Below are 40,713 nucleotides of genomic sequence, written 5' to 3'. Positions count from 1 at the left end.
CCATAAGTTTAGTCCCCAGGGTGTCAGCGGCGTTGTTGTTATTTCGGAATCTCATTTAGCCATCCATACCTGGCCGGAGTTGGGCTACGCCGCTGTTGACGTATTTACTTGTGGCGACCGCGTCAATCCGTGGGATGCCTGTCAGCATCTGGTTGCTAAACTTGAGGCCGCCGAGGTAGATGCCCGTGAAGTAAAACGAGGTCAACTAAAAGAAGTAACAGCGCAAAAAGTATCTTAAATCATTAGGGAGGGATTTTATTTTCCCTTTAATATGCTGGAAGTGCGTATTTGTTTAGCTTCTGTGTTACGAGGTATACACGGGGAGTTTTTTTATTTGGGCCGTTTTTGACAAGGACTTCGTCTAACCATATAATGGTACTTGCGGGAATAGGAATGAGATTTATACCGTAAACTAACTCCGAATTTGACAGGAGGTAGATAACATGGACAAGACCTTGGCTTGGTTAAAGGAGATTAGCGAGGCGCCGGGGGTATCCGGGTTTGAGCAGCCCATTAGGACCCTACTAACACAAAAACTCAGTAGTATTGCCGAAGTCAGTTCTGATAACCTGGGCAGTGTGATTTTTAAGAAGCGTGGTGGCAGTGATACACCTAAGATTATGATTGCCGCCCATATGGATGAAATTGGTTTTATGGTCAAATACATAACGAAAGAGGGTTTTCTGAAATTTACTACGCTGGGGGGCTGGTGGGAACAAGTCATGCTCGGACAACGGGTAACTGTTCATACGACTAAGGGTGCTATTCCCGGCGTGATTGGCAGTAAACCGCCGCACATCCTTTCGCCCGAGGAACGCAAAAAAGTTGTTCAGAAAAAAGATATGTACATCGATATTGGCGCCGAGGATGAAAAAGAGGCGAAAGAGCGGTTTGGCGTGCGGCCAGGCAACCCGGTTACCCCATTTAGTCCCTTTACTACTCTGGCCAATGAGCGATTATTGATGGGTAAGGCCTGGGATAATCGTATCGGTTGCGCTATTATGGCTGAGGTCATGGAAAAGCTGCAGCACGAGATGCACGCCAACACCGTTTATGGTGTAGGTACTGTGCAGGAAGAAGTGGGACTAAGAGGGGCTAAAACCAGTGCTGGAGTAATTCACCCTGACATTGCCTTTGCCGTGGATACTTGTGTGGCGGGAGATACGCCGGGTGTAACAAGCGACCAAGCGTCCAGTAAACTGGGCAAAGGCGTGGCTATTTCCATCTATGATTCCAGTCTCATTCCTCATACTGGCTTGCGTGATTTTGTTGTGGAAGTGGCCGAACAAAATCATATTCCCTACCAACTAGAGTTTACTGAAGGTGGCGGAACCGACGCCGGCCGCATTCATCTTCATGCCCAAGGAGTGCCCAGTCTGGTACTTAGTATTCCCACCCGCTATATTCACAGCCATAACAGCATCGTTCACCGCGACGATTATGACGCGGCCGTGCGGCTTCTTGTTGCTGTAATTAAGCAGCTCGATCAGAACAAATATCAGGAATTGGTGAAATAATGCCTGAAGGAATATTCCGTGTCTTCTGCGGTTTCTCTATTTCCCATTTTGATATTACCGGTTTTCGGAGTAGACCCCCATGTCGTTAGCACGACACCAACAAAGAATGAAAACAGGTGTAGAGTTTTCGGAGTAGAAATGCAGGTTATTGGCGTTACATAAATCATCTTTACATTACGAATGTTAAAAAGCAAGGTGAAAATATGGAAAAGACGCTTGTATTAATTAAGCCTGACGGTGTTGCCAGAGGACTGTGCGGCGAGATCATCAGCCGTTTTGAGCGGCGGGGACTCCGCATTTTGGCTTTAAAGATGATGACGTTGTCGCGTGAACAGGCCTATAATCACTACGCTGAACATCAAGGCAAGCCTTTTTTTGACGGACTGATTGACTTCATTACCTCCGGACCGCTAGTAGCAATGGTTGTGGGCGGGGAAAACGCTATTAAGGTAGTGAGGACGATGATGGGGCCGACCGATCCGGCTGGAGCTGCTCCTGGGACGATACGGGGCGATTTTGCCTTGTCTGTAGACAACAATGTTATTCACGGCTCTGACAGCGCAAGCAGCGCTATGCGAGAAATTGATCTTTTTTTCGCTGCCCATGAAATTATGAAATAGCGGCAGCCAATTGGGAGAGAGGGAGAAAGATGAAAATCTATACCAAAACGGGAGACCAAGGCAATACCAGTCTATACACGGGTGAACGGGTTGCTAAAGATAGCCTGCGGGTAGAAGCCTACGGCAGCATTGATGAAACAGACGCTGCGCTAGGACTGGCACGGGCGCTTTGTCTTAAACAGGAAGTGAAGCAAGCCATTTATGACATGCAGCGGATGCTGTGGCAGCTAATGGCTGATGTAGCCAGTTTGGGCGAGAAAGGCAGCCGTATTACCGCTGAACATGTACGGGAATTGGAACAGATGATTGACCGTTTTGATGTAATGCTACCGCCCTTGACGAAGTTTGTGATACCTGGTGATACGCCCGGGTCGGCGGCGCTCCATGTAGCCCGCACTGTGGCCAGGCGGGCGGAGCGGCAGATGTGGCGCTTGGCAAGAGAAGAAAGTGTAAACGAGCATGTTTTGGTAGCCTTAAACCGGCTGTCTGATCTGTGTTTTGTTCTTTCCCGCGTAGAAAGTGAAGAGGCGAAAGAGGCTTAACGGGAGGTTGATAGGATGCCTATTTATGAATTTCAGTGCAACGCCTGCGGTGTCCGTTTTGACCAATTATGCCGGGTAAACTGGGAAGGCGCGGTGCGATGCCCGTCCTGCCAGAGCAGTGATGTTCGGAAACTTCTATCACAATTTGTAAGTGGAGGACGAAGCGGTGGAGGGTGCACTGGCTGCTCGGGAAAATCTTGCAGCACCTGTAAATAGCAGACACAAATGGCTCCACTCCGACATACACTATAGCAAGTGCTCAGCATACATAGTGGGGCAGGAGGGGCGAGGACGGTGAAACTCAAGGTTTATTTTATGTCCATACCCAAGCCGTTTAGGAAATTACTGCGCATGTTTTGTAAAAATTGCTAAAATTCGAGAAATACTAATAACCGCCGGAAATAGGCGGTTATTAATTTTTTGTAAATAAACTGAAAAGCAGGAAAATTTGTAGTTGGCAGAGAACTGAAATTACAGTCATTGCACACAGATGCATTACTTGTGTGACAGGAAATAGAGTATAGGAGGGACACGGGTTGAAAGAGTACAAAAGTGACAGGCTAAGAAATGTGGGAATTGTTGCACACGGAGGAGCAGGCAAAACAACGTTAACCGAGGCGTTTTTGTTCAGCTCTGGCGCTATTTCCCGAATGGGCCGGGTAGATGATGGTACCGCGACTACCGACTTCGAGCCGGAAGAAATTAAACGGAAAGTCACAATCAGCGCAAGTTTAGCTCCTTGTGAATGGCGGGAACATAAAATAAACTTTATTGATACACCTGGTTATGCCGATTTTGTTTCGGAAGTAAAAGGCTCATTGCGGGCGGTTGATAGTGTTCTTGTTGTTTTGTGTGCTGCAGCCGGTGTGGAAGTAGAAACGGAAAAAGTTTGGCAATATGCCGCCGACCTTGGTTTGCCCCGGATCGCCTTTATCAACAAAATGGATAGAGAAAATGCCGACTTCGATAACGTCCTAAATGTCATGCGAGATAAATTCGGCCACGGGGTAGTGCCACTACAACTGCCAATTGGTTCGCAAGACACATTTAAAGGTCTCATTGACCTTATCTCTATGAAAGCCTTATTGCCCGCCAATCCGCAGGGTACCAAGTATGAAGAGATGTCTATTCCTGCCGAGTTTGAAGAGCGGGCTCAGGAAGCACGCCTTGCTTTGATTGAGGCAGCTGCTGAAGGCGATGATGACCTACTGACTAAATACTTAGAAGGGGAAGAACTATCGGAAGAAGAAATTAAACAAGGCTTGATGAAAGGCATTGCTCAGGCCAAGATTTTCCCTGTCTTCTGCGGTTCAGCGGCCAAAAATATTGGTACCCATCAACTTCTGGATGCTGTCATTTCATACCTGCCCGCTCCTAATGTCAGATCGGTAAAAGGATTTCATCCTATAAGCAAAGAGGCGTTAGAAAGAACATATTCTGACCCGTTTGCGGCGTTAGTCTTTAAGACAACCGCAGACCCCTTCGTCGGCCGGCTTAGTTTCATCCGCGTTTTTTCAGGAATGCTGAGGCCTGACAGTACCATTTATAATGTGACGCGCGACAAGACGGAGCGTATTGGTAATATCTTTACGATGCGCGGAAAACAGCAGGATAGCGTAACGGTAGCCCATGCCGGCGACATTGTCGTGGTCGCCAAGATGCAAGAAACAAAAACAGGAGACTCGCTGTGCGACAAGGATAAACCAATTGTTTTCGAGCCGATTAATTATCCTAAGCCGATGTTTATGTTGGCCGTAGAACCTAAGAACAAGGGTGATGAAGATAAACTGGCCAACGCGCTTAGCCGTATGGCGGATGAAGATGCAACATTTATGCTCGAGAAAAATAACGAGACGCATCAACTGCTAGTAAGGGGTTTGAGCGATTTGCATCTTGACGTGATTGTCGAGCGGATGAAGCGTAAATTTGGCGTCGATGTCAAACTTAGCGATCCCAAGATCCCTTACCGTGAAACCATTCGTTCCAGTGTTAAAGTTGAATACAAACACAAAAAACAGAGTGGCGGTCATGGGCAATATGGTCATGTATGGCTCCAAATTGAACCGTTGCCGCAAGGTAGCGGCTTCGAGTTTACTGAAAGCATTTTTGGCGGTGCTGTCCCTAGACAGTATTTCCCTGCGGTAGAGAAGGGCATCCGGGAAGCTATGGCTGGCGGTGTAATTGCTGGTTATCCCATGACTGATATAAAAGTTAACCTCTTCGACGGGTCTTATCATGATGTAGATTCGTCGGAAATGGCCTTTAAAATTGCCGCATCGGCGGCCTTGCGCAAAGGCGCGCTTCAAGCTAAGCCCATCCTGCTTGAGCCAATCTACAATGTGGAAGTAACGGTTCCCGAAGCCTATATGGGCGACATAATCGGCGATTTTAACAGCCGCCGCGGCCGCATTCTGGGTATGGAGCCGATTGGCAAAGGTTTAGGGATTGTGAGGGCGCAAGTACCGCTAGCCGAAATATTCCGCTATTCCATTGATTTGCGTTCGATGACGCAAGGGCGCGGCAGTTTTGATATGAGTTTCTCCCATTACGAGGAAGTGCCGCAGCGTATTGCTGAGGGTATTATTGCCAGCGCCAAAAAAGATAAAGCGGAAGAAGAGTAGTAAAAAAAAAAAAGAAAAGCAGAAATCCTTATCAGGGATTTCTGCTTTTCTCATATTGTGGCAGGGGCGGCTGGACTCGAACCAACGCATGCGGGAGTCAAAGTCCCGTGCCTTACCGACTTGGCTACGCCCCTATGGATAAAAATGGTCGGGACGACAGGATTTGAACCTGCGACCTTTCGGTCCCGAACCGAACGCTCTACCAAGCTGAGCCACGTCCCGATGCACTTACATTTTTAAAGTATACATGACAAAAGCCGTATTGTCAACATAAATTCGCCGTTTTGTTATTTTCTATAGAATTTTTGTAATAAATAACCAGGAATTAGCAGTTATTACACGAAATCTACAACAGAATTAGGTGAGGTGAGATGCCGGATGGGCATTTTCGGTTCGCTTTTTGCCATCATGACACTCCTTTTATTGTTAACAGGCCCGGTAGCCGGCTCGCCGGTTGAGCCGCTGCCACCTATCTTAAAACCGGGAATGGCGGGTGAGGAGGTCGCGTACCTCCAGGCTAAACTACTGGAATTAGGATACTATACCGAAGCCGTCGACGGTAAGTTTGGGATACAGACCCGTTTGGCGGTCATGCGTTTTCAGCAGGCAACAGGATTGGAACCTGATGGCGTGGTTGGGGCACTGACTTGGCAGGCCATCCGTGAATACCACGAGCAGCCAGAGCTTAGCCGTAGCGGAGGAAATGAAAGAAAAGGACAACAGATTGCTGCTTTTGCCACGCGCTATTTAGGAACGCCCTATGCATGGTCAGGACAAACACCTAGCGGCTTTGACTGCTCGGGCTTCATTGTTTACGTTTTGGAGCATTTCGGAATAACCGTCCCCCGTACCGCGGATGAGCAGTTTGCTGTAGGGCAATGGGTCAGCCGCACGGAGCTTAAGCCAGGTGACCTGGTGTTTTTCAGTACTTATGCACCTGGACCTTCCCATGTGGGTATTTATCTTGGCGGCGATTTATTTATTCATGCCAGTTCGGCTGCGGGGGAGGTCACAGTTACCTCGATGAAAAAAGATTATTATGTTGCGCGTTATCTGGGGGCGCGCCGTCTGCTGAAATAATTAGCGAACCAGTCCGATGGATAGGCTAGGGTCGAGATGGATTTCGAACGTGCGCTCCCAAGGAAGACTAACTTCTATTGCTAAGCTGGTTACAACTAAGCGAACGTTATTTTCACCTTCAACCGGGATTTCCCGATTACCTAAGGCCTTTTGAAAAAAGTGGCGGCCGCGGTCCTGCATTAGGCTAGCAATGAGCTTATTGGTTTTTGAATAGGACGAACCCAAGTTGTAAGGGTTGACGCCGACAGCGCGGAGACGTTCATTGATATAAGGTTGAACATCTTTCAAGTAATACCAGTCGTCTAACATCCGGGCAACGAGAAATGTTAGATTGTGCCGATAGAGTTCGAGTTTCTCCGGCGTGTTTTCTGTTTTTGTCAATCGGCTGGAAAACAGGGCAGCTTGTGTTACGGCGGTGCCAATCGAATTACTGGTAGTGTTCCAGCCCGCGTAGGCAGCTAAGCGGGTGACAGCAATATTTTCTGTTAACAGTACAGGCAATAGTGTTTCTGACGCGAAAAAATTTTCTGTCAAGTCGACTAAAGCGACTTGGCGTCCTTCTTTGAGCAGGGCGTCAATTTCCCGTGCCGCCGCGCGGAGTTGACCGGGTCTTGTGTGACGGGTACCGGCGTGGACGTATAGAACAAAATCGGCCGCTGCCGGTGAAGAAACCTCGATGCCGTTGACGAGGGAAATCTTTTCACTCACCGTCGTCTGGATAGAGTGGGGCATAAACGGCATAACCAGTTGGGGTACGGTTGGATGCGAATAGGCAACGCAGATGCGCGGCTGATATTGAAACAAATCCATGGCGAAGCGGCCTAGCAGGGTCAAGGCCACTTCGTCGGTGCCGCGGGTTATCATCACTTTATTCGTTGCATGCATGGCTGTTTCCCAGTGGTGTTGTACGCGCTGTTTTACCATGTTAGGCACGCCAAAGGGATTGCCGTCATCCTGACCGATGACCAGGTAGTCGATTATTCCCTGTTCAACAAGGTTCATCAAGGCAAGGTTGACGCGATAATTTTCCTGGTAGAGACGCAAATAATTCTCTACCAGTTCTGGGGGGAGTTCTTCGGTAAGTGTGGCCAGTTTTTTTATGTCGTGAGGGTTCTCGAAGATATCGGTCTGGTCTTTTAAAATAGAGAACTGAAGCAGTTTTTTCTGATATAAAACGTTAGCATGATTGTCAGCCAGTAGTAGCCGGGGAATTATGCTAAACACATAAAGTTTTATTTCCGGGTTTTCCCTCCGGAGAGATTGGAGAAGATTGATTACTGTTTCCACGTCTGCTGTCGAACCATTTGCCAGCCGGGAAGACAATAGGCTGCCGTGAATGAGCATATCTGCGGAAATAATGGCCGCATTACTGTCCTTGGCCGCCTGGCGGAGCCATTGATGGAGACCTTGCCGGTGGGCAGGCCTATGGTAGTGGTCAAGCAGTTCTTGCGGGGGCATCACGACGGAAACAGCGCCAATTAGGCCAAGTTGTTGGACAAATTGGGTGCAGGCTGGCCGGCTGTCTAACGGGAGCAAGGCTACTTTTGCCGTCGGGGCGCTAAGTGTTGACGACGGAAGGGGCTGGACTTGGCGAATGGTCCCTAGCCGAACGTGTACTGCTGTCATTATAAAAATGAGAGCAACAATAAACAATATGTATACAACAAAGCGTTTAAGCATAAATCACCTCGTTTACCAATAACCACAAATAATTTCGACTTGGCAGGAAAAAATCCTGTAGATGTATAATGTGTTATACTTTGAACGATAAGCTTATTTTACATAAAGACGGAGTTACCATGCGAATTATTACCGGCAGCGCCAAAGGCACAAAACTGAAAACGCCGCGTAGTTTTGACGTGCGGCCTACGGCTGACCGCGTCAAAGAGTCCATATTTAATATTCTGGGCTCTGTTGTTTTAGATGCCGATGTCCTCGATTTATTTGCTGGAACGGGCAATCTGGGATTGGAGGCCGTCAGCCGAGGGGCGAAAAGCGCCATCTTTGTAGACAATAGTCCGGCAAGCATTGCTCTGATTAAAGAGAACATCATTCGCACCAAATCGGCAGACCGGACTCATGTCTATAAAAGTGACGCTTTGCGGTACATTGACCGGGCCGCTCAACTTGGTCAAAACTTTGACCTAATTTTTTGCGATCCACCTTACAACAAAGGATTAGCGACTGCGGTAGTGGAAAAGCTTGACAGTCGTCTCCTTCTGCGGGAAAGTGGGCTTTTGGTAATCGAGCATTCGCGACGCGAAGCAATCAATGACAATTTTTTAACTTAAACATCATACGGACACAGCAATATGGCGAAACAATGATTAGTTTTATTCAACGCAAAAAAATAATGTATATTCTAGGAGGTTAAATCGTGCGCATCGCAGTTTGCCCCGGTAGTTTCGACCCTGTTACCAATGGCCATCTTGACATTTTTGCGCGAGCAAGCCAGCTGTTCGACCAAATCATAGTGGCTGTTTTCCATAACCCGAACAAAAAACCGCTGTTTACCATGGAAGAACGTGTTGAGATGCTCCGGGAAGCCACCGGGCATATTCCCAACGTCCGTGTCGATTGTTTCTCCGGGTTACTTAACGAATATGTGCGGCGGCAAAACAGTAATATCATAGTAAGAGGCTTGCGCGCGCTTAGCGATTTTGAATATGAGTTTCAGCGGGCCTTATTGATCAAAAAAATAGATCCGGTAATCGAAACAGTGTTTATGATGACGAGTAGTGAGTATTCCTTTGTCAGTTCCAGCGGAATTAAGGAGTTGGCAAAGTTCGGCGGCTCTATTCGCGGGTTGGTTCCACAATGTGTGGAAGAGCGGATTTTACGGCGCTTGCATGAAGTTCAACATGTGTAAAGACGTTTAGATAGGTGGGAGAGGCAAGGATGAAAACGATTGAGATCTTGGATGAGATGGAGAACTTGCTTGTGGAAGCCGCAAAGGTTCCTTTTACTAATAAACTGATTATCGAGGAGGATGACCTAGGCCGATTGATGGACGAACTCCGGGAAACCGTACCAGGCGAGATAGTGGAAGCCAAACGTATTTTGGCTGAGCGGCAACGGATTTTGGACGAGGCGCAACGGGAGGCTCAAACCATAATTGATCAGGCTAAGAGCTATATATCAAAACTAACAGATGAAAATATTATTACCCGGCAAGCACAGGAGCAGGCCAACGAAATCATCCAACAAGCCCAAAAAGAAGCTAGAGAGCTGCACAATCAGGCGCTAATTTATGCTAGCGAAGTTTTTAAACATATTGAGGCTAACCTGGAAAAGGCGCTGGAGGTAATCAGGCAAGGCCATGGAAGCCTGCAGCAAAGCAGACAGGAATAAATAAAGATAAGGAGCGATACTCCTTATCTTTTTACATAGGCAAAAATCTCGCGGGCAATATGAACGGCGAGAGAAAAGGTAACTAAAATTCCGATTAGCAAGGCAATCTGATAGGTTGCCTGTTCAATGCGCGTTGTCCAAAACGCCCAAGAATTGACTCCGACGGGCCTCCACATAACCGGGACGCTGAAATAACTGCCGAGCGCTAACGGGGACTTCATTAGGAGGACGGTAAGAACGGCGGCTAGAACGGCGTGAAGTAGACGGCCAAACATATAAGGAGCCATGCGTATTCCTGATTCAATGACAATGCTGGCTACCTGACCATGGACGCACAGACCACTCCAGGCGATGATGGCGCTGGCGATGGCCACCTTTTCTACTAGCGGTGCATCAGCTTGGCTGGCCGCCATAGCACCCAGATCTATTTCAAAAAAGCCGCTGACCAGCGCGGAGGCCAAGTTCGAACTATAACCAAAAAAACAGAGGAAGATGGCAAAGACTTTTTCCAACATACCGGTGACGCCGACGACAGAGATAATACGCAAGAATACGGAAAAGAGGATAATGAAGCCGCCAATCAGGAGGATAGTGTTCATCGATGATTTTACTGCATCACCAAGTAATTGGCCGGTTGAACGTTTATCCTCCTGCCGGGCGTTATACAGGGCTCGAAAGGCACGCAGAATGATATTGCCCGACGGTTTTGGCGCGTCTTGGGTGATCCCATCACGGTGACGGCCGTGATAACGGAATATTACTCCAACTAAAAAACTAGAAATATAGTGAGCCAGGGCGATAGTTGCTCCTAATTCAGGCATACCGAACATGCCCACGGCGACAGCGCCAAACATGAATAACGGGTCGGCTGTGTTAGTGAACGACAGTAGACGTTCAGCCTCAACGGCAGTACACATCTGGTTTTTTCGAAATTTGCAGGTGATGACAGCATCCATAGGATATCCGGACGCCAGACCCATCGACATTGCAAAAGCGCCTACGCCGGGCACATTGAATATGGGACGCATGAGCGGTTCCAGGAGAATGCCAATAAAGTGGACTACGCCAAAACCCATTAGGATTTCAGACAGAATAAAAAAAGGAAGCAGAGCAGGGAAGACCACATTCCACCACAAATTAAGCCCCATCACTGCTGAGTCGAAGGCTTCTTTCGGGTATTTTACCATAGAGATAGTAATAAATACTGTGCTAAAAGCCATAAAATATGCTAGTAGACGGGAGCGGTATCGTCTGCCCCTGCCCCAAATCTTCATCTAAAATCTCCTCCTCCACCCCTAGACGGTCTGTTACTATATATATGACTGGGTAGAGGTAATATAACTCGTTTTTTCGACAGGAGGGCTGTATGCGACCGAAAATCGGTTTGGCGCTCGGGTCAGGCGGGCTACGGGGTTTGGCCCATGTAGGGGTGTTAAGAGTACTAGAAAGGGAAGGCATTCCCATCGACTGCATTGCAGGCTGCAGTATAGGCGCCCTGGTAGGCGCTTTGTACTGCGCTGGGTTGGACCCAGACACGATTTATAAACTGGCTAAGCACACCAAAAGACGACATTGGCTGGATTTTATCATCCCCAAAATGGGAATTATTGCCGGGGAACGAGTCTTGGCCATGCTGAAACTGCTAACCCAGCAAAAACAATTTGCCGACTTGCGCATCCCGCTAGCCGTGGTAGCTACCGAATTAACAACAGGTCAAGAAATTGTTTTTCAGGAAGGAGATGTAGCTCAGGCAGTGCGGGCCAGTATCTCGGTACCGGGTATTTTCGTTCCGCACCGCCTTAATGATATGCTGCTGGTAGACGGAGCGGTGATTAACCCGACGCCTATCGACGTAGCCCGGCGAATGGGGGCCAATATTGTTATTGCCGTTGACCTTGCGCATGCTGGAACGGTATGTAAGATTACCAATACTTTCGACGTGATAATCCAATCCATCGACATCATGGAACGGGAACTTTTTAAGCATCGTCAGCATTACTGCGATGTTCTCATTCGTCCCGACGTGGCCCATATTACGCCGAGCTCCTTTGAAACTTTTGATGAATGTGTCGCTTTAGGTGAACAGGCGGGAGAGGCGGCACTTCCTAAAATCAAAGCGCTGTTGGCGGAGGGGGGGCAGCGATGTATAACGGCGACCGGCGAAAATCCCAGCCGCCCGAGCGATAGTGGCGGTTAGGAAACCCTAGTACATATAGATCAGTCGCCAAAGTGTCGTAAGCCAGCATTACTTGTAGATCATTTAGGACGTGGCGGCTACGACTTTGACTGCTTAAAAACCTTGTTGTTTTAGTGATGATCGGGATAGAGGTGCGCCGTTGAATTTCTTTAAGCAATAGCCGCCCCTGGTCGTTGAAGGCAAGTACGCGGGCATAGAGTGGGCCGGTACGGTCAAAGAAAGCCATATCTGGTTTGGTTACTCCTAAAAGAGCGTGAATTAGAATGCGCTGCAGCCGTGTCCGGGTGTAGCGTTTGCTTTTTACGGCAGCTATAACCTCTTCCAGACTGGTGGCTTTTTGTGCGGCGGTAAGAATTTTATAATGCAGTCCTTCTGACACGTCAGGAAGGCTTTCCAGCCACTGTGCCGTGGCTGAGCGCAGGCGCGCTAAAAGCAGGGGGGCAAAGTGCTCCAGCGTAACAGGGCCTTGTCCGAGCCGAAACTTTTCCTCCAAAATGGCTAGAGCGGCGGCGGGGACGGCCTGCCGCACCGACTCTCGCGTTTTTTGGCCATCCATCAGGGTCTGGCGGATGGCCGTAGCGCTGGCAATAGGTCCGGTAATGGTCTGGTCGTGGTAATTCGCTGCCTTGCGGGGGACGACCACAGGGGCTAGTTCCGGCGCATATTTTTTTATCGCTCGCAAATATTCAACAGCCAGTATGTTATTAGGCAGCTTTAGTGTATTGCCGGTAACCAGTCCGGTTTCTTCTACGGCTGTGCTCAGAGCGGCGGCGTAGGTACCACCCTTTTTCAGGTGACGAACGATGGAAGCATTTACTTTATCCTCTGCCAGGGCCGTGGCTACTTTGTCGAGGTAGGCAAGGTCAGCCTGTTCGGCGCCAAAACAAAGATGAGTAACAATGCCTAAAGCGCTTAGGAGGCGGACGGCGCCAGCGGCAAAATATTGAGCGCTACGAACGGCATAAACATAAGGCAGTTCTAGCACGAGGTCCATGCCACAGCGCACGGCCATTTCCGCCCTGGTCCATTTATCGAAAATAGCGGGCTCGCCGCGCTGGACAAAGTTACCGCTCATAACGCCGATAATATAGGGACAACCCGTAATGGCACGGGCTTGGGTCAAATGCCATAGATGGCCGTTGTGAAAAGGGTTATATTCGACAATCGTGCCAACTGCTTGCACGGTCTTCACCTCTTGGTGGAAAATGTAGTCGGGATAAGTAAATATCTCTTTGCGTAATGATATCCCTAATCCTGCAAATACTATGAGCGCCAAACATTTTTTTCAAAACGTGGTGCTCTATGCAGGGAATTTAATACAGGTGTCGAAAAATGGATTTTTGATGGTCTAGTGGTCTGTCCAGAAATAAAGATAGGGGGATTTTTATGAAAGTTTTAGTCGTGAACTGTGGTAGTTCCTTCAATCAAGTATCAGTTGTTCAACATGCAAGACGAATCTGTTCTGGCTAAAGGTTTGGTGGAACGCATCGGCCTGGAAGGTTCTGTACTAACCCACCAGCCGGCGGGCAAAGACAAGGTTGTCCTTAATGGCGACATAAAAAACCATAGTATTGGCATAAAAATGGTTTTGGATGCTCTCACGCACCCCGATTACGGCGTGATTTCCAGCATGAAGGAGATTTCCGCTGTCGGCCACCGGGTCGTTCATGGCGGCGAAAAATTTGCCGACTCGGTGCTCATTACACCTGAGGTTATGAAGGCGCTGGAAGATTGCATCGAGATGGCGCCGCTGCATAATCCGCCCAATATTCTTGGTATTAACGCCTGCGCCGAACTTATGCCGGGTGTGCCGCAGGTAGGCGTCTTTGATACCGCTTTTCACCAAACTATGCCTAAGCATGCTTTCCTGTACGGGTTACCGTATGAAGCTTACGAAAAATACGGTCTGCGGCGGTACGGTTTCCACGGCACCTCGCATAAGTATGTGTCGCAACGCGCCGCGGAACTGATGGGGCAACATATGAGTAATCTGCGCATTATCACCTGTCACCTTGGCAACGGGGCAAGTATTGCTGCAGTGAAGTACGGCAAGTCGGTCGACACCAGCATGGGCTTTACTCCTCTTGAAGGATTGGTCATGGGGACGCGTTCCGGCGAAATCGATCCAGCTATTATTCCGTTCCTCATGAAGAAAGAAGGAATGACCGCTGACCAAATTGATACCTACCTCAACAAAAAATCGGGCGTACTAGGAATATCTGGCGTATCGAGCGATTTTAGGGATATTGAGGAAGCGGCCGCCGCGGGTAATGAAAGAGCGCAGCTTGCTCTTGATATTTTTGCTTATAAAGTAAAGAAGTTTATTGGCGGTTATGTAGCGGCTATGGGGGGCGTCGATGCCATTGTCTTCACAGCCGGTCTAGGAGAAAATTCGCCGAGTATGCGTGATAAAATATGCAATGGACTGGAATACTTGGGAACTCGCATTGATCCTGTTAAGAATAATATTCGTGGAAAAGCCCAGGAAATCAGCGTTGATGGTGCCAAGGTCAAAATCTTTGTCATCCCGACTAATGAAGAACTGGTTATCGCTCGTGATACAAAAGCGATTTGTGCCAGCCTTGTATAATCTGCTCGGAGGAGTTCCTAGTGTTCCTTGACAAACCAGGATGCTCCCGCTATAATTAGTGAAGGTCGAGTGGAAAATGATGAAAATTGATATCTCGCAGGTAAAACAAGAGGTTGGCGACCGCAGGTCATTCCGCTTTGTAACCTCCGCTCCCGAACTTGGGCTTGCGGAAGGAGAATTTGGCTGGGATGGCGGTGATATTATTGTCGAGGGTGAGGTTGCGAACAACGGTCAATTCCTTGAAGTAACAGGCTCTATTAAGGCTAAAGTGCGCTGTGAATGTAACCGCTGTTTAAAGTCTTTTACCATGGCTATGGAAATTCCTTTCACCGAAAGGTATTTTACGCCTGGTTTTCTGCCCGACGAAGATGCCGCCAGTTATGAAGGCAACGAAATCGACGTTACCGGTTTATTGCGCGAAAACCTGTTGCTTGCTGAGCCGCTTAAACCCTTATGCAGCGAGAGTTGCCGGGGGTTATGTCCTGTTTGCGGGACTGATTTGAATGAAACAGAATGTTTTTGCGAAAAAGGCTCGGTCGATCCCCGGTTGGCCGTACTGCAACAATTGCTTAAAAAAGAATAATGCTGCTAAGGAGGTGTTCTAGATGGCAGTACCGAAGCGTAAACTGTCCAAATCCCGCCGCGATAAGCGCCGCGCTAATTGGAAGCTGACAATTCCTGGTCTTATTGAATGTCCGCAGTGCCATGAATTAAAAATGCCGCACCGGGTTTGCCGGGAGTGTGGCTATTATGATGGTAGGGAAGTAGTTAAAACGGCGGAATAAAAGGGTGTATAGTGAGCAAGATAAAGGCAATTGGACTTTATCTTGCTCATTCTATTTTTGGCAGAATCTGCTTGACTAATATGAGCTAATCGGTATAATAAATACTAGCAATTGGTTTTAATACTTGCTAATAAACATAGGTGATACCATGGCGCGTATACAAAAAAAAATCCGGCAGGAGCGGTTGAAGGAGAGGCTACAGACCAGTCCGTTTTCAACAGACGAAGACTTGGCTGAATATTTGCCAGGTCAGCGTGCAGACTAATCCGTTTGGATCGGCTGGAGCTTGGTATTCCGGAACTGCGGGAACGGATTAAACAAATGGCCGAGGAAGCCCGTAACAAGCTTCAAGCCATAGCCAGCACGGATGTAATTGGTGAATTAATTGACCTGGAAGTTGGTAAGAGCGGTATCTCCATTATGACGGTAACAGCCGATATGGTTCTGGAGAAAACCCAGGTTGCTCGGGCTCATTATATATTTGCTCAGGCTAACTCCTTAGCGCTTGCCGTGGTAGATGCGCCGGCTGCCGTTACCGGTGTTGCTAATATTAAATATAAAGTGCCTGTGCGTGTAGGCGAAAAACTGGTAGCAAAGGCAGAAGTTGTGCGGAAAAGAGGCAATAAATATTTTATTTGGGTAAAAACTAGGAACGATGTGGAAGAAGTGTTTCGAGCCAAGTTCATTATGGTCTCGTTGGAACATGAAGGGAGATAATAATGAGAGTTGCCGTCGACGCCATGGGTGGGGATTTTGCTCCCAATGAGATTGTGCTGGGAGCGATAGAGGCAGTTAAAGAGTTTGCGTGCGAAGTTGTTCTAGTTGGTGATGAGACAAAAATTAAGCCGCTTCTCGAGCGGTATGGCGCACAAGCCCTCTCCAACCTGACTGTTTACCATGCTTCGCAAGTAATTGAAATGCATGAACACCCGGGAGCTGCTGTTCGTAAGAAAAAAGATGCTTCTGTGGTTGTTGCAACTCGTTTGGTAAAGGAAGGAAACTGTGATGTAGTAATTTCGGCTGGAAGTACTGGTGCGGCGGTAGCGGCTGCCATGTTTGGGCTAGGCCGAATTAAGGGAATTGAACGTCCGTCTATCGCTACACCGATACCCAACTTATCTGGCACCACCGTGCTTCTCGACTCTGGTGCAAACGTAGACAGTAAGCCGAAACATCTTGTGCAAAGCGCCATTATGGGTTCCATTTATGCGGAATATGTTCTTGGCATAAAAAAACCCCGCATCGGACTTTTAAATATCGGTGAAGAAGAAACAAAAGGAAATGAACAGGCGTTGGCAACCTACCCGCTCCTTAAACAACTGACAACAATTAACTTTATCGGGAATGTCGAAGGACGTGATATTCCGAAAGGGACAGTCGACGTAGTCGTGTGCGATGGTTTCGTCGGTAATGTTGTTTTAAAATTGGGTGAGGGTTTGGCCAGTGCCATCATGCAACTTTTGAAAGAAGCCATCCAAAATAGCGGCTTCATTGCCAAAATGGCTTCCTTAATGGTTTTGCCGGCCTTTCGGGGATTAAAGAAAAAACTGGATTACGCTGAATACGGCGGTGCGCCGCTTCTCGGTGTGGACGGCGGCTTTATCATCTGCCATGGCAGTTCCAAAGCCAAGGCTATCAAAAACGCGATAAGAGTGGCCAAAGAATTTACTGACAAACGAGTGGTGGACCATATCCGTGAAAACATTGCGAAGGAGGGAGTCATTACAAATGAAGGCGAATGATATTGGTGTAGGCATCCTTGGCCTTGGCTGCTATGTACCGGAGAAAGTGCTAACCAATCACGACCTGGAAAAAATGGTCGATACCTCAGATGAATGGATAGTCGAACGTACAGGCATCCGGGAAAGACGTATCGCGGACCCGGATGTTGCTACCTCAGATTTAGCGACCCGTGCTGCGGAAAGAGCTTTGTCCAATGCAGGTATAAGCGCTGATGAACTTGACCTTATCATAGTAGCCACAGCTACGCCAGATATGTTTTTTCCTTCGGTGGCTTGTCTGGTGCAGGATAATCTGAAAGCCACCAGGGCGGCGGCTTTTGATTTGGTGGCCGGCTGTTCCGGTTTTGTCTACGGTCTGACAGTGGGGGCGCAATTTATTAAAACAGGACTCTACAAAAAAGTGCTAGTTATCGGGGCGGAAACGCTGTCGAAAATTTTAGACTGGACTGACCGCAATACATGTGTACTCTTTGGCGATGGTGCTGGTGCAGCGGTGCTTAGCGAGACAGAGCCCGGCTATGGATTGATAGGGTTTCATCTTGGCGCCGACGGTTCGGGCGGCGATCTGCTCAAGCTGCCGGCCGGCGGTTCCCGGCTACCTCCTTCGGTGGAAACAGTTACGCAGCGGCTGCATTTTGTCCATATGAACGGCAACGAGGTATTTAAGTTTGCCGTAAGAGTAATGGGCGAAGCAGCCGTCAAAGCACTTGAGAATGCAGGGCTGGGGCATCAGGATGTAGATTGCTTGATACCCCATCAAGCCAATATCCGGATCATCCAGTCAGCGGCCAAGCGGCTAAAGTTGCCTATGGACAAAGTAATAGTAAATGTTGATAAATACGGTAACACATCGGCGGCGTCCATCCCTATTGCTTTAGAGGAAGCGGTACGAAACGGAAGGGTTAAAAAGGGTGACGTTGTTGTTTTAGTTGGTTTTGGCGCCGGTTTGACTTGGGCGTCCTGTGTTATAAAATGGTGCAAGGAGGACAACACTATTGCTTAAAAATAAGCTATGCCAGCTATTAAACATTGAATACCCTATTTTGCAGGGCGGTATGGCGTGGGTGGCTACCGCTGAGCTTGCCGCTGCCGTCTCTAACGCCGGCGGTTTGGGGCTGATTGGTGCCGGCCATATGCCGCCCGATGCCCTCCGTGCCGAAATCAGGAAAGCCAAAAACATGACCAACAAGCCCTTTGGGGTTAATATCATGCTCATGTCACCTTTTGTCAAAGAAGTTATGCAGGTAGTGGTAGAAGAACGTGTGCCGGTGATTACTACTGGTGCGGGTAATCCCGCCGAATATATTCCCGCTTTGAAAGAAATCGGCAGCAAAATCATCCCGGTTGTTGCCTCTGTAGCCCTGGCCAAGCGGTTAGAGCGGACAGGAGTAGACGCCATCATTGCCGAAGGAATGGAAAGCGGAGGCCATATTGGCGAAGTGACGACTATGGCGCTGGTTCCGCAGGTCGTCGACGCAGTATCGGTACCGGTTATTGCTGCCGGCGGTATTGGTGATGCCCGCGGCGTAGTTGCTGCGCTGGCGCTAGGTGCGCAGGGTGTGCAAATCGGAACGCGCTTTGTGGCATCGGTGGAGTGTATTGCCCATCCGAATTATAAGGAAGCCATTTTGAAAGCCAAGGAACGGTCTACGGTCGTAACTGGTCAGTCTACCGGACATCCCGTTCGCGTTATTGCCAATAATTTAACACGACAGTTTATGGAGCTTGAAAAGCGTGGCGCTTCTCCAGAAGAGTTGGACCGTCTCGGGGCCGGAAAGCTTCGCGCCGCTGCTCGGGACGGTGATGTCAAAAATGGTTCGGTAATGGTGGGGCAGATTGCCGGCATGATCGATGACATCAAGCCGGTAGCAGAAATTATTCAGGATATTGTACGCGATATTCCAAAAGTGTTGGCGGGTATTAACGAAAATTTTGAGTCCAAATAAGGGGGCCTCTGAAATGGCAAAAACGGCTTTTGTCTTTCCTGGTCAGGGCTCACAGGCCGTAGGCATGGGCAAAGAGCTGTACGATGCGTTTAGCATTGCTCAGACTGTCTTTAAAACAGCCGATGAGGCATTAGGTTTTTCGATTACCGAGCTTTGTTTCAACGGTCCGGAGGAGGAGCTACGTAAAACATATAACACACAGCCCGCTATCTTGACGGTCAGCGTGGCTTGCTATAAAGTACTGGAGGAAAAAGGTCTCAAACCCGATATTGTTGCTGGCCACAGTTTAGGCGAGTATTCGGCTCTGGTGGCGGCAGGCGCTATTGATTTCGCTGATGCGGTGCAGTTGGTGCGTAAACGTGGTCAGTATATGCAGGAAGCTGTCCCACTTGGTGAGGGTGGCATGGCGGCTATCATGGGGCTTGAGCGGGACAAAGTGGTAGAAGTTTGCAGGCAAGTACAGGATCAGGTTGGGCCGGTGCAGGCGGTAAATTTTAATTGCCCCGGACAGATTGTTATCGCCGGACGTACGGCTGCCGTAGAGAAGGCAGTTGAAGAACTCAAAGCTGTTGGGGCCAAACGGGCAGTTATGCTGCCTGTTAGTGCGCCTTTCCACAGCACCCTTATGCAGCCCGCCGCGGAAAAATTGGCGATTGAGCTTGAGAAAATTACCGTTCGCGATGCAGTTGTGCCCGTCGTAGCTAATGTCAATGGCCAAATTGTTACCAAGGGTGAGACTATTAAAGCATCACTTGTACAGCAAGCGGCCAATCCTGTTTTATGGGAGGATTGTGTGGCCCAAATCGTCCGCTCCGGTGCCAATGTTTTTGTCGAAGTTGGGCCAGGGAAAGTCCTCACAGGTTTCACTAAGAAAATTGCCAAGGATGTTGTTACCCTGAATGTCGAAGACTTGGCTTCGCTAGAAAAAGCCCTTGATTATTTCAAGGAGGTTCGTTAAAATGCATTTAGACAGTAAAGTGGCATTGTAACCGGCGCGTCCCGGGGGATTGGCCGCGCGGTAGCGATTGCGATGGCTAAAGCAGGAGCGAAGGTGGTTGTCAACTACGCAGGCAATGTGGCGGCAGCCAAAGAGGTAGTGGACGAGATTGTTGCCGAGGGCGGGCAAGCTATTATGGTTCAAGCCGATGTCGCTAATGCCGAAGCGGTAGAGATGCTTGTCAAACAAACTATGGATGCATTTGGACGCATTGACATCTTGGTCAATAACGCCGGCATTACCCGCGACAGCCTTCTAATGCGGATGAAGGAAGAAGATTGGGATGCCGTTATAAATACAAATCTCAAAGGTATCTTCCAATGTACCAAGGCTGTTTCCCGTATCATGATGAAACAGAAGAGCGGTAAGATTATCAACATGACCTCGGTAGTCGGAATTATGGGTAACGCCGGGCAGGCCAACTACGCTGCGGCAAAGGCCGGTGTGATTGGTTTTACTAAGTCGATGGCTAAGGAATTGGCACCCCGCGGCATTACCGTCAATGCGATTGCGCCTGGTTTTATCACCACCGATATGACCGCTGTTTTGCCGGAACAGGTTAAAGCCGAATTAAGCAGTAAAATTCCTTTGGGTCGTCTAGGTACGCCCGATGATGTTGCCGCTGCCGTATTATTTTTAGCTTCTGACTTTGCAAACTATATAACGGGACAGACCATAAACGTCGACGGCGGCATGGTAATGTAACTCTGTTTTGGAAGGAGGTGAAAGGATTATGACGACTTTTGATAAAGTAAAAGAAATCGTTGTTGAACAATTAGGTGTTGATGAAGCTGATGTAACTATGGATTCCACCTTTATCGATGATCTTGGTGCTGACTCTCTGGATATTGTCGAGTTAATTATGGCCTTCGAAGAGGAATTTAACATCGAAATTCCCGACGAAGTTGCGGAGAAGATCAAGACCGTTAAAGACGCTGTGGAGTACATAGACAAGGAAAAGCAAGGTTAAGCATTACCTGTCTAAAATAAGAAAGTCCCGTGAAATTACCTTTTCGCGGGACTTTCTTAAAGGTACTGCGCACTTGAATGGAGGAGTTGTTTCTTGAAACTTCCAGAACTGAGAATTGGTCATCTCGTGGCCAAGGTACCAATCATCCAAGGAGGAATGGCGGTAAGGATTTCGACGGCACGCTTGGCGGCTGCGGTGGCTGAAGCAGGCGGAATAGGCCTGATTGCTGCTTCCGGAATGCCGCTCGATGAATTACGCCACGAAATTCGACTGGCCCGTTCGCTGACCAAAGGAATCATCGGCATTAATGCCATGGTTGCTGCGCGGGAATTTGCTAGCCTTGTTCGGACCGCAATTGAAGAAGGTATTGACCTGATTGTCGCGGGTGCTGGTTTCTCCCGCGATATGTTTGGGATGGGAAGAGAGTCAGGTACTCCGATTGTGCCGATTGTTTCATCGGTCAAATTAGCAAAAATTTCGGAGTCGTTAGGAGCAGCCGCTGTCGTAGTCGAAGGAAAGGAAGCCGGTGGCCATCTTGGAACCGACCAGTCAATGCGGGTATTGGTTCCCGAAATCAAGAAGGCAGTAAAGATACCGGTTATTGGGGCTGGCGGCGTAATTACTGGCCGGGATATTGTCGAAGTCATGAAACTTGGTGCGGACGGTGTGCAAATGGGTACTCGTTTTGCCGCCAGCGAAGAATCTAATGCCGCGCCAGCGCTGAAAGAGTTTTACCTCAAAGCCAGGCCCGAGGATGTTGTATTGATCAAGAGCCCTGTTGGGCTGCCCGGGCGGGCTGTAAAAAATCCTTTTGCCGAGAAAATTCTTGAAGGTACTGCGCCTACCCCTGATATTTGCAAGGCCTGCCTGAAACATTGCGAGCAGAACTTCTGCATCATCGATGCTCTGACCCGCGCCCAACAAGGCGATGTGGAGACAGGCCTTGTTTTTACAGGCGAGTACATTCATAAAATAGATGACATCCTACCTGTGAAAGAGATCTTTGCCCGCCTTTTGAAGGAAGTTGAGGAAATAAATTAGCTTGTTGAGGTGAGCAGTTTGAGTAAGCGCGTAGTAGTAACAGGCATCGGCGCCGTGACCCCGATTGGTATCGGCAAAGATGAATACTGGCAATCCTTGGTTGCTGGAAAGTCTGGCATTTCCCGAATTACCCGCTTTGATCCGGCCGATTACAGCACGCAGATTGCCGGTGAGGTTAAGGATTTTGACCCTGCTAAATTTATTGACAAAAAAGAAGCTAAACGGATGGACCGGTTTACCCAGTTCGCTTTGGCGGCTACCAAAATGGCGTTTGAGGACGCGGGCATAAACCTGGACCAAGAAGACCGTTCCCGCGTCGGTACTATTATTGGCACTGGCATTGGCGGCATGGAAACCCTCCATGACCAGTTCAAGGTCCTGTTTGAAAAGGGACCAAGCCGGGTCAGTCCCTTCTTTGTGCCGATGATGATCGCCAATATGGCGGCTGGCCAGACGTCCATCACATTTGGGCTGCAGGGGCCTTGCAGTTGTGTCATTACTGCCTGTGCTACCGGTACCAATGCGATCGGCGACGCGTTTAAGATTATCCAACGCGGCGATGCTGACATAATGGTTGCCGGCGGTACAGAAGCGGCCATCTCACCGGCCGCGGTGGCAGGATTTTGCTCCATGAAAGCGATGTCGACTCGCAACGACGAGCCGGAGAAAGCATCGCGTCCTTTCGACCGCGATCGTGACGGCTTTGTTATGGGCGAAGGCGCCGGTATTCTCATTTTAGAATCCTTAGACCATGCTTTGGCGCGCGGAGCCCGGATTTATGCCGAAATAGCCGGCTATGGATTTAATGCCGATGCTTACCACATCACCGCTCCTGCCCCAGAAGGCGCGCAGGCAGCCAAATGTATGGCTATGGCTATTAAAGATGCGGGTTTGACCCCTGAAATGGTTGACTATATTAACGCCCATGGCACTTCTACGCCGCTTAACGATAAAAATGAAACGTTCGCTATCAAAACTCTTTTTGGCGACCATGCCTATAAGCTAGCCATAAGTTCGATTAAATCCATGACCGGACATTTGCTTGGTGCGGCCGGGGCTATTGAAGCGATTGCTACTGTTTTGACAGTTGCCAACGATTTAATTCCTCCAACCATTAACTATGAAAATCCTGACCCCGAACTTGACTTGGACTATGTGCCCAATAAAGCCCGTGAGCGCGTCGTCAATGTGGCTATTTCCAATTCCTTTGGTTTCGGTGGTCATAACGCTACCATACTCTTAAAAAAATATAAAGGATAGTGCAAATGGCAGGACCGCTTGACCGGCGGCGCGAAGACGCTCTTCGGGACTTGGCTGCCAGCTTGGGTATAAGTTTTAACGATCTAGGTTTACTGCACCAAGCATTAGTTCATACCTCCTATGCTAATGAAGTCAAGGGCGGTGTAGAGCATAACGAACGGCTGGAGTTTCTCGGTGATGCCGTGTTGGAGCTTATCATTAGCGAATATCTGTACCGCAACTTTCCCGAACTGCCGGAAGGAGAACTAACGAAAGCGCGGGCAAGATTGGTTTGTGAACCCAGTCTTGCTCAGTGCGCTTCCCGTTTGGGCTTAGGCAAGTATTTACTGCTGGGAAAAGGTGAGGCCGTTTCGGGAGGGCGTGAGCGCACATCCATTCTTGCCGATGCTTTTGAGGCTGTTATTGGTGCCATCTACCTGGACGGCGGGGTTAGCGCCGCGACCAATTTTGTCCTAAACCATCTCCATGAAGATTTGGCATTGATTTGGCGCGGCGATTATGTTTTTTACGATTACAAGACGGTGCTTCAAGAAGTAGTTCAACAGGCGGGCGAGTGCAAAATCTCCTATGAGGTAGTTGCTGAATACGGACCTGACCATAACAAGACTTTTGAGGTTAGTGTGCTCGTCAACCACCAACATTTGGGCGCCGGGAGCGGCAAAAATAAGAAGGAAGCTGAGCAAAACGCCGCGAAAGAAGCGCTGCAAAAGTTAAAGAAGCTCAATAGTTTGGACTAATAGGCGGCTTAGGGCCGCCTATTTTGCCAGAACAGGAAGAAGTCATGAAACATTATATTATTCCAATCTTCATTCCGCACTATGGCTGCCATCACCGCTGTATATTTTGCAATCAACGGAAAATTACCGGGGTGGAGACGTCGGTTACTGCCGAAGAAGTAGGTAAGATTATTGCTATCCACTTAGCTCGTCTTACCTTGCCGCGGTATGTGGAAGTAGCTTTTTACGGCGGCAGTTTTACGGCCTTATCACCGGCGGTGCAGCGCGCCCTGCTGCAGCCGGCCAGTGAAGCCTTGCGCAATGGCCGTATTCAGGCTATCCGGGTATCTACGCGGCCGGACTGCATTAGTTTAGAAATTGTCGATAATCTTGTCCGCTTTGGCGTCAGTACCATTGAATTAGGGGTTCAGTCGTTGGATGACGCTGTTTTGGCTGCTGCGGCAAGAGGACATGACGCCGCTGCTGTCGTTAAGGCGGTACAAATCATTAAGGCGGCCGGTGTTACTTGCGGTTTGCAGCTAATGCCAGGGCTTCCGGGAGAAGACTGGCCAAGCCTATTGCGCACTGCCGTTGCTGTCGGGCGGCTTTCGCCGTCTTTTGTCCGAATTTATCCTGCGGTTGTTATCACCGATACGGACCTTGCCGCTTTATACCGCCGAGGACAATATACGCCGCTTACATTAGACGAGGCCGTGCGCAGGTCTGCCTTTTTAAAACTGTATTTTGAAAGCCGTAATATTCAGGTAGTGCGCGTTGGCCTACAGGCGACAGAGGAACTTTCCAGCACGGACACGGTGCTTGCTGGTCCGTTTCATCCAGCCTTTGGAGAAATGGTAGAAAGCCGCCTGTTTTATTATATGTTAGTCTCTTTTTTAGAAACATGCGGCAAGTACCCATCCGATACGTTCGTAATCCATCATCATCCGCGCGACCACTCAAAAGTGCGGGGTATAGCAAGGACAAATATTACCTTGCTTCGCAACCGGTATCGGCTTGGGCGGATAGTATTGCGGGCGGACGGATACATCCCAGGTGAGCTCATTATCGAGACAAACCAAAAAAGATATCTTTTAAATAAGCTTATGTTGCTTAATACTTGAAAATCCCAAAGCAGGAATTTTTAGGAAGGGTGCGGAATATTTTGTAGCATAAGCCCTTACACCAAAGGAGGTTGCGTAATGGAAGTGCTTAAAGTATCCGCACAATCAAATCCCAAATCTGTAGCAGGCGCCCTTGCTGCTGTTCTTAGAGAGAAAGGTTCAGCCGAGGTGCAAGCGGTAGGCGCGGGGGCAGTCAATCAGGCCATTAAGGCGATAGCTATTGCCCGTGGTTTTGTTGCTCCGAATGGCATTGATCTTGTTACCATTCCTGCTTTTGCGGAGATTTCCATCGATGGCGAGGAACGCACAGCTATCCGGTTTATTGTTGAGCCTCGCTAATATCAGTATCAAGCATTGCTTTGGGCCTGTTTGCTCTACCGCAAACAGGTTTTTTATTGTACAATATAGTGCACCGTGTTACAATTTTGGTGTAATTTGCAAATGTAGGTGATTGGGTTTGCTTTTACGCAAACTGGAATTATACGGTTTTAAATCTTTTGCCGATAAAACAGAAGTTGAATTTGGACCCGGGATTACGGCAATCGTTGGCCCGAACGGCAGCGGGAAAAGCAATATTACTGATGCTATTCGCTGGGCGCTCGGTGAACAGAATATCCGTAACTTACGGGGCGCAAAGGTGGAAGATGTCATTTTTGCCGGAAGCGCTAAACGCCGGCCGCTTGGCGTTGCCGAGGTTTCACTCGTCTTTGATAATAGTTCTGGCACTTTGCCGCTTGATTTTAACGAAGTGACAATTACCCGCCGGGTTTATCGCTCCGGTGACAGTGAATATTATATTAATAAAGCGCCATGCCGCCTAAAGGACATCCATGAACTTCTTTTTGATGTTGGGATAGGTCGAGACTCTTTGACGGTGATCGGCCAAAACAAAATTGACGAGGTACTAAACGCTAAAGCAGAAGAACGGCGACTTTTTTTTGAAGAAGCAGCCGGGATTACCAAGTATAAACATCGTAAGCGAGAAGCTCTTCGTAAGCTGGAGGAGACAGAGCAAAATTTAGTGCGCGTTAACGATTTAATCGCTGAAATTCATAATCAGCTCGGTCCGCTAGCTGAGAGTGCGGAGCGGACAAAACGTTATAATGTTCTTCGCCAGGAATTAATTTCTTGTCAGGTAACTGTGCTGCTGGATCGTTTGGAACGGGCGACAAAAATGGCCGAGAGCGCCCGATTGGAGCAGGAGACCCTAACCGAGCAGGAAGTCGTTGCTGCTGCCCAATTATCAGTGCGTGAATCGGAAAAAGAGCGTTTAACCGATGAAATTAACCGGTACAGCGAGCAGCAAAGTATTCTTGATCAGCAAATTAGCCAGGCGGCAACTGAATTGGAACGGATTGACGGCAAGTTGGCCGTTCTCAGGGAACGTATTGAACAGGGACACCGGTCAGGTGAGCGGGTAGCACGAGAGATTACTCGTCTGGAGGATACGGCACAAGGTCTTGATGCCAAAATAACGTTTCTAAAGAGTACTTTGGCTGCAAAGGAAACCCAGTTAGCTGCCGCCAAGGAAACATTAGCCGCCAGCAACACGAATTACGAAAAGTTGGTCATGGACATTCACCAGGCCGAACAGGAATTAGAGCAAGGTAAAGCACAGACGTTCGTGCATATTCAGCAATTAGTGGATGAGCGGAATAAACTGCGTTTAATGGAACGTGACCTGGCAAAACTCGTTGCCCGCCGGGACAGCTTAGCTGCTGAACGGCAGAACTATTTAGCCCAATTAACAAAAGCCGAAGAGCAGCGGCAAAACTTGACTGCCGAGCGCGACTGGTTAATCCAACAAATCGGTAGTGCCAAAGACCGGATCAGCGTATTGACGAGCGAAAAAGAAAAATGGGAACAGCACCTTCAGGACTTTGTACGGATTCAGCATAACTTGCAGGCGGAAAGAGATGAATTAAGATCAAGGCTAAAAATACTAACCGGAATGCAGCAGGACTATGAAGGTTTCTCCCGTGGAATAAAAAGCCTGCTCAAGACCGACGCACCTTGGCGGCGTTACATTCACGGGGCAGTCGCAGAGGTAATAGGAGTAGCTCGACCATATCTTACGGCAATTGAAGTTGCTTTAGGCGGGGCCCTTCAATATATCATTACTGATAATGATGAGACGGCTAAGCAAGCCATTGCCTTTTTAAAAACGCATAACCTTGGCCGGGCTACTTTTCTGCCGTTAAACACCGTAAGACCTTCTTTGCCTCGACCAGCGGAAATTGCAGCGGCCAAGGCCAGAGGTGCCATCGGCTTGGCAGCCTCGCTGGTGGACTGTGCACCTATCTATCGTCCTGTCATCGACTTTTTGCTGGGGCATACAGTAGTTGTGGAAACCCTGGACGCGGCCGTTAAAATTGCGAAAGAGCAGTCCTTTACCGTTCGACTGGTAACACTTGACGGACAGCAAGTTAACCCCGGCGGTACTCTTACAGGTGGGAGTACGGCCAAAAAAGAAAATAGTTTTCTGGGGCGAAGCCACGAAATTGAGAAGCTTAAGGAGCGACTGGCCGAAATGGATCAGCGCCTAGCGGCGCAGCAAGCACAAGCCGTGGCGGCCCGCACTGAAGTGGAGCGTTTGGCCGCCGAAATCGCGGCTGTTCAGCGCGAAATGCAGGGAAAAGAGGTTCGACTGGCCGAAGTAGCTGTTCATTTTGACACAGTACGCGCCGATGCGGCGCGCCTACGTCTGGCCTTACAGACAATTGAGCAAGAAATGGAGACTAACGAGGCCGAGCAACAGGAGCTGGCCCAAAGCGTTAAGAATTTAGAGAACGGTATTGCGCTTATGGAAAGCCGCGACAGCCAGCAAAAAGAAACCATGGTACGCCTGCAACAGGAGCTAAAAAAACTACAGGAGCAAAAGGAAGAGCTGCTTGCTGAACTTGCGGAACGCAGAGTACAACTTGCCACTCTTGAACAGGATATTCATACCGGTCAGGCAAACTGCTTACAATATGAGCAGGACAAAGGGGCACTAGACAGACAGCTCCAAAATCTTCGGGATGAGCAAGTTCACATAGCCGACCAAATTGCCCGCGCCGGTGCAGAAATTGATGCACTAACCGTAGCTCGCCTAAAGCGGTCAACCGAAAAGTGCGAATGGGAGCGGCAGCGTCAGGAAACGGTCCAGACCAAAGTCAATCTGCTGGCGGAGCTCCAAAGAGTGGACAAGGACATCCGTGAGCTTCGGCGTAAACACCAGGAACTGCGAAACCGTCTGCATGATGTTTCGCTGATAGCTGCCAAATATAATTATGAAATTGCCCATTGTCAAGAGCAATTGCGGGACAGTTGTTCCTTATCGGTTGAGGAGGCCGCCATGCTGCGGCGGAACGATCCTCCTGAAGTGTTAGAAGGTCTCATTCGCCGCCTCGAAATGGAGATAGCGGCCATTGGCCCCGTAAACCCAGCGGCGGTTGAGGAATATAACCGGCTAAATCAGCGGTACAATTTTTATCAAAGCCAAAGCCAGGATTTAATTGCGGCCAAAGAGTATCTGACATCGGTTATTAATCAGATTGATGATACGATGGCCAAACAGTTTAAAACAGCTTTTTCGGCTATCAATCGTTACTTTGGCGAAATTTTTACCCGTTTGTTTGGCGGGGGCAAGGCTGAGTTGGTATTGCAACAGCCGGATGATATTCTGAATACCGGTATTGACGTTATTGCTCAGCCGCCGGGGAAAAAACTGCAAAATCTGGCTTTGCTTTCCGGCGGTGAACGAGCACTTACCGTTATTGCCTTATTGTTTGCCTTTTTAACATATCGACCTTCGCCTTTTTGTGTAGTAGACGAAATCGATGCCGCTCTTGACGAAGCAAATGTGCAGCGCTTTAGTGAATTCCTTCGTGATTATAAAGGCAAGACGCAGTTCATCGTAGTCACGCACCGCAAAGGAACTATGGAATTTGCTGATATCATGCAAGGAGTAACCATGGAGGAATCCGGTGTATCGCGGTTAGTATCAGTAAAATTCATGGACAAGGCGGGCTAGTGAAGGGGGAAATATGGTCATGGGTTTTTTTGACAAGTTAAAGGCGGGACTGGAGAAAACCCGTAAAAACTTTACAGAAAAAATTGAGCAATTAATCACCGGCTATACAAAAATTGACGACGAGTTTCTCGATGAATTAGAAGCGGTATTGTTGTCTGCCGATGTTGGAATTAAAACAACCGCAACGCTTATGAAAGACATCCGTCAAGCCATAAAAAACCGCGAAATTGAAACGCCGGAGCAGCTTAAACCCGTGCTGCAGGAACGGCTATGCGCTGTTTTGTCGGAAGGATGGACGGGCATGCGTCTGGCACCCGAGCCGCCAACAGTAATTTTAGTGGTGGGTGTGAATGGTGTAGGCAAGACAACGACTATTGGCAAACTTGGCAACTATTATCGGCAATTAGGTTTGAAAGTGCTTTTGGCGGCTGGTGATACTTTCCGCGCCGCGGCCATTGACCAGCTAGAAATATGGGGCCAGCGCATTGGCGCTGAAGTTATTAAACATAGTGAAGGATCTGACCCGGCAGCGGTTGCTTTCGACGCCGTACAAGCGGCTAAAGCCCGTAAGGCCGAAATTGTCATCATTGATACGGCTGGACGTTTGCATACCAAATCAAACCTTATGGAGGAGCTGAAAAAGATTCGCCGCGTTATCGCCCGCGAAATTCCCGACGCGCCCCATGAAACCCTGTTGGTTCTTGATGCGACTACTGGTCAAAACGCTATTAGCCAGGCAAAATTATTTAGCGAGGCGACAGGCGTTACCGGCGTAGTGTTGACTAAACTTGACGGCACGGCAAAGGGCGGAGTTGTGGTTGCAATAAAGACCGAACTTGGCCTTCCGGTTAAGTGGGTCGGTGTGGGCGAAGGTGTAAACGATTTGCGACCTTTCAATGCTCAGGATTTTGCCGCAGCTTTGTTTACTGACAAGTAGATGTGCTTGACATGTCTACTCTTTTTTTTTATAATTTGACTGTAAAGGTTTTTTCCTTGCCAGCAAGAAGGTGGCATGGTATGCTAGATAAGGTATTGCGGATCGGGGTACTATACGATTACTATGGTGCCCTGCTTACTAACCGGCAGAAAGAATGTCTGGAGATGCACTATTTTCAGGACTATTCGCTGTCGGAGATCGCCGAAGAATTTAACGTTTCCCGCCAAGCGGTTCATGACATATTGCGGCGGGCAGAGCTGATACTAGAAGAATTTGAAGCAAAGCTGCGATTGGTGGAGCGCCGTCAGTCTGAGCAGAAACGTATCCGCCAGGCATGCGAACTCTTAAGCGGCTTGCCCGCAGAGGTTCTTCAGCAGCCCCAAGTTAGTAAGGCGCTGGAAATTCTGGAACGCTTGCTGGAAACATGAAGGTGGTGGGAATATGGTATTTGAAGGATTGGCGGACAAGTTGCAGCAGACTTTCAAAAAGACTCCGCGGGCGGGGAAAACTGACTGAAAGTGATGTCAGCGATGCGCTGCGCGAAGTGCGAATGGCTCTGCTGGAAGCTGACGTCAACTTTAAGGTGGCCAAAGACTTCATTGCCAGGGTTAAAGAACGCGCGGTAGGACAGGAAGTGATGGCCAGTCTTACACCGGCCCAGCATGTAATCAAAATTGTCTATGAAGAACTCACCCAACTTATGGGGGGCACACAAAGCCGAATAACTATTTCTTCACGGCCCCCTACGGTCGTAATGCTGGTGGGTCTCCAAGGAGCCGGCAAGACGACGACAGCAGGCAAGCTTGCGCACCTGCTTAAAAAGCAAAATAAACGCCCGCTCCTGGTTGCAGCCGACGTTTACCGTCCAGCTGCTATCAAGCAGCTGCAGGTGTTAGGAGAAAAACTGGGACTTCCTGTTTTTACTCTTGGCGACAAGGAAAGCCCGGTTCGTATCGCCCAAAAGGCGATTGAACACGCCCTATCGCACGCACGGGATATTGTCATTATCGATACGGCCGGGCGTCTTCACATCAACGAACAGTTGATGGACGAACTCAAAGCAATTAAAAATACAGTAAAACCGCACGAAATTTTGTTGGTTGTTGACGCGATGACCGGTCAGGACGCCGTTACGGTAGCGGAAGCCTTTAATGAGCAACTCGGCATCGACGGCGTAATTCTGACTAAGCTGGACGGTGATGCCCGCGGCGGTGCGGCGCTGTCAGTAAGGGCAGTAACCGGGCGGCCGATTAAATATGTAGGGATGGGCGAAAAGCTTGATGCTCTTGAGCCTTTTTACCCAGACCGGATGGCTTCTCGCATCCTGGGTATGGGCGATGTTTTAAGTCTTATTGAAAAGGCGGAAGAAGCCATCAATCTGGAACAAGCCAGAGAGATGGAAAAGAAAATCCGCAAAGAGGAATTTACGCTTGATGACTTTTTAGATCAACTACAGCAACTGAAAAAACTGGGCCCGCTCGATCAGCTTCTTAGCATGCTTCCTGGCATGGGCAACCTAAAAAAACTGCAGGGTTTAAAATTCGATGAAAAGGAACTCAAGCATGTGGAGGCCATCATTCGCTCAATGACGAAAAAAGAGCGGCGTGATCCCTCGATTATTAATGGCAGCCGGCGTAAACGTATTGCTATGGGTAGCGGCACTAAGGTTCAGGACGTAAACCGTCTGCTGAAACAATTTGCCGAAGCGAAAAAGATGATGAAACGGCTGCAGGAGATGCAGAAGACGGGCAAAAAAGGCTTTAAATTGCCTTTCATGCATTAATTAAAGAGCGCTGTAGTTTTACTAGTGTAAACTTTTGTAAAGGAGGTGATTTCATGGCGGTAAAAATTCGTCTGAAACGTATGGGCGCTAAGAAAAGTCCTTTCTATCGCATTGTGGTTGCCGATGCCCGTTCGCCGCGCGATGGGCGTTTTATCGAAACTCTGGGTCATTATGACTCCACGACCGAACCTGCGACCATCAAAGTCGACGAAGAGAAAGCTATCGACTGGCTGCAAAAAGGCGCCCAGCCAACGGAAACGGTCAAGGCACTGTTCAGCAAAGCCGGTGTCCTGAAAAAGTGGGACGAAATTAAGCGTTCCAAGAAAGAGGCTCAGCAATAATGAAAGAGTTGGTAGAAGTTATCGCCAAAGCGCTAGTAAATAATCCGGACCAGGTCAGCGTTACAGCGGCCGAAGGCGCTAACTCCACCGTTTACGAGTTACGAGTAGCTTCCGAGGATATGGGGAAAATTATCGGCAAACAAGGCCGTATCGCCAAGGCTATTCGCACGGTGGTAAAGGCCGCCGCCACCCGGGAAAATAAAAAGGCAACCGTCGAAATCGTATAAGGGGTGGGTCCATGATGGACAGCATTACGCTCAAGTGTCCGATTACCATTAAGGCCAAAGTAACTGAAGAGTTAAAAAGTCGTTTGGCTGCAGAAATTCAGGATGCGATAAAGAAAGCCGATATGGAATTGCAACAAATAGAGTTCCATGCCAAACGTCTAATGGCCGAGCAAGCTAAACAGGATGCGCAAGGACTTGTGGCCTTAAGGCAGCAGATCGATGCCGAACGACAGAAACGCATCGAATTTAAGAACCATATGCTGGAAAGGCTAAAAGAAACAGCACAGCTAGAAATTGGTGCCGAAATCGTTCAGGGGAGCATGGAGCGAATCGTTACGGTAAGCGTTGGCGACGACCTGCATAAAATTATGGGAACGGGAAATTTTGCTCGGAAGATGGCAAAATTATCGCTTTCCGCAGTTAATATGCCTGAAGATCTTGTAGCTATTGGTAAGATCGTTGCCCCGCACGGTGTGCGGGGTGACGTTCGTATTATACCGCTTACCGATTTCCCTGAACGTTTTCAACAACTGAAAACGGCTTATTTCGATGACGGCACTCGTTTGAGCGTTGAAAGCGCTAGACAGCACAAACAGTTTATACTACTGAAGTTTAAAGGACTTCAGGACCGTAATGCTGTGGAGAATTTACGCGGTAAACTGGTAAAAGTTCCACGTAAAGACTTGGTGCCTTTGCCGGAAGGACATTATTATATTTTTGAAATTATCGGTCTTAAGGTTTACGACATTGATGGCGCATACCTCGGCAAAGTGACCGACGTAATGCAGACCGGTAGTAATGACGTCTATGTCGTTGAGGACTGCGACCGTCCTTTACTTATTCCTGCCATTAAAGAAGTAGTGAAAGAAATCGACCTCGCCCAAGGTCGGATGGTAATTAAACCGCAGGAAGAATGGGAATAACATATGCGTATTGACATCATCTCGCTGTTTCCCGAAATGTTTGACGGGCCTTTTGGACATAGCATTATCAAGCGTGCCCGTGAAGCAGGTCTCTTAATCGTTAATATCATCAACCCCCGCGACTTTGCCTATGATAAACACCGTATTGTGGACGACTATCCCTTTGGCGGCGGTTCGGGGATGGTGATGAAACCGGAACCACTATACCGGGCGGTGGAGAGCGCTAAAACAGCGGTGGAGTCGAACAAGCGGCGCATTATTCTTATGTGCCCCGGGGGAGAGGTCTTTACCCAACATAAGGCGCGGGAACTGGCGGCTTATGACCATTTGATTTTAGTCTGTGGCCATTATGAGGGCGTTGATGAACGTATTCGGCAATATGTTGTTGACGAAGCCGTATCTATTGGGGATTATGTGCTGACAGGCGGAGAACTGCCGGCGATGGTGGTTACCGACGCGGTAGCACGGATGATTCCCGGTGTTTTGGGGGCAAGCGACGCTGCTGTACATGACTCATTCTATAGTGGGCTGCTGGAATACCCGCAGTATACTCGTCCGCGTGAGTTTAACGGCTGGGAGGTTCCGGAAGTTTTGCTCTCTGGCGATCATGCCAAAATTGAACGATGGCGGCGTAAACAGTCCTTAAAAAGAACCTTGGAGCGGCGTCCGGATTTATTGGCATCCTGCGTCCTAAGCGAAGAGGATGCCAAGTTGTTAGCCGAGATAAAACGGGAACAAAGCGGGTGCTAATATATGAAAACCGCTGTTTATGTAGGATTAGTCCATTACCCTGTTTATAATAAGCGTAGCGAAGTAATCACTACGGCAATTACCAATTTTGACATTCATGATATAGCCCGTACTGCCCGTACTTATAGCATAAAACAGTATTTTATTATTCATCCTCTTGAGAACCAACTAGCGCTGGCTAAGGAAATTCTAAATTATTGGCAGGAAGGCTATGGCGGGGAGTATAATCCTGACCGGCGCGAGGCTTTTCGTGTTGTCGAAACAATAACTTCTATTGAGGAAGCCGCTCGCCTGATTGCCGAGCGGGAAGGGAAACCGCCTTTTATTGTCACCACCGATGCGCGCAAGTACCCGAATACTATTTCCTATTGGGAATTACGCCGCCGTATTCACGAAGGCGGCCGCCCGTGCCTGCTCTTATTTGGCACGGGATGGGGAATACAAAAAGAAGTGATGGAACAGTTTGATTATTATATCTTGGAGCCGATTTATGGCTCATGCGACTACAATCACTTATCCGTCCGCGCGGCAGCGGCGATTATTCTTGATCGTTTGCTAGGGGAGACATGGTGGTCAGGCGAAAGTCTTTCTTGAGTTTCCCATAAGCTTATGATATAATTTTTGGCGTGTAAACAGACGGTCCTCTGCCCAACCAGCATGAACGTCTAGTATAAGGAGGAACACAAATAATGGACATTATTAAGATTTTGGAACAAGAGCAACTGCGGCAAGATATTCCTGATTTCCGCCCTGGGGATACCGTTCGCGTCCATGTAAAGGTTGTGGAAGGCAACCGTGAACGTATCCAAGTCTTTGAAGGCATTGTTATTAACCGCAAAAGCGGCGGGGTGAGGGAAACTTTTACGGTAAGGCGGGTTACTTACGGAGTTGGTGTAGAACGCACTTTCCCCGTTCATTCCCCGCGCATCGAGAAAATCGAAGTGGTTCGCAGAGGTGTGGTACGGCGGGCTAAACTCTACTATTTGCGCAACCTTACCGGTAAAGCGGCTCGGATTAAAGAAAAGCGTACAGGTAAATAAAGTAATAGGGACTGATTTTCAGTCCCTTTTCTTCATGCGGTAAGGGGGGGCTCACTTTGAGCAGCACGAGTCTTGGCGAAGAAATTAAGGATTGGGTTATATCAATCGTTGTAGCTGTGGCACTGGCCTTTTTTATTCGCACCTTTATTGTCGAACTATATATGGTAGAAGGGCCTTCTATGCGGCCCACATTGGTGAACAGCGAACGGCTAGTAGTCAATAAATTTATTTATCGTTTTAAGGAACCGGAAAAAGGGGAAATTATTGTTTTTCGCTACCCTCGTGATCCCAGCCGGGACTTTATCAAGCGGGTTATTGCCGTGGGGGGGGACACGATTGAAATTCAGGACGGACGTGTCTTCGTGAACGGTCAATTGATGCAAGAGCCATATATACTGGAAAAAACCCGGGGTTCCTATCCGCTTTCCACTGTACCGGCGGGACATGTGTTTGTTATGGGTGATAATCGCAACAATTCCGAGGATAGCCGGTTTCGCGACGTAGGTTTTGTACCTTTACATTTGATAAAAGGTAAGGCAGTCATGGTTTTTTGGCCCCTTGACCACATAAAAACCTTGCCGTAAACATAAAATAAACTTAAAGTGTCGAGTGAAGATAAGGACGGGTGTTTGATGCATATCCATTGGTTCCCTGGCCATATGGCAAAAGCCTATAAGATGATTCGAGAGCATTTAAAACTTGTTGACGTTGTCATTGAACTGCTTGATGCCAGGATACCACTTAGCAGTGCCAATCCGGTCATTCATGAATTAGTGGGAAACAAGCCACGGGTGATTGCTCTCAATAAGGCTGACCTTGCCGAACCCCAGTGGACGGAGCGATGGATAGCTGAATACCGGCGGCAAGGGCTTGCCGCCGTACCGCTGGAAGCGGTCAGCGGTAAAGGGGTAAAAACACTTATAGTCCAGGTGGAGACGGCGGTTCGACCCAAATTGAAAGCGCTGGAAGCCAAGGGGATCCAAGGCAGGACGGTTCGGGCCATAATCTTAGGCATTCCCAATGTAGGAAAGTCGTCGTTAATTAATCGATTGTTGGGTGCAGCTGTTGTGCGCACAGGCGATAGACCGGGCGTCACACGGGGGCAACAATGGATTAAAATCGGAAAGAATCTCGAACTTCTAGATACTCCGGGTGTCTTATGGCCGAAGTTTGATGATCAAGAAGTAGCATTCAAACTGGCTATAACCGGCGCGATCCATGAAGACGTATACGACGTGGAAGCGGTTGCGACCAAGCTGCTACATATGCTGCGATCTTGTTATACCGAGCGGCTGGTGGAGCGCTTTAAACTTTCGCCGCCACTGCCGGAAGATGCAGCCGCTCTGCTTGACTTAATCGGCAGTAAGCGAGGGTGTCTGCGGGCGGGTGGTATCGTAGATCATGAAAAAGTGCGCCGTATTATTTTGACAGAGTTTCGTACTGGTAAGTTGGGGCCTTTTACGTTGGATTATCCACCAGCGGCTAAGAATATGTAACAAAATAAAATCAACTTTAAGCATGAAACCGGTATGCAATTCAGCGTACCGGTTTTCGACTGTCTGGAAGGGTTTTTCCTGTAAAGCAAGAATAAAAAAAAGGACTATGACAAATGGAGGAGAATGTTTTGGCGAGTAGCCACATGACCATACCACAGATTGCGAGGATGTTGGAAAAGGATAATGTATCGCCTGAATTGCTGGCAGCGCTGCAGTCTGACGATCGCATTGCGGTGGCCCGGTTACTTGCTAAATGGCGCAAACGTCAGGAAGAACGGGCGCGAGAATATGAACGGGTGCAAAGTCTTTATTTATATGAGAGCGTTTTTTACGAACAAGGGTTGGATTTAATTGCCGGGGTCGACGAAGCCGGCAGGGGGCCTTTGGCTGGGCCGGTCGTCGTCGCCGCGGTAATTTTGCCAAAGCGGCAGCATTTACCGATGCTCAATGATTCAAAAAAGCTATCGCCGCACCAGCGGAGTCTGCTATACGAGAAAATTATTGGCACCGCCGTGGCGGTAAACCATGTTGTAATTCCTGTATGCCAAATAGATAGCATGAATATTTACCAGGCAACTTTACAAGGGATGTATCGTGTGCTGGAGAACTTAAGTCCAAAGCCCCAAGTGGCACTAATTGATGCTATGCCGCTTCGTAAGATCGTGCTGCCTCATATGTCAATTATTAACGGCGATGCTTTAAGCGCTTCTATAGCCGCTGCTTCGATTGTAGCAAAAGTAGTGCGGGACCGGTACATGGACGAGATGGATGTTTTATATCCGGGGTATGGTTTTGCCAAACACAAAGGATATGCCACGCCAGAGCATTTGGCGGCATTGCGGCGGCTCGGGCCTTGCCCCATTCACCGCCGCAGCTTCGAGCCAATCAAATCATGGGGAGGCTTAGGGTGAAGATTGATAATTCAATCGCGAAAGGCACTACTCTCCCAATATTTTCCAACGGCGTCTGTCTTCGCCAGAATACTGCTCAGGGAGCAAGTCAACCGGGAAACCTGGAGGATGAACTAGTCATTGGTCAGACGCTAAAGCTGCTGCTAGATGAGCTTGGCCATGCTGTCATGAAACAACAGGAGCTACTGCTGTGTTTACCGCCCGAAATTCGTGAGCAGGCGGCAATACTTCTGCGGGAACACCGCCAGAGTACTGGTACGCTTCAGCAAGGGCTGGCAAAAGTCATACAAGGTCAGCGCGAAATGGCCAATAAGATGTTGGCATTGGCTGCGGCCGTGGAACAAAAATGGAAAGCTATTTCCGGCGAAGAACAAGCGATGCCCGCGGTAGGGGCGAAGACCTTGGTGCGGACGGAAGTAGAACAAGAAGCTGCGCGCACGCTACGACGACTAGCCACATCCCTTCAGCCGCGGTTTATTGCCGGTCGGGCAAGCGACCCGGACCGGCTGGTACTAGAATTTACTTTGCCACTTTTCTTCAATGGAGCAACAAAAGCTTATCCTGTACATATCCACATTTACCACGAGCAGCAGAAACAACGCACGGATTCATTATCTCACTATGAAACCTGGTTACGGGTTAGTATGGCCACTGAACATTTGGGGATAGTGACCGTTCTCTTCAGGTTGTATGACAAGGGACTAATAGAGCTCAAGGTGGAATTTCCTACTCTAGAAGCCGCGGAAACGTTTAAGGAATTTGTGCCGGAAATTCGCGCGGGTGTAGCACAAAAGCATATTGTTTTATCAAATATTGTGGTGATTGCCAAAAAGACACGGATTGGCGGGCGGGAGGAAAGCGGGAATGAATAATTCTGAACAAGCGAGGCAAAAACAAGCCATAGCGCTCCGTTATGACCAACAAACTCAGCAGGCGCCTAAAGTGGTGGCAAAAGGCTCAGGTTATGTAGCAGAGCAAATTTTGGCTACTGCCGCCCAGCATGCTGTTCCCGTTTATAAGGATACTGCCCTTGCTTCCCTGCTGATGGCTGTGGAACTTGACAAGGAGATACCCCCGGAATTGTATCAAGTAGTTGCCGAGGTCTTAGCGTATATTTACCGGGTAGATCGGCGCTTTGTTGGAAGCAAAGGATAAAGACACATGGCAGTTGTAATCCGAAGTATTTAGGATAAAGGTCTGATGTAAAACCGCGAGGAGAGAACGCTGGTGAACAATATTATGATGGGGAAGATGGGAGAAAATGCGGCGGCTGACTATCTAGCCAGAAACGGATATAAAATACTGATGCGAAATTATCGCTGCAGGATAGGAGAAATTGATATTGTCGCTGAAAGGCAGGGGACGATCGTTTTTGTCGAAGTTAAAACAAGGAGTTCGGAGAAGTTCGGCTTTCCTGCTGAAGCAGTCAATTATCGCAAACAGCAAAAATTATCAGCACAGCTCTCTGGTATTTAAGGTCGACAGGCAGAGACAACATGTCATTTCGGTTTGATATTCTGGAAGTATTTGTGAGAAAAGACAACAAATTGCGGTATCATCATATTGTTAATGCCTTTTTTGGTAGATAGGTGGGACTGAGGTGCGCATTGTAGTAGGGATAACCGGGGCAAGTGGTGCCGTTTACGGCTACCGTTTACTGGAGGTACTGCAGGTAACAGGTTGTGAAGTACATGCCGTGGTCAGTAAACACGGCTGGGAAGTTTTAGAATATGAATGCGGCGTCGGGGCTCAGATGGTTTCGTCCCTAGTCCACCAGTTGTATCATGTGGACGATATTACTGCGCCTATCGCTAGTGGTTCATTTAGAACAGATGCTATGATTATTGCGCCTTGTTCGATGCATACACTTGGACTTATTGCTGGCGGGATTGCCGGTAACCTCCTGACACGTGCGGCAGACGTTACAATTAAGGAAAACCGGCCGTTAATACTCGTTCCTCGGGAAACGCCCGTCCACGCCATTCATCTTGAAAATATGTTAAGGCTTGCTAGAATCGGGGTACGCATTCTTCCTGCATGTCCAGGCTTCTATCATCGTCCTCGGAATTTGCAGGCACTTATTGATATGATGGTAGGAAAAATCTGCGATCAGCTTAATATTCAGCATCAGCTGTATGAACGCTGGCAGGGACAGCAGCGATAGTGGGGGCGCCCAAAATGTATGCACAAACTTTTGGTTCGACAACATTAGGAATAAATGGAGTAGTAATTACCGTCGAAGTTGATATTGCCAATGGCATTCCCGGCCTCGATATTGTCGGGTTGCCGGACGCGGCTGTACGCGAATCGCGAGAACGGGTTCGCGCAGCGATAAAAAATGCCGGTTTTGAATTTCCAGCCCGGCGTATCACGGTCAATCTTGCTCCTGCTGATCTTAAGAAGGACGGATCCGGGCTCGATTTGCCGATCGCCGTGGGTATTCTGGCCGCAAGCGGCCAACTGGATATCGAGGCTTGCAAGCAATATGCCTTTATCGGCGAACTTTCACTTGAAGGCAGGCTGAGGGGGATTGCCGGCCTACTGGCTATGGCCATACAATGTCGCGAAGAAGGATTATGCAACCTTTTTGTAGCTCCGGAAAACGCGGCCGAAGCGCTGCTGGCGGGCGGTATGACGGTATATGCTGCCGAAACATTGGGACAAGTTGTAGCTCATATTAGAGGTGAGCAACGGCTTTCACCGGCGGCAAAAGGGCCTGCGACGGAGCCAGCGCCTATAGCCGGCGAGGATTTTGCCGATGTACAGGGACAGGCAGCGGCAAAACGGGCTTTGGAAATCGCTGCTGCAGGTGGGCATAATATTCTCATGGTAGGCCCGCCTGGTTCTGGTAAAACCATGCTGGCTCGCCGCATCCCATCAATATTGCCGACTATGTCCGACCAGGAAGCGCTAGAGGTTACAAAAATCTATAGCGTTGCCGGTCTGATGAATGGCAATGGAGGGCTGATCAAGGTCAGACCTTTTCGTAACCCCCATCATACCGTATCTCCCGCCGGGATGATTGGCGGGGGGACCATTCCACGGCCCGGAGAGGTTACACTCAGTCATCATGGCGTACTGTTTTTAGATGAATTGCCCGAATTTCCGCGTCAGGTTTTAGAAGTGCTTCGGCAGCCACTCGAGGATGGGCAAGTCACCATATCACGGGTGAACGCATCGTTAGCATATCCGGC

At 48.8% G+C, this 40,713-nt stretch carries 45 protein-coding genes, 2 tRNA genes and 2 pseudogenes (1 of these 49 running past the window's edge); 44 read left to right on the top strand and 5 right to left on the bottom strand.

Going from position 1 to position 40,713, the window contains the following annotated elements; translation table 11 throughout:
• The 6 genes from speD to fusA form a co-directional block, all read left to right on the top strand.
• Positions 1 to 238, top strand: a 238-nt coding sequence (speD, locus tag TCARDRAFT_RS02930) for an adenosylmethionine decarboxylase (RefSeq protein WP_007288504.1), incomplete at its 5' end; no start/stop codon positions are given.
• A 205-nt stretch (positions 239 to 443) separates the two neighbouring features.
• Positions 444 to 1,517: a M42 family metallopeptidase gene (locus TCARDRAFT_RS02925; protein ID WP_007288503.1), complete on the top strand. Its 1,074-nt coding sequence runs from the start codon at positions 444 to 446 to the stop codon at positions 1,515 to 1,517.
• Positions 1,518 to 1,720: 203 nt separating this feature from the next.
• Complete coding sequence (ndk, locus tag TCARDRAFT_RS02920; protein ID WP_007288502.1) at positions 1,721 to 2,137, top strand: nucleoside-diphosphate kinase; 417 nt, start codon at positions 1,721 to 1,723, stop codon at positions 2,135 to 2,137.
• A 29-nt stretch (positions 2,138 to 2,166) separates the two neighbouring features.
• The gene (locus TCARDRAFT_RS02915) at positions 2,167 to 2,679 is read left to right on the top strand and encodes a cob(I)yrinic acid a,c-diamide adenosyltransferase (protein WP_007288501.1); all 513 of its coding nucleotides are present in this window, start codon (positions 2,167 to 2,169) and stop codon (positions 2,677 to 2,679) included.
• 15 nt (positions 2,680 to 2,694) lie between these two features.
• Positions 2,695 to 2,895 carry an FmdB family zinc ribbon protein gene (locus TCARDRAFT_RS16330; RefSeq protein WP_071933999.1) on the top strand — a complete coding sequence of 67 codons (201 nt, stop codon included), beginning with the start codon at positions 2,695 to 2,697 and terminating at the stop codon, positions 2,893 to 2,895.
• 320 nt (positions 2,896 to 3,215) lie between these two features.
• The gene (gene fusA / locus TCARDRAFT_RS02910; RefSeq protein ID WP_007288500.1) at positions 3,216 to 5,300 is read left to right on the top strand and encodes an elongation factor G; all 2,085 of its coding nucleotides are present in this window, start codon (positions 3,216 to 3,218) and stop codon (positions 5,298 to 5,300) included.
• Between the two features lie 58 nt (positions 5,301 to 5,358).
• On the opposite strand, the gene TCARDRAFT_RS02905 is transcribed toward fusA, so the two are convergent.
• Both TCARDRAFT_RS02905 and TCARDRAFT_RS02900 read right to left on the bottom strand, forming a co-directional pair.
• Positions 5,359 to 5,434 (bottom strand) — tRNA-Gln (locus TCARDRAFT_RS02905).
• An 11-nt stretch (positions 5,435 to 5,445) separates the two neighbouring features.
• Positions 5,446 to 5,522: transfer RNA gene (locus TCARDRAFT_RS02900), tRNA-Pro, on the bottom strand.
• A gap of 156 nt (positions 5,523 to 5,678) precedes the next feature.
• Between TCARDRAFT_RS02900 and TCARDRAFT_RS02895 the strand changes: the two genes are divergently transcribed.
• The gene (locus tag TCARDRAFT_RS02895; protein WP_007288499.1) at positions 5,679 to 6,380 is read left to right on the top strand and encodes a C40 family peptidase; all 702 of its coding nucleotides are present in this window, start codon (positions 5,679 to 5,681) and stop codon (positions 6,378 to 6,380) included.
• Here the strand turns inward: TCARDRAFT_RS02895 and TCARDRAFT_RS02890 are convergent, their stop codons facing one another.
• Entirely contained in the window at positions 6,381 to 8,060 is a 1,680-nt protein-coding gene (locus TCARDRAFT_RS02890) for a DUF4127 family protein (protein ID WP_007288498.1), read from the bottom strand. It abuts the gene before it with no gap.
• Positions 8,061 to 8,140: 80 nt separating this feature from the next.
• Between TCARDRAFT_RS02890 and rsmD the strand changes: the two genes are divergently transcribed.
• From rsmD to TCARDRAFT_RS02875, 3 genes are all read left to right on the top strand, one after another.
• Positions 8,141 to 8,671, top strand: coding sequence for a 16S rRNA (guanine(966)-N(2))-methyltransferase RsmD (gene rsmD / locus TCARDRAFT_RS02885; protein ID WP_232199074.1), 531 nt, complete (start codon positions 8,141 to 8,143; stop codon positions 8,669 to 8,671).
• 86 nt (positions 8,672 to 8,757) lie between these two features.
• The gene (coaD, locus tag TCARDRAFT_RS02880; protein WP_007288496.1) at positions 8,758 to 9,249 is read left to right on the top strand and encodes a pantetheine-phosphate adenylyltransferase; all 492 of its coding nucleotides are present in this window, start codon (positions 8,758 to 8,760) and stop codon (positions 9,247 to 9,249) included.
• Between the two features lie 29 nt (positions 9,250 to 9,278).
• Positions 9,279 to 9,731 carry an ATP synthase subunit B family protein gene (locus TCARDRAFT_RS02875; protein ID WP_007288495.1) on the top strand — a complete coding sequence of 151 codons (453 nt, stop codon included), beginning with the start codon at positions 9,279 to 9,281 and terminating at the stop codon, positions 9,729 to 9,731.
• Positions 9,732 to 9,754: 23 nt separating this feature from the next.
• On the opposite strand, the gene ylbJ is transcribed toward TCARDRAFT_RS02875, so the two are convergent.
• Positions 9,755 to 11,005, bottom strand: a complete 1,251-nt coding sequence (gene ylbJ / locus TCARDRAFT_RS02870; protein ID WP_007288494.1) for a sporulation integral membrane protein YlbJ — start codon at positions 11,003 to 11,005, stop codon at positions 9,755 to 9,757.
• Positions 11,006 to 11,097: 92 nt separating this feature from the next.
• Between ylbJ and TCARDRAFT_RS02865 the strand changes: the two genes are divergently transcribed.
• Positions 11,098 to 11,928 (top strand): patatin-like phospholipase family protein, encoded by an 831-nt coding sequence (locus TCARDRAFT_RS02865; protein ID WP_007288492.1) that lies wholly within the window; start codon positions 11,098 to 11,100, stop codon positions 11,926 to 11,928.
• On the opposite strand, the gene TCARDRAFT_RS02860 is transcribed toward TCARDRAFT_RS02865, so the two are convergent.
• On the bottom strand, positions 11,843 to 13,111 hold the full coding sequence (locus tag TCARDRAFT_RS02860) for a nucleotidyltransferase (RefSeq protein WP_007288493.1): 1,269 nt from the start codon (positions 13,109 to 13,111) through the stop codon (positions 11,843 to 11,845). The genes TCARDRAFT_RS02865 and TCARDRAFT_RS02860 overlap by 86 nt on opposite strands.
• A gap of 261 nt (positions 13,112 to 13,372) precedes the next feature.
• Between TCARDRAFT_RS02860 and TCARDRAFT_RS02855 the strand changes: the two genes are divergently transcribed.
• From TCARDRAFT_RS02855 to TCARDRAFT_RS02690, 33 genes and pseudogenes are all read left to right on the top strand, one after another.
• Positions 13,373 to 14,518, top strand: coding sequence for an acetate/propionate family kinase (locus TCARDRAFT_RS02855; RefSeq protein ID WP_269635004.1), 1,146 nt, complete (start codon positions 13,373 to 13,375; stop codon positions 14,516 to 14,518).
• A 76-nt stretch (positions 14,519 to 14,594) separates the two neighbouring features.
• A complete protein-coding gene (locus TCARDRAFT_RS02850; protein WP_007288490.1) occupies positions 14,595 to 15,101 on the top strand; it encodes a YceD family protein in 507 nt (168 codons plus the stop codon).
• A gap of 22 nt (positions 15,102 to 15,123) precedes the next feature.
• Positions 15,124 to 15,303 (top strand): 50S ribosomal protein L32, encoded by a 180-nt coding sequence (gene rpmF, locus TCARDRAFT_RS02845; protein WP_007288489.1) that lies wholly within the window; start codon positions 15,124 to 15,126, stop codon positions 15,301 to 15,303.
• A 270-nt stretch (positions 15,304 to 15,573) separates the two neighbouring features.
• Positions 15,574 to 16,020, top strand: a complete 447-nt coding sequence (gene fapR / locus TCARDRAFT_RS02840) for a transcription factor FapR (RefSeq protein ID WP_007288488.1) — start codon at positions 15,574 to 15,576, stop codon at positions 16,018 to 16,020.
• A gap of 2 nt (positions 16,021 to 16,022) precedes the next feature.
• A complete protein-coding gene (gene plsX, locus TCARDRAFT_RS02835; RefSeq protein WP_007288487.1) occupies positions 16,023 to 17,045 on the top strand; it encodes a phosphate acyltransferase PlsX in 1,023 nt (340 codons plus the stop codon).
• Entirely contained in the window at positions 17,032 to 18,048 is a 1,017-nt protein-coding gene (locus tag TCARDRAFT_RS02830; RefSeq protein ID WP_007288486.1) for a beta-ketoacyl-ACP synthase III, read from the top strand. The genes plsX and TCARDRAFT_RS02830 overlap by 14 nt, the downstream gene beginning before the upstream one ends.
• Positions 18,041 to 18,991 carry an enoyl-[acyl-carrier-protein] reductase FabK gene (gene fabK / locus TCARDRAFT_RS02825; RefSeq protein ID WP_007288485.1) on the top strand — a complete coding sequence of 317 codons (951 nt, stop codon included), beginning with the start codon at positions 18,041 to 18,043 and terminating at the stop codon, positions 18,989 to 18,991. Before TCARDRAFT_RS02830 ends, fabK begins: the two co-directional genes overlap by 8 nt.
• A gap of 13 nt (positions 18,992 to 19,004) precedes the next feature.
• Entirely contained in the window at positions 19,005 to 19,949 is a 945-nt protein-coding gene (gene fabD / locus TCARDRAFT_RS02820; RefSeq protein WP_007288484.1) for an ACP S-malonyltransferase, read from the top strand.
• A gap of 1 nt (position 19,950) precedes the next feature.
• Positions 19,951 to 20,693: pseudogene (gene fabG, locus TCARDRAFT_RS02815) on the top strand (3-oxoacyl-[acyl-carrier-protein] reductase).
• A gap of 28 nt (positions 20,694 to 20,721) precedes the next feature.
• The gene (locus TCARDRAFT_RS02810) at positions 20,722 to 20,958 is read left to right on the top strand and encodes an acyl carrier protein (RefSeq protein ID WP_007288482.1); all 237 of its coding nucleotides are present in this window, start codon (positions 20,722 to 20,724) and stop codon (positions 20,956 to 20,958) included.
• 93 nt (positions 20,959 to 21,051) lie between these two features.
• Positions 21,052 to 21,999 carry an NAD(P)H-dependent flavin oxidoreductase gene (locus tag TCARDRAFT_RS02805; RefSeq protein ID WP_007288481.1) on the top strand — a complete coding sequence of 316 codons (948 nt, stop codon included), beginning with the start codon at positions 21,052 to 21,054 and terminating at the stop codon, positions 21,997 to 21,999.
• Between the two features lie 18 nt (positions 22,000 to 22,017).
• Positions 22,018 to 23,259, top strand: a complete 1,242-nt coding sequence (gene fabF, locus TCARDRAFT_RS02800; protein WP_007288480.1) for a beta-ketoacyl-ACP synthase II — start codon at positions 22,018 to 22,020, stop codon at positions 23,257 to 23,259.
• A gap of 5 nt (positions 23,260 to 23,264) precedes the next feature.
• The gene (rnc, locus tag TCARDRAFT_RS02795; RefSeq protein ID WP_007288479.1) at positions 23,265 to 23,996 is read left to right on the top strand and encodes a ribonuclease III; all 732 of its coding nucleotides are present in this window, start codon (positions 23,265 to 23,267) and stop codon (positions 23,994 to 23,996) included.
• A gap of 44 nt (positions 23,997 to 24,040) precedes the next feature.
• Complete coding sequence (locus TCARDRAFT_RS02790; protein ID WP_040682959.1) at positions 24,041 to 25,096, top strand: elongator complex protein 3; 1,056 nt, start codon at positions 24,041 to 24,043, stop codon at positions 25,094 to 25,096.
• 78 nt (positions 25,097 to 25,174) lie between these two features.
• A complete protein-coding gene (locus TCARDRAFT_RS02785) occupies positions 25,175 to 25,435 on the top strand; it encodes a stage V sporulation protein S (protein WP_007288477.1) in 261 nt (86 codons plus the stop codon).
• A gap of 118 nt (positions 25,436 to 25,553) precedes the next feature.
• Positions 25,554 to 29,111, top strand: a complete 3,558-nt coding sequence (gene smc, locus TCARDRAFT_RS02780; protein WP_007288476.1) for a chromosome segregation protein SMC — start codon at positions 25,554 to 25,556, stop codon at positions 29,109 to 29,111.
• A gap of 19 nt (positions 29,112 to 29,130) precedes the next feature.
• Positions 29,131 to 30,048 carry a signal recognition particle-docking protein FtsY gene (ftsY, locus tag TCARDRAFT_RS02775; protein ID WP_040682988.1) on the top strand — a complete coding sequence of 306 codons (918 nt, stop codon included), beginning with the start codon at positions 29,131 to 29,133 and terminating at the stop codon, positions 30,046 to 30,048.
• Between the two features lie 80 nt (positions 30,049 to 30,128).
• Positions 30,129 to 30,476, top strand: a complete 348-nt coding sequence (ylxM, locus tag TCARDRAFT_RS02770) for a YlxM family DNA-binding protein (RefSeq protein WP_007288474.1) — start codon at positions 30,129 to 30,131, stop codon at positions 30,474 to 30,476.
• 13 nt (positions 30,477 to 30,489) lie between these two features.
• Positions 30,490 to 31,831 (top strand): annotated as a pseudogene (gene ffh, locus TCARDRAFT_RS02765) (signal recognition particle protein).
• A gap of 53 nt (positions 31,832 to 31,884) precedes the next feature.
• A complete protein-coding gene (rpsP, locus tag TCARDRAFT_RS02760; RefSeq protein ID WP_007288472.1) occupies positions 31,885 to 32,172 on the top strand; it encodes a 30S ribosomal protein S16 in 288 nt (95 codons plus the stop codon).
• Complete coding sequence (locus TCARDRAFT_RS02755) at positions 32,172 to 32,399, top strand: KH domain-containing protein (RefSeq protein ID WP_007288471.1); 228 nt, start codon at positions 32,172 to 32,174, stop codon at positions 32,397 to 32,399. Before rpsP ends, TCARDRAFT_RS02755 begins: the two co-directional genes overlap by 1 nt.
• A gap of 11 nt (positions 32,400 to 32,410) precedes the next feature.
• On the top strand, positions 32,411 to 33,322 hold the full coding sequence (rimM, locus tag TCARDRAFT_RS16270) for a ribosome maturation factor RimM (protein ID WP_007288470.1): 912 nt from the start codon (positions 32,411 to 32,413) through the stop codon (positions 33,320 to 33,322).
• Between the two features lie 3 nt (positions 33,323 to 33,325).
• The gene (trmD, locus tag TCARDRAFT_RS02740; protein ID WP_007288469.1) at positions 33,326 to 34,072 is read left to right on the top strand and encodes a tRNA (guanosine(37)-N1)-methyltransferase TrmD; all 747 of its coding nucleotides are present in this window, start codon (positions 33,326 to 33,328) and stop codon (positions 34,070 to 34,072) included.
• Positions 34,073 to 34,075: 3 nt separating this feature from the next.
• Positions 34,076 to 34,666 carry an RNA methyltransferase gene (locus tag TCARDRAFT_RS02735; RefSeq protein WP_007288468.1) on the top strand — a complete coding sequence of 197 codons (591 nt, stop codon included), beginning with the start codon at positions 34,076 to 34,078 and terminating at the stop codon, positions 34,664 to 34,666.
• A gap of 95 nt (positions 34,667 to 34,761) precedes the next feature.
• Entirely contained in the window at positions 34,762 to 35,112 is a 351-nt protein-coding gene (gene rplS, locus TCARDRAFT_RS02730; RefSeq protein ID WP_007288467.1) for a 50S ribosomal protein L19, read from the top strand.
• Between the two features lie 56 nt (positions 35,113 to 35,168).
• Entirely contained in the window at positions 35,169 to 35,696 is a 528-nt protein-coding gene (lepB, locus tag TCARDRAFT_RS02725; RefSeq protein ID WP_007288466.1) for a signal peptidase I, read from the top strand.
• A 48-nt stretch (positions 35,697 to 35,744) separates the two neighbouring features.
• A complete protein-coding gene (gene ylqF / locus TCARDRAFT_RS02720; RefSeq protein ID WP_007288465.1) occupies positions 35,745 to 36,608 on the top strand; it encodes a ribosome biogenesis GTPase YlqF in 864 nt (287 codons plus the stop codon).
• Between the two features lie 113 nt (positions 36,609 to 36,721).
• Entirely contained in the window at positions 36,722 to 37,519 is a 798-nt protein-coding gene (locus TCARDRAFT_RS02715) for a ribonuclease HII (RefSeq protein WP_007288464.1), read from the top strand.
• Positions 37,516 to 38,391, top strand: coding sequence for a hypothetical protein (locus tag TCARDRAFT_RS02710; protein ID WP_007288463.1), 876 nt, complete (start codon positions 37,516 to 37,518; stop codon positions 38,389 to 38,391). The genes TCARDRAFT_RS02715 and TCARDRAFT_RS02710 overlap by 4 nt, the downstream gene beginning before the upstream one ends.
• Positions 38,384 to 38,674 carry an EscU/YscU/HrcU family type III secretion system export apparatus switch protein gene (locus tag TCARDRAFT_RS02705; RefSeq protein WP_007288462.1) on the top strand — a complete coding sequence of 97 codons (291 nt, stop codon included), beginning with the start codon at positions 38,384 to 38,386 and terminating at the stop codon, positions 38,672 to 38,674. Before TCARDRAFT_RS02710 ends, TCARDRAFT_RS02705 begins: the two co-directional genes overlap by 8 nt.
• Before the next feature lie 72 nt (positions 38,675 to 38,746).
• Positions 38,747 to 38,995 (top strand): YraN family protein, encoded by a 249-nt coding sequence (locus tag TCARDRAFT_RS02700; RefSeq protein WP_408643039.1) that lies wholly within the window; start codon positions 38,747 to 38,749, stop codon positions 38,993 to 38,995.
• 124 nt (positions 38,996 to 39,119) lie between these two features.
• A complete protein-coding gene (locus tag TCARDRAFT_RS02695) occupies positions 39,120 to 39,683 on the top strand; it encodes a UbiX family flavin prenyltransferase (RefSeq protein ID WP_007288460.1) in 564 nt (187 codons plus the stop codon).
• Between the two features lie 14 nt (positions 39,684 to 39,697).
• Positions 39,698 to 40,713, top strand: partial view of a YifB family Mg chelatase-like AAA ATPase gene (locus tag TCARDRAFT_RS02690; protein ID WP_007288459.1) — the 5' portion only. It continues 511 nt past the right edge of the window; only the first 1,016 of its 1,527 coding nucleotides appear in the window; its start codon is at positions 39,698 to 39,700; its stop codon lies beyond the right edge, outside the window.

The organism is Thermosinus carboxydivorans Nor1 (assembly GCF_000169155.1).
Lineage (GTDB): Bacteria > Bacillota > Negativicutes > Sporomusales > Thermosinaceae > Thermosinus > Thermosinus carboxydivorans.
The sequence above is the reverse complement of the archived record's forward strand: the minus strand, read 5'-3'. Positions and strand labels throughout refer to the sequence as shown.

Excerpts from the sequence above, each read along its gene's own strand:
- ylqF (WP_007288465.1), top strand. The coding sequence starts at position 35,745 with ATGCATATCCATTGGTTCCCTGGCCATATGGCAAAAGCCTATAAGATG.
- ylxM (WP_007288474.1), top strand. The coding sequence starts at position 30,129 with ATGCTAGATAAGGTATTGCGGATCGGGGTACTATACGATTACTATGGT.
- rimM (WP_007288470.1), top strand. The coding sequence starts at position 32,411 with ATGATGGACAGCATTACGCTCAAGTGTCCGATTACCATTAAGGCCAAA.
- fabD (WP_007288484.1), top strand. The coding sequence starts at position 19,005 with ATGGCAAAAACGGCTTTTGTCTTTCCTGGTCAGGGCTCACAGGCCGTA.
- TCARDRAFT_RS02735 (WP_007288468.1), top strand. The coding sequence starts at position 34,076 with ATGAAAACCGCTGTTTATGTAGGATTAGTCCATTACCCTGTTTATAAT.
- TCARDRAFT_RS02850 (WP_007288490.1), top strand. The coding sequence starts at position 14,595 with ATGATGAAAATTGATATCTCGCAGGTAAAACAAGAGGTTGGCGACCGC.
- TCARDRAFT_RS02755 (WP_007288471.1), top strand. The coding sequence starts at position 32,172 with ATGAAAGAGTTGGTAGAAGTTATCGCCAAAGCGCTAGTAAATAATCCG.
- ndk (WP_007288502.1), top strand. The coding sequence starts at position 1,721 with ATGGAAAAGACGCTTGTATTAATTAAGCCTGACGGTGTTGCCAGAGGA.
- ftsY (WP_040682988.1), top strand. The coding sequence starts at position 29,131 with ATGGGTTTTTTTGACAAGTTAAAGGCGGGACTGGAGAAAACCCGTAAA.
- TCARDRAFT_RS02785 (WP_007288477.1), top strand. The coding sequence starts at position 25,175 with ATGGAAGTGCTTAAAGTATCCGCACAATCAAATCCCAAATCTGTAGCA.
- plsX (WP_007288487.1), top strand. The coding sequence starts at position 16,023 with ATGAGAGTTGCCGTCGACGCCATGGGTGGGGATTTTGCTCCCAATGAG.
- TCARDRAFT_RS02790 (WP_040682959.1), top strand. The coding sequence starts at position 24,041 with ATGAAACATTATATTATTCCAATCTTCATTCCGCACTATGGCTGCCAT.
- TCARDRAFT_RS16330 (WP_071933999.1), top strand. The coding sequence starts at position 2,695 with ATGCCTATTTATGAATTTCAGTGCAACGCCTGCGGTGTCCGTTTTGAC.
- TCARDRAFT_RS02715 (WP_007288464.1), top strand. The coding sequence starts at position 36,722 with ATGGAGGAGAATGTTTTGGCGAGTAGCCACATGACCATACCACAGATT.
- trmD (WP_007288469.1), top strand. The coding sequence starts at position 33,326 with ATGCGTATTGACATCATCTCGCTGTTTCCCGAAATGTTTGACGGGCCT.
- rplS (WP_007288467.1), top strand. The coding sequence starts at position 34,762 with ATGGACATTATTAAGATTTTGGAACAAGAGCAACTGCGGCAAGATATT.
- TCARDRAFT_RS02865 (WP_007288492.1), top strand. The coding sequence starts at position 11,098 with ATGCGACCGAAAATCGGTTTGGCGCTCGGGTCAGGCGGGCTACGGGGT.
- TCARDRAFT_RS02895 (WP_007288499.1), top strand. The coding sequence starts at position 5,679 with ATGGGCATTTTCGGTTCGCTTTTTGCCATCATGACACTCCTTTTATTG.
- rpsP (WP_007288472.1), top strand. The coding sequence starts at position 31,885 with ATGGCGGTAAAAATTCGTCTGAAACGTATGGGCGCTAAGAAAAGTCCT.
- TCARDRAFT_RS02705 (WP_007288462.1), top strand. The coding sequence starts at position 38,384 with ATGAATAATTCTGAACAAGCGAGGCAAAAACAAGCCATAGCGCTCCGT.
- ylbJ (WP_007288494.1), bottom strand. The coding sequence starts at position 11,005 with ATGAAGATTTGGGGCAGGGGCAGACGATACCGCTCCCGTCTACTAGCA.
- TCARDRAFT_RS02890 (WP_007288498.1), bottom strand. The coding sequence starts at position 8,060 with ATGCTTAAACGCTTTGTTGTATACATATTGTTTATTGTTGCTCTCATT.
- TCARDRAFT_RS02810 (WP_007288482.1), top strand. The coding sequence starts at position 20,722 with ATGACGACTTTTGATAAAGTAAAAGAAATCGTTGTTGAACAATTAGGT.
- TCARDRAFT_RS02915 (WP_007288501.1), top strand. The coding sequence starts at position 2,167 with ATGAAAATCTATACCAAAACGGGAGACCAAGGCAATACCAGTCTATAC.
- TCARDRAFT_RS02855 (WP_269635004.1), top strand. The coding sequence starts at position 13,373 with ATGCAAGACGAATCTGTTCTGGCTAAAGGTTTGGTGGAACGCATCGGC.
- rnc (WP_007288479.1), top strand. The coding sequence starts at position 23,265 with ATGGCAGGACCGCTTGACCGGCGGCGCGAAGACGCTCTTCGGGACTTG.
- TCARDRAFT_RS02830 (WP_007288486.1), top strand. The coding sequence starts at position 17,032 with ATGAAGGCGAATGATATTGGTGTAGGCATCCTTGGCCTTGGCTGCTAT.
- TCARDRAFT_RS02925 (WP_007288503.1), top strand. The coding sequence starts at position 444 with ATGGACAAGACCTTGGCTTGGTTAAAGGAGATTAGCGAGGCGCCGGGG.
- rpmF (WP_007288489.1), top strand. The coding sequence starts at position 15,124 with ATGGCAGTACCGAAGCGTAAACTGTCCAAATCCCGCCGCGATAAGCGC.
- TCARDRAFT_RS02875 (WP_007288495.1), top strand. The coding sequence starts at position 9,279 with ATGAAAACGATTGAGATCTTGGATGAGATGGAGAACTTGCTTGTGGAA.